36 protein-coding genes and 1 tRNA gene (1 of these 37 only partly in view) are annotated in these 44,879 nt (G+C 74.2%); 18 read left to right on the top strand and 19 right to left on the bottom strand.

Translation table 11 applies throughout. From position 1 onward, the window contains the following. Positions 1–4: 4 nt before the first annotated feature. The 6 genes from pknB to ACL02R_RS20500 form a co-directional block, all read right to left on the bottom strand. Positions 5–2,041, bottom strand: a complete 2,037-nt coding sequence (gene pknB, locus ACL02R_RS20525; protein WP_412798415.1) for a Stk1 family PASTA domain-containing Ser/Thr kinase — start codon at positions 2,039–2,041, stop codon at positions 5–7. A gap of 255 nt (positions 2,042–2,296) precedes the next feature. Further along, positions 2,297–3,766, bottom strand: coding sequence for a peptidoglycan D,D-transpeptidase FtsI family protein (locus ACL02R_RS20520; protein ID WP_412798414.1), 1,470 nt, complete (start codon positions 3,764–3,766; stop codon positions 2,297–2,299). Further along, the gene (locus ACL02R_RS20515; RefSeq protein WP_412798413.1) at positions 3,763–5,166 is read right to left on the bottom strand and encodes an FtsW/RodA/SpoVE family cell cycle protein; all 1,404 of its coding nucleotides are present in this window, start codon (positions 5,164–5,166) and stop codon (positions 3,763–3,765) included. Before ACL02R_RS20515 ends, ACL02R_RS20520 begins: the two co-directional genes overlap by 4 nt. A gap of 34 nt (positions 5,167–5,200) precedes the next feature. Beyond that, positions 5,201–6,598: a PP2C family protein-serine/threonine phosphatase gene (locus ACL02R_RS20510; RefSeq protein ID WP_412798412.1), complete on the bottom strand. Its 1,398-nt coding sequence runs from the start codon at positions 6,596–6,598 to the stop codon at positions 5,201–5,203. Positions 6,599–6,636: 38 nt separating this feature from the next. Then, the gene (locus tag ACL02R_RS20505; protein ID WP_412798411.1) at positions 6,637–7,155 is read right to left on the bottom strand and encodes an FHA domain-containing protein; all 519 of its coding nucleotides are present in this window, start codon (positions 7,153–7,155) and stop codon (positions 6,637–6,639) included. A 10-nt stretch (positions 7,156–7,165) separates the two neighbouring features. Beyond that, positions 7,166–7,960 (bottom strand): FhaA domain-containing protein, encoded by a 795-nt coding sequence (locus tag ACL02R_RS20500; RefSeq protein WP_412798410.1) that lies wholly within the window; start codon positions 7,958–7,960, stop codon positions 7,166–7,168. Between the two features lie 308 nt (positions 7,961–8,268). Here ACL02R_RS20500 and ACL02R_RS20495 point away from each other — a divergent pair. The 9 genes from ACL02R_RS20495 (at position 8,269) to ACL02R_RS20455 (ending at position 17,903) form a co-directional block, all read left to right on the top strand. After that, a tRNA-Leu gene (locus ACL02R_RS20495) sits at positions 8,269–8,355 on the top strand. Between the two features lie 322 nt (positions 8,356–8,677). Continuing rightward, positions 8,678–9,745, top strand: a complete 1,068-nt coding sequence (locus ACL02R_RS20490) for a DUF3344 domain-containing protein (RefSeq protein WP_412798409.1) — start codon at positions 8,678–8,680, stop codon at positions 9,743–9,745. Positions 9,746–9,759: 14 nt separating this feature from the next. Continuing rightward, complete coding sequence (locus ACL02R_RS20485) at positions 9,760–10,956, top strand: glycosyltransferase (RefSeq protein WP_412798408.1); 1,197 nt, start codon at positions 9,760–9,762, stop codon at positions 10,954–10,956. After that, positions 10,953–12,386 (top strand): sugar transferase, encoded by a 1,434-nt coding sequence (locus ACL02R_RS20480; protein ID WP_412798407.1) that lies wholly within the window; start codon positions 10,953–10,955, stop codon positions 12,384–12,386. Before ACL02R_RS20485 ends, ACL02R_RS20480 begins: the two co-directional genes overlap by 4 nt. Beyond that, the gene (locus ACL02R_RS20475) at positions 12,386–13,729 is read left to right on the top strand and encodes an O-antigen ligase family protein (RefSeq protein ID WP_412798421.1); all 1,344 of its coding nucleotides are present in this window, start codon (positions 12,386–12,388) and stop codon (positions 13,727–13,729) included. The genes ACL02R_RS20480 and ACL02R_RS20475 overlap by 1 nt, the downstream gene beginning before the upstream one ends. Next, complete coding sequence (locus ACL02R_RS20470) at positions 13,726–15,318, top strand: lipid II flippase MurJ (RefSeq protein WP_412798406.1); 1,593 nt, start codon at positions 13,726–13,728, stop codon at positions 15,316–15,318. The genes ACL02R_RS20475 and ACL02R_RS20470 overlap by 4 nt, the downstream gene beginning before the upstream one ends. Next, positions 15,308–16,063, top strand: a complete 756-nt coding sequence (locus ACL02R_RS20465; protein ID WP_412798405.1) for a polysaccharide deacetylase family protein — start codon at positions 15,308–15,310, stop codon at positions 16,061–16,063. The genes ACL02R_RS20470 and ACL02R_RS20465 overlap by 11 nt, the downstream gene beginning before the upstream one ends. Further along, entirely contained in the window at positions 16,060–17,151 is a 1,092-nt protein-coding gene (locus ACL02R_RS20460; protein WP_412798404.1) for a glycosyltransferase, read from the top strand. The genes ACL02R_RS20465 and ACL02R_RS20460 overlap by 4 nt, the downstream gene beginning before the upstream one ends. Before the next feature lie 14 nt (positions 17,152–17,165). After that, on the top strand, positions 17,166–17,903 hold the full coding sequence (locus tag ACL02R_RS20455; protein ID WP_412798403.1) for a lipopolysaccharide biosynthesis protein: 738 nt from the start codon (positions 17,166–17,168) through the stop codon (positions 17,901–17,903). 535 nt (positions 17,904–18,438) lie between these two features. On the opposite strand, the gene ACL02R_RS20450 is transcribed toward ACL02R_RS20455, so the two are convergent. From ACL02R_RS20450 to hisC, 6 genes are all read right to left on the bottom strand, one after another. Beyond that, complete coding sequence (locus ACL02R_RS20450; protein WP_412798402.1) at positions 18,439–19,191, bottom strand: SDR family NAD(P)-dependent oxidoreductase; 753 nt, start codon at positions 19,189–19,191, stop codon at positions 18,439–18,441. An 18-nt stretch (positions 19,192–19,209) separates the two neighbouring features. Then, a complete protein-coding gene (locus tag ACL02R_RS20445; protein WP_412798401.1) occupies positions 19,210–20,742 on the bottom strand; it encodes a GAF domain-containing sensor histidine kinase in 1,533 nt (510 codons plus the stop codon). A gap of 14 nt (positions 20,743–20,756) precedes the next feature. Continuing rightward, the gene (cydD, locus tag ACL02R_RS20440) at positions 20,757–24,287 is read right to left on the bottom strand and encodes a thiol reductant ABC exporter subunit CydD (protein WP_412798400.1); all 3,531 of its coding nucleotides are present in this window, start codon (positions 24,285–24,287) and stop codon (positions 20,757–20,759) included. A gap of 41 nt (positions 24,288–24,328) precedes the next feature. Continuing rightward, positions 24,329–25,324, bottom strand: a complete 996-nt coding sequence (gene cydB, locus ACL02R_RS20435; protein ID WP_412798399.1) for a cytochrome d ubiquinol oxidase subunit II — start codon at positions 25,322–25,324, stop codon at positions 24,329–24,331. Positions 25,325–25,333: 9 nt separating this feature from the next. Next, on the bottom strand, positions 25,334–26,839 hold the full coding sequence (locus ACL02R_RS20430) for a cytochrome ubiquinol oxidase subunit I (protein WP_412798398.1): 1,506 nt from the start codon (positions 26,837–26,839) through the stop codon (positions 25,334–25,336). A gap of 127 nt (positions 26,840–26,966) precedes the next feature. Next, positions 26,967–28,091 carry a histidinol-phosphate transaminase gene (hisC, locus tag ACL02R_RS20425; protein ID WP_412798397.1) on the bottom strand — a complete coding sequence of 375 codons (1,125 nt, stop codon included), beginning with the start codon at positions 28,089–28,091 and terminating at the stop codon, positions 26,967–26,969. Between the two features lie 314 nt (positions 28,092–28,405). On the opposite strand from hisC, the gene ACL02R_RS20420 reads away from it, so the two are divergent. The 3 genes from ACL02R_RS20420 (at position 28,406) to ACL02R_RS20410 (ending at position 31,638) form a co-directional block, all read left to right on the top strand. Continuing rightward, a complete protein-coding gene (locus tag ACL02R_RS20420; RefSeq protein ID WP_412798396.1) occupies positions 28,406–29,578 on the top strand; it encodes a LacI family DNA-binding transcriptional regulator in 1,173 nt (390 codons plus the stop codon). 124 nt (positions 29,579–29,702) lie between these two features. Continuing rightward, entirely contained in the window at positions 29,703–30,653 is a 951-nt protein-coding gene (locus ACL02R_RS20415) for a metallophosphoesterase (protein ID WP_412798395.1), read from the top strand. A gap of 160 nt (positions 30,654–30,813) precedes the next feature. Then, entirely contained in the window at positions 30,814–31,638 is an 825-nt protein-coding gene (locus ACL02R_RS20410; protein WP_412798394.1) for a hypothetical protein, read from the top strand. A gap of 21 nt (positions 31,639–31,659) precedes the next feature. Here ACL02R_RS20410 and ACL02R_RS20405 read toward each other — a convergent pair whose 3' ends face one another. Continuing rightward, positions 31,660–32,508, bottom strand: a complete 849-nt coding sequence (locus tag ACL02R_RS20405; RefSeq protein WP_412798393.1) for an HAD hydrolase family protein — start codon at positions 32,506–32,508, stop codon at positions 31,660–31,662. A gap of 134 nt (positions 32,509–32,642) precedes the next feature. Here ACL02R_RS20405 and ACL02R_RS20400 point away from each other — a divergent pair, with 134 nt between their 5' ends. The 5 genes from ACL02R_RS20400 to ACL02R_RS20380 all read left to right on the top strand — a co-directional run bounded on the left by ACL02R_RS20400 (position 32,643) and on the right by ACL02R_RS20380 (position 37,175). Further along, positions 32,643–33,569, top strand: coding sequence for an LLM class flavin-dependent oxidoreductase (locus ACL02R_RS20400; RefSeq protein ID WP_412798420.1), 927 nt, complete (start codon positions 32,643–32,645; stop codon positions 33,567–33,569). Positions 33,570–33,713: 144 nt separating this feature from the next. Beyond that, positions 33,714–34,631: an ABC transporter ATP-binding protein gene (locus ACL02R_RS20395; protein ID WP_412798392.1), complete on the top strand. Its 918-nt coding sequence runs from the start codon at positions 33,714–33,716 to the stop codon at positions 34,629–34,631. Then, entirely contained in the window at positions 34,628–35,521 is an 894-nt protein-coding gene (locus tag ACL02R_RS20390; protein WP_412798391.1) for an ABC transporter permease, read from the top strand. The genes ACL02R_RS20395 and ACL02R_RS20390 overlap by 4 nt, the downstream gene beginning before the upstream one ends. A 2-nt stretch (positions 35,522–35,523) precedes the next feature. Beyond that, a complete protein-coding gene (locus ACL02R_RS20385; protein WP_412798390.1) occupies positions 35,524–36,441 on the top strand; it encodes an ABC transporter ATP-binding protein in 918 nt (305 codons plus the stop codon). Positions 36,442–36,452: 11 nt separating this feature from the next. Then, entirely contained in the window at positions 36,453–37,175 is a 723-nt protein-coding gene (locus tag ACL02R_RS20380) for an ABC transporter permease (protein WP_412798389.1), read from the top strand. A gap of 66 nt (positions 37,176–37,241) precedes the next feature. Here the strand turns inward: ACL02R_RS20380 and ACL02R_RS20375 are convergent, their stop codons facing one another. Continuing rightward, complete coding sequence (locus ACL02R_RS20375; protein ID WP_412798388.1) at positions 37,242–38,441, bottom strand: aminotransferase class V-fold PLP-dependent enzyme; 1,200 nt, start codon at positions 38,439–38,441, stop codon at positions 37,242–37,244. A gap of 83 nt (positions 38,442–38,524) precedes the next feature. Here ACL02R_RS20375 and ACL02R_RS20370 point away from each other — a divergent pair, with 83 nt between their 5' ends. Continuing rightward, positions 38,525–39,079 (top strand): RNA 2'-phosphotransferase, encoded by a 555-nt coding sequence (locus ACL02R_RS20370; protein ID WP_412798387.1) that lies wholly within the window; start codon positions 38,525–38,527, stop codon positions 39,077–39,079. A gap of 66 nt (positions 39,080–39,145) precedes the next feature. On the opposite strand, the gene ACL02R_RS20365 is transcribed toward ACL02R_RS20370, so the two are convergent. From ACL02R_RS20365 to ACL02R_RS20345, 5 genes are all read right to left on the bottom strand, one after another. Then, positions 39,146–40,000, bottom strand: coding sequence for an HAD family hydrolase (locus ACL02R_RS20365; RefSeq protein WP_412798386.1), 855 nt, complete (start codon positions 39,998–40,000; stop codon positions 39,146–39,148). Then, positions 39,997–41,292: a serine--tRNA ligase gene (gene serS / locus ACL02R_RS20360; RefSeq protein WP_412798385.1), complete on the bottom strand. Its 1,296-nt coding sequence runs from the start codon at positions 41,290–41,292 to the stop codon at positions 39,997–39,999. The genes ACL02R_RS20365 and serS overlap by 4 nt, the downstream gene beginning before the upstream one ends. A gap of 502 nt (positions 41,293–41,794) precedes the next feature. Then, positions 41,795–42,733 carry a prephenate dehydratase gene (gene pheA / locus ACL02R_RS20355; protein ID WP_412798384.1) on the bottom strand — a complete coding sequence of 313 codons (939 nt, stop codon included), beginning with the start codon at positions 42,731–42,733 and terminating at the stop codon, positions 41,795–41,797. Between the two features lie 42 nt (positions 42,734–42,775). Continuing rightward, positions 42,776–43,999, bottom strand: a complete 1,224-nt coding sequence (gene efeB / locus ACL02R_RS20350) for an iron uptake transporter deferrochelatase/peroxidase subunit (protein ID WP_412798383.1) — start codon at positions 43,997–43,999, stop codon at positions 42,776–42,778. Positions 44,000–44,063: 64 nt separating this feature from the next. Next, positions 44,064–44,879: the 3' end of a copper resistance protein CopC gene (locus tag ACL02R_RS20345; protein WP_412798382.1), read on the bottom strand. It continues 1,137 nt past the right edge of the window; only the last 816 of its 1,953 coding nucleotides appear in the window; its start codon lies off the right edge, out of view; the stop codon is at positions 44,064–44,066.

Here is a 44,879-nt window from a genome sequence, read left to right as displayed (position 1 = left end):
CGGGTCAGTCGCCCCCGATGCCGCCGTTGAAGAGGCCGCCGCCCCCGTCGTCGCCACCGCCGCCGCCGTTCTGCCCGCCACCCGGGTCACCCGGGGTGCCGGTGCCGCCGCCGGGCTCCTGCGCGGTGAGGGTGATGACGCTGCCCGCCGCGACCGGCTGGTCGGCGGGCGGGTTCTGACCGGTGACGATCGCCGTCGGGCTGTTCTCGTCGGCGCCCTGCACCGACACCTGGAAGCCGGCGTTCGTCAGCGTCTGCCGGGCGAGGATCAACGGCTGGTTGTTCACGTTCGGTACCGGGACCTGCTCCGGCTCCGCCGGGGGCACGGCAACGGTCAGCGTGACCTGGCCGCCCGGCTGGATCGGGTCGCCCACGCCGGGATCGACACCGATGACCTGGCCCTCGGGGTAGTCGCCCGTCTCCTGGTCGCGCCTGGCCGCCCGCAGATCGTCCTGGTCGAGTCGGGTGACCGCCGCGTCGTACTGGAGCCCCATGACGTCGGGCACGTCGATCGAGTCCGGCTCGACCGCGACCGTGAGCGTCACCGTCTCGCCGGGGGCGATCATCGTGCCGCCCTCCGGGTCCTGCTCCAGGACGGTGCCGGGCTCCTCGTCGCTGCTGTCGTCCTCCTCGCGGTCGATGTCGAGGCCCAGCTCGTCGAGCTGCTCCTCGGCCTCCTCGATCGTGCCGCCCGTCACGTCGGGGACCTCGATCTCGGCCGGGCCCGAGGAGAGGATCAGGCCGACGGTCGTCCCCTCGTCGGCCCGCTGGCCTATCGGGGGGTCCGTGTCGCAGACGGTGCCCTCCTCGACGCCCTCCTCCTCGCAGACGTCCTCCGTCGTCTCCCCCGGCTCGAAGCCCGCGTCCGTCAGCGCCGCTCTGGCGTCCGACTCGGACTGGCCGCGGACGTCGGGGACCATGACGCGTTCCGGGCCGTCCCCCGCGAAGAGGACACGGCCGATGAAGACCGCGCCGACGAGCACGAGGATGCCCGCGACGACCAGCAGGACCGTGGACGTGTTGCGGCGGCGCTGGCGGCGGTCGGCGGCGCGCCCGCCGTAGTCGTCGTAGTCGCCGTACCCGCCGTTGTCACCGGCGGCCGGCATCATCGACGTGGCGGGGTCGGTCGGGCGCAGGGCGGTGGTGGGCCGGTCGTCGTAGCCGTACGGCACGGCCCCGTAGCCCGCCGCCGCGCCGACCGGGCGGCCGTCGAGGTACGCCTCGATGTCGGCGCGCATCTCGTCGGCGGACTGGTAGCGGTAGTCCGGGTCCTTCACGAGTGCCTTCAGCACGATCGCGTCCGTGTCCGGCGTGATCTCCGGGTCGAACGCGCTCGGCGGCTGCGGCTCCTCGCGCACGTGCTGGTACGCCACGGCCACCGGCGAGTCACCGATGAACGGCGGCCTGACCGTCAGCAGCTCGTACAGCAGGCAGCCCGTGGAGTACAGGTCGGAGCGCGCGTCCACCGTCTCGCCCTTGGCCTGCTCGGGCGAGAGGTACTGCGCGGTGCCGATGACCGCGGCCGTCTGCGTCATGGTCATCCCGGCGTCGCCCATGGCGCGGGCGATGCCGAAGTCCATCACCTTCACCTGGCCGGTGCGGGTGAGCATGACGTTCGCGGGCTTGATGTCGCGGTGGACGATGCCGTTGCGGTGCGAGTACTCCAGCGCCTGGAGGATGCCGATGCACATCTCCATCGTGCGTTCCGGCAGGAGCTTGCGGCCCGAGTGGAGCAGTTCGCGCAGTGTCGAGCCGTCCACGTACTCCATGACGATGTAGGGGATCGAGATCCCCTCGACGTAGTCCTCGCCCGTGTCGTACACCGCGACGATCGCCGGGTGGTTCAGGGAGGCCGCCGACTGCGCCTCGCGGCGGAAGCGGGCCTGGAACGTGGGGTCACGGGCCAGGTCGACGCGGAGCGTCTTGACGGCCACGGTACGGCCGAGGCGCGTGTCGTGCGCCAGGTAGACCTCGGCCATGCCCCCGCGGCCGAGCACCTGGCCCAGCTCGTACCGCCCGCCGAGGCGACGCGGCTCTTCCATGTTTCCAGCCCTCTCCGTTCGGTCCCGGGCCGCACCCACTGGCCGGCCCGTGGGGCGAGGGGACCAAGCCCTGGTTCACGGTACCCGCCGCGGGGCGGCCCGCCGGACGGCGGCGGGTGGCCGATACGCAACCGGTATCGCCGTCCGCCGCGACCGGCCGTGACGACCGGCCGTGGCGACCGGTTCCCGTCTATGACGCCCGGGAGCCGGCCGCGGTTGCCGGTTCCCGGGGTTCGTCCGGCGTCCGCCGCCGGATCAGCTGCTTTCCAGCACGGCCTGCATCACGTCGTGCGCGATCGGTGCCGCGAGGCCGCTGCCGGAGATCTGGTCGCGGCCGACGCCCGCGTCCTCCACGACGACGGCGACCGCCACGGGCGACTCGTCGTCCACCATCGCGTAGGAGATGAACCAGGCGAACGGGTTCTCCGAGTTGTTCTCGCCGCGCTGCGCCGTGCCCGTCTTGCCGCCGACCCGGACGCCGTCGATCGCCGCGGCGGGCCCGGACGGGCCGTCCTCCACGACGCTTTCCATCGCCGACTGGAGCTGCTGCGCCGTCTCCGCCGACATGGGGCGGCTCATCTCGCGTGGCTCGTGCTGCTCCACGACGTTGAGGTTCGGGGCGACGAGCTGGTCCACCATGTACGGCTCCATGAGCGAGCCGTTGTTCGCCACCGAGGCGGCGACCATGGCCATCTGGAGCGGGGTGGCCTGGTTAGAGGCCTGGCCGAAACCGGCCTGCGCGTTCTGCGGGCGGTTGTCCTCGGGGTAGACGCTCTCCGCGACGCGGATGGGGATCTGGAGATCCTCGCCCCGGTTGTAGCCGAAGGACTCGGCGGCCTCCATCATGCCCTCGTTGCCGACCTCGTCGCTGAGCTTGGCGAAGACCGAGTTGCACGAGTCGACCAGGGCGATGCGGACGGTGGCGTCCTCGCACCGCTCGTTCGTCTGGTTCTGCACCATCGAGCCGTCGGTGTCGGGCAGTTCGTACGGGTCCGGGGTGTCGGTCTCCGTGTCCACGTCGTCCACGATGCCGTTCTCCAGCGCCGCGGCGGCCGTGACGATCTTGAACGTGGAGCCGGGCGGGTAGGTCTCGCGCAGCGCCCGGTTGATCATCGGCCGGTCCTCGGCCTGGTCCAGGGCGTTGTACCTGTCCTGGGCGTCCAGCGAGTTCCCCACCACGTCGGACGGGTCGTAGGACGGGGTCGAGACGAGGGCGAGGATGGCTCCGGTGCGCGGGTCGATGGCCGCCACGGCCCCCCGCGCGTCACCGAGCCCTTCGTAGGCGGCACGCTGGGCGGCGGTGTTGAGGGTCGTCACGACGTTGCCGCCGCGTTCGTCCTCACCGGTGAGCATGTCGATGGTGTTGTTGAAGAACAGGCGGTCGTCGTCGCCCGTCAGGAAGTCGTCCTCGACGCCCTCCAGCATCGTGCTGTTCTCCTCGAAGAGGCGAGCGGCACCGGTGACGGGCGCCCACATGGGCCCGTCGGTGTACGTCCGCTGGTAGCGGAAGTCGTCACTGTCCGTCTCGGCCGAGCCGGTGATCGGCTCGCCGTCCACGATGATGTCGCCGCGCGGCTGGGCGAAACGCTCGATGAGCACACGGCGGTTGTCCTTGTGGCTGGACAACTCGTCGGCCTGGACGAACTGCACCCAGTTCGCGCGCGCGAGCAGCGCGAGGATCAGGAGGCCGGAGAAGATCGCGACCCGGCGCATCGGTTTGTTCATGCTCGGACCACCTGAGTCTCTTCCGCGTCGAGGGAGGGTGCCGGGGCCGGCGCGGGCCTGCGGGCAGTGTCGCTGATGCGCAGTAGGAGGGCGATAAGCGCCCAGTTCGCGATGACGGACGAACCGCCCTGCGCCAGGAACGGCATGGTCATACCGGTCAGCGGGATCACGCCGAGCACGCCGCCCGCCACCACGAAGGTCTGGAGCGCGAAGACGCCCGTGAGGCCGACGGCCAGCAGCTTGCCGAACGGGTCGCGGGCGGCGAGCGCCGTGCGGAAGCCCCGTTCGATCAGCAGCGCGTAGAGCAGGATGACCGCCATCAGACCGGCCAGGCCCAGCTCCTCGCCGACGGTGGCGAGGATGTAGTCGCTCTTGGGCGCGATGCCCGAGATCAGCCGGCTGTAGCCCTGGCCGAGGCCGGAGCCGAGCAGGCCGCCCGAGCCGAAGGAGAACATGGCCTGCGCTGTCTCGGTGACGCGGCCCTCCTCGTAACCCAGCGGGTCCAGCCACAGGTCCACCCGCTCGCCGACGTGCGCGTTGAAGCTCGCCACGAAGACGGCGCCGCCCGCTGACAGCAGCAGACCGAAGACGATCCAGCTCGTCCGCTCCGTCGCCACGTACAGCATGATCACGAAGACGCCGAAGAACAGCAGCGAGGTGCCCAGGTCGGTCTCGAAGATCAGGATCATCAGGCTGATGCCCCAGATCACCAGGATCGGACCGAGGTCGCGGCCGCGCGGCAGGTAGAGCCCGAGCACGCGGCGGCTGGCGAGGGCCAGCGCGTCCCGCTTCACCATCAGGTAGCCCGCGAAGAAGACGGCGATCACGATCTTCGCGAACTCGGCGGGCTGGAGCGAGCCGACCCCTGGCAGCGAGACCCAGATGCGCGCGCCGTTCACGTTCCGGCCGAGCCCCGGGACCAGAGGCAAGATCAGCAGGACCAGCGCGACGACCATGGAGATGTAGGTGTAGCGCTGGAGGATGCGGTGGTCCTTCAGCACCAGGAGCACCACGAGGAACAGGGCGACGCCCACCGCCGACCACATCAGCTGGTTCGGCGCCATCGCCCCGCCGAGCGCGGGCGTCGTGATCGACGGCTCCTGGTCCAGGCGCCAGATCAGGACGAGCCCCAGCCCGTTGAGCAGCACCGCGATCGGCAGCATCAGCGGGTCCGCGTACGGCGCCCAGCGGCGCACCACCAGGTGCGTCACGCCCGCCAGCAGGCCCAGGCCGAGGCCGTAGCCCGCCATGCCCGCCGGGAGGCTGCCGTCCTTGGCCAGGCCGACGTTCGCGTACGCCAGCACGGGGACGAGCACGGCGAACACGAGCATCGCCAGCTCGGTGTTCCGGCGGCTCGGGAGGCCGCCGGTGGAGACTGTGGTGTTGCTGGTGCTGCTCATGGCCTGGTCTCTGGGTCGGCTCGGGGGCGGGGCGCTATGCCGAGGTGCACTGGCGTGCCAGCTCCTGCTGTCGCTTGCTGAGGGACGGCGATGCCGGGGCGTGGTCGGTGGTGTCGTCCTCGGGGGCCGACTCCGCCGCACGCTGGTCGGCGAGCAGCCGGCAGGCCTCGGCCTGCTCGGCCAGCTCGGCGATGGTGTCCTCGGCGTCGCCGAGGCCGTTCGCCGAGATGCTGCCCTCCAGCTGGCTGCGCTGGTAGGGCGGCAGGAACTCCAGCTCGATCTCCGGGTGGTCCTGCTTCACGCTGTTGAGGCTGAGGGGGCCGATGCCCTGGCTCAGGCCCTGGTAGAGCGCGACGTGGTCGCCGTTCGTGCCGACGTAGTACTGCGTCTGCGTCCAGCGGTAGCCGGCGTACGCGCCGCCCGCGACGACCGCGAGGATCAGCACGATGAGCGCGGTCCGCTTGAGGGCGCGGCGGCCCCCGGGGCGCTGGGAGACGTACTCGTCGTCGGTGAACGCGCCGAAGACACCGGTCGCCGGGCCCTGCCCCGGTGCGGGCGGTGCCTGGGGCGGGCGCGCCAGTTCGGCGGCCCGGGACGCGGGGGTCTGCTGCGTCGCCTGCGCGCGCTGGGCCTGCTGCGCCTCGGCGACGGCGCCGACGATCTGCGGGGCGTCGTGCAGCTGGCGGGCCAGGGTGTCGCCGACCTGGGTGTCGGTGTCGAGGACGTCCGCGACGATGCACGTGACGTTGTCCGGGCCGCCGCCGCGCAGCGCCAGCTCGATCAGCTCGCGGACGGTGTCCTCGGGGGTGTGGAACGCGTCGAGGGTGTCCCGCATGGTCTCCGCGCTCACGACGCCGGACAGGCCGTCGGAGCAGAGCAGGTAGCGGTCCCCGGCGCGCACCTCGCGGATCGACAGGTCGGCCTCGATGTGGTCGGCGCTGCCCAGCGCCCGCATCAGCAGCGAGCGCTGCGGGTGCGTCGTCGCCTCCTCCTCGGTGATGCGGCCCTCGTCGACGAGGCGCTGCACCCAGGTGTGGTCCTGTGTGATCTGCGTCAGCTCGCCGCCGCGCAGGAGGTACGCGCGGGAGTCGCCGACGTGCACGAGGCCGAGGCGCTGGCCGGTCCACAGGAGGGCGGTCAGCGTGGTGCCCATGCCGTCGAGGCGGGGGTCGTCGGCGACCATCGAGCGCAGCTGGTTGTTGGCGCGCTGCACGGAGGCGTCGAGCGAGGTGAGGATGTCCGAGCCCGGGATGTCGTCGTCGAGCTGCACGAGGGTGGAGATGACCTCGCTGCTGGCGACCTCGCCGGCCGCCTGGCCCCCCATGCCGTCCGCGATGGCGAGCAGGCGCGGGCCCGCGTACCCCGAGTCCTCGTTGTGCTCGCGGATCATCCCGGTGTGGGAGCCGGCCGCGAATCTCAGTGACAGGCTCATGCGCGCCTCTCCCACCCTCCGGTCGTCATGGGTCGGACCTACTTCCGCAGCTCGATGACCGTCTTGCCGATGCGGATCGGCGCGCCGGGCGGGATGGGGACCGGGGTGGTCAGCCGCCCGCGGTCCAGGTAGGTGCCGTTGGTCGAGCCGAGGTCCTCGACGATCCACTGGCCGTCACGGTCGGGGTAGATCCTCGCGTGACGCCCGGAGGCGTAGTCGTCGTCCAGCACGATGGTCGAGTCGTGTGCCCGGCCGAGCGTAATCGTCTGCCCCTGGAGTGCGACAGTGGTTCCGGCCAGGGAACCTTCGGTGATCACGAGTTTCGTGGGGGCGCCGCGGCGGGACTTGCCCCGGCCGCGGTCCTGGGCCGGGGGCCGGCCGCGGTCCCCCCTGCGCTGCGGCGCCGCCTGCTGCGGCTCCGCGCGGCGGGCGACGGGCCGCTGGGTGACCCGGGTGCCGAACAGGTCGCTGCGGATGACCTGCACGGCGACGATCACGAACAGCCACAGGACGGCCAGGAAGCCCAGCCTCATGACCGTCAGGGTCAGCTCTGACATTGCCCCCCGCTTACCCTTCGGCTTGCCGGTAGATGACTGTGGTGCTGCCCACGACGATGCGCGAGCCGTCGCGGAGCGTAGCGCGTTTGGTGTGCTGGCCGTCCACCACGATCCCGTTCGTGGACCCGAGGTCCCGTACGGAGGGCGGGTCGGTGGCCTGGATCTCGCAGTGGCGGCGTGAGACGCCGGGGTCGTCGATGCGCACGTCCGCCTCGGTGCTGCGGCCGATGACGAGGGTCGGGCGCGCGAACTGGTGGCGTGTCCCGTTGATCTCGATCCAGCGGCGGACGCGTCCCCGGGCGGGCGGCTGCCCGTACGGCGGGGAGGCGGGGGGCGCGGACGGGGGGCGCGGCGGGTAGCCGGCGGGCTCGGGGGGCGGTGTGTACGCCGGTGGGCGGGGGGCGGCGCCGCTGTCGTAGCCGGGGCCGGAGGAGGCGGCCAGCGTGCGGCTGCGGATGCGGTAGAGGCCGGTGTCGAGGGACTCGGCCTTCTCCAGGTGCACCCTGATGTCGCCCATGAACGTGTACCGCTGCTGGGCGGCGTAGTCGCGGACCATGCCCGCGAGTTCCTCGCCGAGGCGGCCGGCGAAGGGCGCGAGGCGCTGGTAGTCGCCGCCGCTCAGCTCGACGATGAAGTCGTTGGGGACCACGGTCCGTTCGCGGTTCCAGATGGTCGCGTTGTTGTCGCACTCGCGTTGCAGGGCGCCGGCGATCTCCACCGGCTGCACCTCGGACTTGAAGACCTTCGCGAAGGTGCCGTTGACGAGGCCTTCAAGACGCTGCTCGAAGCGCTTCAGTACTCCCATGTGTGCACCTCCTCCTCCGATGTCCCGGGCGCGCGCCTGAAGCGGTAGTGCTTACCGATCGTATCCACGCGCGGGACGATCAGCTGGTTCCCCTGCACGCACCGCCCCACCCCCGGATCGTAAGGGGGGAGCAAGCAACAGTGTCGCGCATGCGGGGAGGGAATGCGGAGGGGGCGGAGCGGAGGCGGCTCCTGGGGCCGGGGCGGCGGATACGAGGGTGAGGCGGCCTGCGGATGCGTGTTAGCCTTCTGGATGTCGGCGGCTCGCCGGTCACTTGGACCGGAGGACGAGGCGCCGGTGGTGCACATGCGCGGGTGGCGGAATAGGCAGACGCGCTGGATTCAGGTTCCAGTGCCCGAAAGGGCGTGGGGGTTCAACTCCCCCCTCGCGCACCAGTGATCAGGGTCCTTGCTCCGGAGACGGGGTGAGGACCCTTTTGCGTGGGCGAGTTCGGGCGGGCGGGTCGCGCGCGGGCACGCCGGCCGGTGAGGTGTGAGGCGTCTCACCTCGGGGGCGGGGGTGCGCTCCGGGTCGGGCGGGGGTGCCGGGCCGTCGGGCGGGTGCGGGAGAGCCGCGGGGCTCGATAAACATAAAGCCCGTTCATATGAAAATCTCAGAATGACCTTGTGTGTTCGCCGCCGCGCGTTTTACGTGATTTCGCTTTTGTTCTCTGTCATGGTTTTCCACGCCTGCCGGAGAGAGATCTGGAGTTGTGCCATGAAGCGGATCGCGTTGTACCTCCTCTCGGTTTTCGCGCTGCTGTGCGCGGCGGTGCCCACGGCGGTCGCCGCGCCAGGTGACGGGCCGCCCGCACCGTTCGCCGAACGCTTCCGCGCCGTGCAGCACGGCGGCTTCGCGCGAGCCGCCAACGCGGTGATCACCTGCGGTACGGCCGCCGACGACGGGGCCCCCGACTGCGCGGACGCGCAGGCGGGTGGGACCGCGCGTTCCGGCCAGTACGCCATGGCGTACATCGACACGGACGACGACGCCAACACGTACAACTCCAGCAGCGCGGAACTCCGGCTCCCGCCCGGATCGCGCGTCAGCTACGCGCGGCTCTACTGGAGCGCGAATATCCGCGTCGGCGAACTGAAGCCCTCCGCCGACAACGGCAGAATCCTCCTCGCCGAGCCCGGCGGCCGCTACAAGGAAGTCCTCGCCGACTCCCCGGTCGGCCAGCACGACTCGGGCGAGGACTCCGTCTTCTCCGCCTCGGCCGACGTGACCGCGCTCGTCCGCTCCGCGCAGCCAGGCGCGTGGACCGTCGGCCAGATCAACACCGCGGGCGGCCACTCGCCCGAGGGCGGCTGGGGCGGCTGGACGCTGGTCGTCGCCTACGAGAACCCCGACGAGCCGCTGCGCGAGCTGGTCCTGTGGGACGGCCTGGAGACGGTCGGCCAGGGCCGCGAGCTGAGCCTCGCCGCCGACGGCCTCGACATCCCCGCCGGCGCGGACGGACGCCTCGGCCTGGTCGCCGGAGGCGGGGACCGCGGCGTGGACGGCGACCAGGTCACGGTCCGCGTCCCCGGCGGCCCCGCCACCCCGCTCGCCGACGCGGCCAACCCCGCGGGGGACGTCCTGAACGGCACCGTCAGCGACCTCGGCGACCCGCGGACGGCCAGGACCCCCGCGTATGCCCACACCCTCGGCTACGACGCCGACGTCCTCGACATCTCGCACGCCCTGACCGACGGCGCGGACGGCCTCGGCGTCGGCCTCGGCGGCGGGCGGGACAGATACCACCTCGGCGCCGTCTTCCTCCAGGCCGCCGTCCGCTCCTGACCCCGGAGAGCCGCGTGTCCCCCACCGACGCCGCGCGCGGCGGCCCGCGCGCACTGACCGTCGCCCACCTCGTCCAGCCCGTCGAGGGCGGCGTCGCCCGGGTCGTCACCGACCTCGTACGGGCGCAGACCGAGGCGGGGCTGCGGGCCGTCGTCCTGTGCCCGTCCGACGGGCGGCTCATGCGCGCCGCCGAGGCGGCCGGGGCCGAGACGCGGCTGTGGCTCGCGGGCCGCGCCCCGGGGCCCGACCTCCCGTGGGAGGTCCACTGCGCCGCCCGCGCGCTGCGGAAGCTGCGCCCCGACGTCGTCCACCTGCACAGCGCCAAGGCCGGGCTCGCCGGGCGGCTGGCGCTGCGCGGCCGCGTCCCGACCGTCCACCAGCCGCACGCCTGGTCGTTCCAGGCCGTCGGCGGGCCCACGGCGGCGTGGGCGCGGCGCTGGGAGCGGTACGCGGCGCGCTGGACCGCGAGCCTGCTGTGCGTCAGCGAGGCGGAGCGCGAGGAGGGGCAGCGGGCGGGTGTGCGGGGGCGGTACACCGTGGTGCCGAACGGGGTGGAGACCGACCGTTTCCCGCGCGCGGGCGGTGTCGCGCGGCGGCAGGCGCGGGCGGCGCTCTCGGCGGTCCACGCGCTGCCGCAGCGCGCGCCGCTCGTCGTCTGCGTCGGGCGACTGACCCGGCAGAAGGGGCAGGACCTGCTGCTGCGGGCGTGGCCCGAGGTCGCCGCGCGTGTGCCGGGCGCGCGCCTCGCGCTGGTCGGCGACGGTCCTGAACGGGACGCGCTGCGCCGCGCCGCCGGACCTGGCGTCCTGCTCGCGGGCCACTCGGACGACGTGCTCCCCTGGTACGCGGCGGCCGACGTGGTCGTCCAGCCGTCGCGCTGGGAGGGCATGGCGCTGGCGCCGCTGGAGGCGATGGCGGTGGGGCGGCCCGTGGTGCTGACCGACGTGGGCGGCGCCGGCGAGTGCCTCCCGGCCGGGCACCGGGAGCGCTGCCTGGTGCGGCCCGAGGTGCCCGGCGCCCTGGCGCTCGCGCTGGCCGCGCTGCTGGGCGACGCGCATCTGCGGCGGCGGCTCGGCGACGAGGCGGCCGGGCACGTACGGGCGGCGCACGACGTACGGCACACCGCCGCCGCGTGCGTGCGGCTGTACCGCGAGCTGACCACCGTGGTGCCACCGCGCGCGCCGGAGGCGAAGGAGTACCTGCGGCGATGACCGTCGAAGGGACGACGCGCAGCCCCGCCGTCGTCGTCGAGCCGCCGCGCGAACCGCCCGCCGCGCCCGTCGCGGCGGGTGGCGCGGGAACGGCGCGGCGCGGGGGGCCGTCCCGCACGGGCCGCAGACTGGCCGTCGCGGATGTGGGCGCCGTGCTGGGGACGGCGGGCTGGGCGCTGCCCGCCGGGCTGCTCGGGCCGGGGGTGCGCGCGTCTGTGGTGCTGCTGCTGGGGGCGGCGCTGCTGTTGGCGCTGAACGCGTGGAACGCCGCCGCGCTGTACCGGCCGGTGCTGGGGGCCGGTGCGCTGGAGGAGTGTCCCCGGCTGTTCGGGCACGGTGCGGTCGCCTGGTGTGTCGCCGATGCCGTGACGGGCGCTGCGCTGCCGCTGCCGGCGATGGCCGCGCTGGTGGCCGGGCACGGACTGTCGGCCGCTGCCGGGCGCGGGGTGGTGCACGCCGCGTACCGGCGGTCCGCGCGGCGCAGGCCGCGTTCGACGCTGGTCGTGGGGACCGGGCCGCTGGGGCAGCGCGTCGCGGCGGGGCTGGTGCGGCAGCCGGAGTACGGGCTGCGGCCCGTGGGACTCGTCGGCCCCGTACCGCGCAGACTGCCCACCGTCGCCCCGCTGCCCGTACTGGGAACGCCGGGCGATGTCGTCCGCGCTGTGATCCAGAACACTGTGCGCGACGCAGTGTTCATCCAACCCCCACGCCCGGAACTGCTGCGGCTCTTCTGGGCCAGGGGATGCGTCGTCTGGCAGGTGGTCGCCGAGCCGCTGACCGCGCGCGGCGCGGCCGGGAACCTCCTGGGCTTCCCCTGCCGCCGCGTCGACCCGCCCCGCGAGTACGGGCCGGGGCGCCTCATGAAGCGCGCCCTGGACATCGCGGTCGCCGCCACCGCGCTGGCGCTGACGGCCCCGCTGATGCTCGCGTGCGCCCTCGCCGTGCGCGTCGCGGACGGGCCGGGCGTCCTCTTCCGGCAGGAGCGCGTGGGCCAGGACGGGCAGCGCTTCGTGATGCTGAAGTTCCGCACCCTGCGGCCCGCCGACGAACGGGAGGCCGCCACCCGCTGGTCCATCGCCGACGACCCGCGCGTCTCGCCGGTGGGGCGGCTGCTGCGGCGCAGCTCCCTGGACGAACTCCCCCAGCTGTGGAACGTCCTGCGCGGCGACATGAGCCTCGTCGGCCCCCGCCCCGAACGCCCGCACTTCACCGAGCGCTTCAGCCGCGCGTACCCCGGCTACGCCGAGCGGCTCAGGATGCCCGCCGGCATGACCGGGCTCGCCCAGATCAGCGGGGCGCGGGGCGCGGCGTCGTCCATCGAGGACCGCACGCGCTTCGACAACCTGTACATCGAGACCTGGTCGCTGTGGCAGGACGTGCGGATCATGCTGCGCACCACGGCTGCGTGCTTCAGGGCCGGGGGCAGCTGATGGCGGTCCTCCTGAGCAGCGCGGCTCCGGCGGTCGCCGCCGTCCGCTCCGGCGCGTACCGGCGGCTCGCGCCGCTGCTGGCGACCGTCCTGCTGCTCGCGGTGCCCGGCGGGCGGTGGAACGTCGGCGGCGGGCAGGTCGCGGCCGCCGATGTCGCGTCCGTGGTGCTGGTCGGTGCGTGCGGGGCGCTGCTGCTGCGGGGGGAGGGCCCGCGGCTCGGGCGTGTGGCGGTGCTGGTGCTGGGGGCGCCCGCTGTGGCGTTCGCGGTGGTCACGGTCGCGTCGGGTGACCCGGGCGGGAGCGTGCCCGGCTTCGTGCGGCTGCTCCAGACGTTCGTGCTGGTGCCGCTCGCGGTGGTGGTGCTGCTGCGTGACGCGCGGGATGTGCGGGCCGTGGCGTGGGCGGTCGTGGTGGTGGCGCTGGTGCAGGGGGCGGTGGGGACGTGGCAGTACGCGACGGGCACCGGGGCGTCGTACATGGGGCAGAACGTGCGGGCGGTCGGGACGTTCGGGCCGCAGAACGTGATGAGCATGGCGACGGTCGTGGCGTACGGGCTCGTCGCCGCCCTGTGCCTGGCGCTGGCACCGGCACCGGGCGCGTCGTACCGGTGGCGGGCAGTCGCGTTCGGGTGCGCGGGGGTGCTCGCGGCGCCGCTGACGGTGTCGTTCAGCCGGGGGGCGTGGCTCGCGACGGCCGTGGCGGTGCTCGCGGTGGTGCTGCTGGCCGCGTTTCTGGGCGGGCGGCGCATGCGGCGGGTGTTGCTGGCGGGGCTCGGCGCGGTGGTGCTGCTCGGCGGGGGCGCGGCGCTCGGGTCGGGGATGGTGGGGGAACGGCTCAGCAGTATCGGTGATGTGGCGGGCACGCCCGACCAGTCGGTGATCGACCGGTATGCGATGTGGGACGCGGCGCTGGGGATGTGGCGGGACGAGCCGTGGACAGGGGTCGGGCCGAAGGGTTTCGCCGGTCTGCGGGACACGCATGCGTCGGTGGCGCTGTCGGGAGGCAGTGACACGGCGGGCGCCGGGCAGGAGTTCGCCCGGCAGGAACTGCTCTCACCGCACAACATGTACCTGCTGGTCCTCAGCGAGCAGGGTCTGCTGGGCGCGACCGTCCTGATCGGTGCCTGGGCGGCACTGCTGACGGCCGGGGTGGCGCGGCTGTGGCGCCAGGGCATCGCGGTGGGCGGGCTGCTCGGCACGGGGCTTCTGGTGTGGCAGCTGGTGCACTTCCTGTACGGCGACACCGGCGGGCCGACGACGGTGCTGACCGCCGTCGCGTTCGGCCTCGCCGCCCGCTGGTCGGCGGGACCGGTGGGAGCGACGGAGCGGGGCGTCCGGGCATGACCGGGCTGCTGGACGCGCCCGCGCGGGAGACGGCGGAGGCCGCCCCGGCGCGGGCGGAACGGTTCGTCGCCCGCGCCGCCACCGTCACCGCGCTGCTGACGGCGGCCGGTGCGCTGTGCGGGCTGCTGCGCGACCAGATCGTCGCCCACCTCTTCGGCGCGGACGGTGCGACCGACGCGTTCCTCGTCGCCTGGACCGTCCCCGAGTTCGCCTCGACGCTGCTGATCGAGGAGGCGATGGCGCTGGTGCTGGTACCCGCGTTCAGCCTGGCGCTGGCGCGGGGCGGCGGCGCCGTACGCGGGCTGGTCGCGGGCACGCTCCCCCGGCTGCTCGCGGTGCTCGCCGGGGCCTGCGCGGCGCTGCTGGCCGGGGCGCCGCTGCTCGTAGGGCTGCTGGCGCCGGGGCTGGCCGACCCCGCGCTGGCCGTGGACTGCACGCGGCTGACCGCGCTGAGCGTGCTGACGTTCGGCGTCGCCGGGTACTTCAGCGCCGCCCTGCGCGCCCACCGCCGCTTCCTGCCCCCCGCCGCCATCTACGTCGCCTACAACGCCGGGATCATCGCGGCCGCGCTCACCTTCCACAGCCTGTGGGGCGTACGGGCCGCCGCCGCCGGGGTGGCCGCCGGGGGGACGCTGATGGTCCTGCTGCAACTGCCCTTCTTCCTCCGCCTGCTGCCCCGCCCGTCCGCCCGGCGGGCCGCCACGGGCGCGGGGGGCGGCGTGCCCGTCGCGTTCGCCGTGATCGCGCCGGTGGCGCTCTTCGCCGTGGGGCGGCAGGCGCAGGTGCTGGCCGAGCGCTTCCTCGCGTCCGGGCTGCCCGCCGGTGCCATCTCGCACCTCAACTACGCGCAGAAGGTCGCCCAGATCCCGATGGTGCTGTCCCTGATGGTCTGCACCGTCACCCTGCCGCTGGTCGCCCGCGCGCTGGCCGAGGGCGACACGGAGAACGCCAGGCGGCGCGTCGAGCGCGACCTCGCCCTCGCGGGGGTCGTCGTGCTGCTCGGCGCGGCCTACGTCGTCGCGTACGCCCCGCAGATCACCGGGCTCCTCTTCCAGCGCGGGGCCTTCGACGCCGAGGCGACGGACGCCACCGCCCGCGTGATGCGCGTGTACGGCCTCGGGCTGCTCGGCCACGCGCTGACGGGCGCGCTGGTACGCCCGTTCTTCTCCACCGCGCGCCCCGCCTGGTTCCCGCTGGCCGCGATGGTCCCCGGGCTGCTCGTCACTGTGGCGGGCGGACTGCTGGCCGTCCCCCACTGGGGCGCGCCCGGTATCGCCGCAGCCAACGCCGCGGGCATCACCCTCACCGCGCTGCTCCTGCTGCACGGCCTGGCCCGCCGCGCCATCCCCATCGACACCCGCCGTGTCCTCGGCACCCTGCTACGCCTCACCCTGGCCGCCACGCTGGCCACGGGCGCCGGCCTCACCCTGGCCGCCCTGCCAGGCCCCGCCGCCGCACCGCTGCCCGCTGCCGCCGCGGGACTGCTCGTCGTACCCGCCGTGTTCGCCGTCGCCGCCCACGCCCTGCGCGTGCCCGAGGCGGCACTGCTCGTCTCCGCACTCAAGCAAAGGTTCGCGCATGCCCGCTGACGCCCAGCACACCCCGCTGTGGGTGCTGATGTACCACTCCGTCGACTACGCCGAGTCCGACCCGTACCGCATCACCATCACCCCGGACCGTCTGCGCGAACAACTCGTCTGGCTACGGCGGCGCGGACTGCGCGGCGTCTCCATGAGCCACCTGCTGCGCGCCCGCGCCGCAGGGCGCGCCGACCGCCTCGTCGGCCTCACCTTCGACGACGGCTACCGCGACTTCCTCGACTACGCCGTCCCCCTGCTGCGCGGCCACGGCTGCACGGCCACCGTCTTCGTCCTCCCCGGACGGCTCGGCGGCAGCAACGCCTGGGACGCCGAAGGCCCCCGCAAACGCCTCCTCAACGCCGACGGCATCCGCGCCGCCGCCGAGGCCGGGATGGAGATCGGCTCCCACGGCCTCGCCCACGCCTCCCTGCCCGCCCTCCCCGACGACGAGCTGGAGCACGAGATCCGCCACAGCCGCGCCCTGCTGCGCGACATCACCGGCGCCGACGTGCCCGGCTTCTGCTACCCCTACGGCGCCGTGGACCAGCGCGTCGCCGACGCCGTACGGGACGCCGGGTACGCGTACGCCTGCGCCATCAGTCCCGGCGCGCTCACCGGCCGCTGGGCCCTGCCGCGCGTGCACGTCGGCGAGTCCGACTCGGCGCGGCGCCTGCGCATCAAGCACTGGCTGCACCCGATCCGCCGCCGGGCCGTCCGCCTCGAACCGACCCCGGCGGGCGGTGGCACGCGGTGAGACGCGGTCTGCACATCATCACCGGGCTCGGCGTCGGCGGGGCCGAGCGGCAGTTGCGCGCCCTGCTGCGCCGCATCCCGTTCCCCTGCGACGTCGTCACCCTCACCAACCCGGGCCCCGTCGCCCGCGACCTGCGCGCCGACGGCATCCGCGTCACCCACCTCGGCATGCGCGGCAACCGCGACATGTCCGCGCTGCCCCGCCTCACCCGGCTCATCCGCGACGGCCGCTACGACATCGTCCACACCCACCTCTACCGCGCCTGCGTCTACGGGCGCCTCGCCGCCCGGCTCGCCGGGGTGCGCGCCGTCGTCGCCACCGAGCACTCGCTCGGCGAACGCCGCATCGAGGGCCGCCCGCTCACCCAGGGCACGCGCGCGCTCTACCTGGCCAGCGAACGCCTCGGCTCCGCGACCGTCGCCGTCTCCGCCGCCGTCGCCGGGCGGCTGCGCGCGTGGGGCGTGCCGCCGGGCCGCATCCACGTGGTGCCCAACGGCATCGAGGCCGCGCGCTTCCACTACGACCCGGCCGCGCGCGCCGCCGTACGGGAGCGGCTCGGCGTGCCGCCCGGGACCGTCGTGGTGGCGGGGGTGGGGCGGCTCGTGCCGGGCAAGGGCTTCGCGACGCTGGTGCGGGCGCTGGCCGCGCTGCCGCCGGACGCGTGGCTGGTGCTCGCCGGGGACGGGCCCGAGCGTGAGGCGCTGCTGGCGCTGGCGCGGCGGCTCGGCGTGGCGGACCGGATGGTCGTGACCGGCGAGTGGCCCGACGTGCCGGGGCTGCTGTCGGCGGCCGACGTGTTCGTGTCGCCCTCGACGGAGGAGACGTTCGGCCTGGCGGTGCTCGAAGCGCTCGCGGCGGGGCTGCCGGTCCTGCACGTGAGCTGCCCCGCGGTGGACGAACTGCCGCGGCAGGAGGCGCCGGGTGCGCGGCGGGTCGGGGCGGGGGCCGCCGAACTGGCCCGCGCGCTGCGGACCGAGCTGGGGCTCGGCGTACGCCGGCTGCCGGTCCCGGCCGCCGTGCACCGCTACGACATCGACCACGCCGCCGACCGGCTGCTGACCGTCTACGCGGGGGTGAGCCGGCGGTGAAGGCGGTGAAGGCGGTGAAGGGGAGACTGGCGTCCGCGCTCCCGCTGCTGCCCCTGTGGGCCGGTCTCGTGTGGCTCGGCGCCGTGGAGCGGGCGCGGAAGGCGGCGCGGCGCCTGCCCGGCCGTGGCAGGCCGTGGACCGCCCCGGCGTTCGGCCTGCTGCTCGGGGTCGCGGCGGGGGCGTCGTACGCGGCGGTGACAGAGCGGGAGTACGCGGCGAGCGGCTTCGCCGTGGTCGCGGCGGCCGAGGGCACCGAGCACGCCGAGGCGGTCGGGATCGCCCAGTCCTACGGGCGCATCGCGACGAGCGACGCCGTGCTGCGCACCGCCCACACCGACGCCGGGGTGGACACCGTCGTGCTGCGGGGGCGGGTCAGCGCCGTCACCTCGCCGGACGCGCCGGTCATCGAGATCACGGGCCGCGCCCCCGACGCGCGGGACGCGGCGCGGGCGGCCAACGCGGTGGCGCGTGCGCTGGCCCGCTACGCGGACGCGGCGGCGGAGGCGACGGGGACCGACGTGCGGCAGATCGCGGAGGCCGTCGCCCCGGCGGAGCCGGTGACGCCCCGGCCGGTGGTCTCCGCGGCCGTCGGCGGCTGCGCGGGCGCGGTGGTCGGCTGCCTGGTGCCGCTGGCGCGGCGGCAGGGCCGCCCCGGCGGCGGGGACGGCGGTACGGACGCCGGGGGCCGGCCGCCCCTGCCCGCGCAGCCGGGGAGCGCGCTGCCGGAGGAACCGGTGCGGCTGACGGCGTGACGGCGGGCGGCGTGACGGCGGGCGGGTGCCGCTGCGGGGCCGCTCTTGCCTCCTCTCACCCAGGCGGGACGGGACACCGCCTTGCCGGTCCGCCAGGGAGTCGCGCACGGAAGGGGACAACGGGCGGGTCCGGCCGCCCCGTTCGTCGTCGTCCAGTCGGCGAACTCCCGCCAGGAGCCCTGCCTCGGCCGGGCCAGTGCCAGGAATGCCAGGGCACCCGTCCGGGCGGTGGCTGCGGACGTCACGGGTGACGGAGTTGCAGAGCGCCCGGATGACGCCGCCCGGTAGGAGCGGGATGTCGCCCGCCCGGCGTTCCCCGCCCTGTCGGGGGAGAAGCCGACGACCCGGTACACACCCACGAGGGACGGCCCGGTCCCTGGCAGCCCACCCGAGCCGGCGCGCTGCCGGTGGACCACCGGCTCCAGCAGCGCGGTGAGTGCCGGGTGGGCGCGCGCTGACGAGGAACGCCTGGTGGGGGTGGAGGCGCGGCCCGTGCCGCACGGCACCGGTCCGCCACCTGTGCGCGGTGCCGTGGTCAGCGGCCGGGGAACGCGCCGCCGTCCACGCGGATCACCTGCGCCGTGACGTGCGACGCGGCGTGCGAGGCCAGCCAGTGCAGCGTCTGCGCGACATCGCCCGGATGCCCCGCGCGGCCGTCCAGCGTCTCCCCGATCCGCTGCGCCCGCCGCTCCGGCGGCATGCTCTCGCCGAAGAACCCGGTGTCCTCGACATAGCCGGGCGCCACCACGTTCACCGTCACGCCGCGCGGCCCCAGCTCGGCGGCGAGTGCCAGCGCGTACGGGTGCAGCGCCGCCTTCGCGCCCGCGTAGGCGGCGCTGCCGCTGCCGCGGAAGGCGGCGATCGAGGAGACGAACAGGACCCGCCCGCCCGGGGACGCGAGCCGGTCCTTCAGCGCCTCGGTCAGCAGGACGGCGGTCAGGACGTTGCCGCGGAAGGCCGTCGTCCAGGCGTGGGCCGTCCTGGTCAGCGCGTCGGCGTCCGCCCCTGGCCCCGGCTCCAGGGCACCGCTGCCGCCCGCCGCGTGCACCAGCGCGTCCACGGCGCCGAACCTGTCCGCGACGAACGCCGCCACCCGCGCCGCGCCCTCGGGACCGCCGAGGTCGGCCGGGCAGGCGACCGCGCCGTCCACCGACTCCGCCGCGCGGGAGAGCGTGCCGGCCCTGCGGCCGACGAGGACGCACGAGTCGCCTTCACGGGCGAAGGCGTGTGCCGTGGCCAGGCCGATGCCGGTCCCGCCGCCGCTGATCACCACTGTCCGTCCCGCCATGACGGGGACGCTATCCGGTCACCGGGGGACCCGCCATGTGAGGGTCGTGCCCCTGCCGTCGGGTCCCGCGGCGACCCACGCGTCACCGCCGAGGGTGAGGGCGCGGTCCCGCAGGTTCCGCAGGCCGCTGCGGCGTTTCTGCTCCGGCGCGATGCCCACGCCGTCGTCGGTGACCGTGAGGGTCACTGCGGGCCGGTCGTCCGGCAGTGGGGCGATCGCGTCGACCGTCACGTCCACCCGGGACGCGCGGGCGTGCCGGGCGGCGTTGGACAGGCCCTCGCGCAGCGCCGCGATCAGCTGCGCCTCCACCGGGGCGGGGACCAGGGCGTCGACCGGGCCCGCGAAGGACACCGAGGGGGCGAAGCCCAGGGTCTCGGCCGCCGCACCCGTCTCGCGCAGGACGCGGGTGCGCAGCCCGCTCGGCGTCTCGTCGGGCGACTGCTGGAGGGCGAAGATCGCGGTGCGGATCTCCTGGATCGTGGCGTCCAGCTCCCGGATCGCGGTCTCCAGGCGGTCGGCGGCCTCGGGCACGGCGCGCCCCGCGCCCTCCAGCACCATGCCGACGGCGAACAGCCGCTGGATCACGAGGTCGTGCAGGTCGCGCGCGATGCGGTTGCGGTCCTCCAGCACGGCCAGCTGCTCGCGGTCGCGGCGGGCGCGGGCGAGCAGCAGCGCGAGCGCGGCCTGCTGGGCGAACTGGGTGGTCATCGCGCGTTCCGGCACGCTGAACGGCGGCGCGCCCGGCGTGCGGGTGAGGGCGAGGGCGCCGAGGACGGTCCCGTCGCTCGCCAGGGGCAGCAGCAGGGCGGGGCCGAGCCCGATCGCCGCCCGGTCGGCGTCGATCCTGGGGTCGCCCGCCGGGTCCTCGATGTCGAGCGGCTCGCCCGCCAGGACCTGCCGTACGGCCAGGGTGTGGCCGGGGATGACGGTGCCGATCAGCTCGGGGGGCGCGTCGGCGCTGGCGGCGACGACGCGGAGGTCCCGGTCCTCGGTCGGTTCGAGTACGGCGCCGGTCGCGGCGGAGGCGAGTCTGCGGGCCTGCTCGGCGACGACGGTCAGGGCGTCGGCCTCCTCGTCGGCCAGCAGGGCGGTGGACAGTTCGAGGCTGCTGTCCATCCAGCGGGACTGCGTGCGGACGGCGGCGTGCAGCCGCGCGTTGCCGAGCGCGATGCCCGCCTCGGTCGTCAGGATGCGCAGCAGTTGCCGGTCCTCGGCGGTGAACGGGCGGCCGTCCGCGCGGTCGGCGACCTGGAGCGCGCCGAACTTGGCGCCGTGCACCAGGAGGGGGACGTGCAGGATGCCGGGCGAACGGGGGGACGTGCCGTCGAGCAGGGCGCGGACGAGCCGTTCGGGGGAGGGGCCCGTGCCGTGGGTGACGAGGTGGCCGATGCCGTTGCCGTCCTCGTTGAGCACGGCGAGGGCGGCGTACCGGGCGCCGGTCAGTTCGGCGGCGGTCCGCACCGTGTGGTCGAGCACGGCGGCGGGCTCGGTGTCGCCGCCGATGAACTCCATGGCCCTGAGCAGCCTGGGGATCGGTATCCGCTGCCGCATGACAGCGAGCGTAATCAATCGGACAGCAGGGCGAAAGTCGGGATTTCCCGGGCGGGGGCGGTGGGGGGTGTCCCCGCCTCGGCCGCCCGTTCGCGGAGCAGCAGGCGGCGGAAGGGCCCCTCGGCGGTGGCCAGGTCGGCGTACGGGCCGCGCTGGACGATCCGGCCGCGGTCCATGACCAGCACCTCGTCCACGGCGTCGAGTCCGGTGAGGCGGTGGGTGATCAGCAGGGCGGCGCGGCCCTCCGTGGCGGCCAGCAGGTCGTGGGTCAGGGCGTCGGCGGTGGGCAGGTCGAGGTGCTCGGCCGGCTCGTCCAGGATCAGGACGGGGAAGTCGGCGAGCAGTGCGCGGGCCAGGGCGAGGCGCTGGCGCTGGCCGCCGGAGAGGCGTGCGCCGTGTTCGCCGACGGGGGTGTCGAGGCCGCCGGGCAGTTCGTCCACCCAGTCGAGGAGGCGGGCGGCGGCCAGCGCGTCGCGCAGGGCGGCGTCGTCGGCGCCGGGGGCGGCGAGCCTGAGGTTCTCCCTGAGGGTGCTGTCGAAGAGGTGGGCGTCCTGGGCGCACAGGCCGACGAGGCGGCGCACGGCGTCGCCGTCCAGGTCGGCGGCGTCGGTACCGCCCAGGATGTAGCTGCCGCCGGTCCTGTCGAGGAAGCGCAGCAGGCAGTGGGCGAGCGTGGTCTTGCCCGCGCCGGAAGGGCCGACGACCGCGATGCGGCGGCCTGCGGTGAGGTCGAGGTCCACGCCGTCCAGGGCCGGGACGGACGCCTCCGCGTGCCGGGCGGACAGGCCGCGCACGGTGAGGGGGAACGGGCTGTCGGGCGCCTGCGCCGGCTGCTCGGGCTCGCGTACGGGGGCGGGCGCGTCGAGCACGTCCAGCAGGCGTTCGGCCGAACGGCGGGCCCGCTGCCGGTACGCGACGGCGAGCGGCAGGCCCGCCACCGCCTCGAACGCGGCGAGGGGCGTGAGGACGAGCGTCGCCAGCCAGACGCCCGGCTCGGCGGGGACGGCGGCCCAGGCGACCGCCGTGACGGTCAGCCCGCTGATCAGGGCCAGCAGCCCGCCGCCCAGGGCCTGGGCGGCGGCCGAGCGCGCCGCCAGCCGGGTCAGGCGCCCGTCGGCGGCGGCGACGGCGGCCTGGCGCGCGGGCAGGGCGCCGGCGACCGTCAGCTCGTCCGTGCCGGTGAGCAGGTCCACGGTCGCCGTGGCCAGTTCGCCGCGCGCGGGGGCGAGGCGGCGTTCCGTCCGGCGGGCGACGCGGCCGGTCAGCAGGGGGACGCCCGCGCCCGCCGCGAGCAGCCCGGCGGCGAGGACGGCACCTGCGGCGGGCAGCAGCCGGCCGGTGAACAGGACGGCGGCGGCGCTGACGGTGACCGCGCCCGCCAGCGGGAGCAGCCAGCGCAGGAAGTAGTCCTGGAGCGCGTCCACGTCGGCGACGAGCCGGGAGAGCAGGTCGCCGCGCCGGGTGCGGCCGAGGCCCGCGGGGGCCAGCCGCTCCAGCCGCCGGTAGACGGTGACGCGCAGCCCGGCGAGGACGCGCAGCACCGCGTCATGGCTGAGCAGCCGCTCCGCGTAGCGGAACGCGGCGCGGCCGATGCCGAACGCGCGGGTCGCCGTCACGGCGACCAGCAGATAGAGGACGGGCGGCTGCTCCGACGCGCGGGAGATCAGCCAGCCCGAGGTGGCCATCAGGCCCACGGCGCTCGCCAGCGCCAGCGCGCCCAGCAGGGCGGCCAGGCCGAGCCGTCCCGCGTGGGCGGCGCCCGCCGCGCGGACCCGGCGCAGCGGCGAGGTGGGCCGCGCGGTCGCGTCCTCGGTGGCGCTCACGGCTGTCAGGTGTGCCGGGTCTGCCGTGCCGTCCAGGTCCGCCGGGGCGGCCGGGCGGGGCTCGCCACGGGCCGCCGCGTCGGCCGGAACGCCGGGTATGCGGCCGTTGGGGTGGGTTGGTTTCACGTGAAACACCCGATCGGCGGCGGCGAGCAGCGCGGGCCGGTGGGTGACCAGCACGGTGGTGCGGCCCGCCGCCAGCCGCCGGATCGCCGCGACGACCTCGGCCTCGGTGTCGCCGTCGAGCGCCGCCGTGGGCTCGTCCAGCAGCAGGACCGGCCGGTCGGCGAGGAACGCGCGGGCCAGCGCGACCCGGCGGCGCTGACCGGCGGACAGCCCCGCGCCGCCCTCCCCCAGCCGCCGCGCCGGGTCGAGATCACCGGCCGCCGCCTGCCGCAGCGCCTCGGCCACCGACCGGTCGTCCGCGTCGGGGCGGGCCAGGCGGACGTTGTCCGCGACCGTCCCGGCGAACAGGTGCGGGTGCTGGGGCACCCACGCGATGCGCCGGTGCCAGTCCGCCCGGTCGTATGCCGCGAGGTCCCGGCCGTCGAGCAGGACGCGGCCCGCGGCGGGGCGTACCAGGCCGAGAACCGCGGCCAGCAGCGTGGACTTGCCGCCGCCCGAGGGGCCGGTCAGCGCGACCGTCTCGCCCGGCGCGAGCGTCAGGCTGACGGGGGCGAGCGCGTCGGCGTCCCGGCCCGGGTAGCGGACGGCCAGCCGGTCGAGGGTGAGGGTCGCGCCCTCCGGTACCGGCGCCGTACCGGTGGCCGGGGGCTCGGTCTCCAGCAGCGTGAAGACCTCGTCGGCGGCCGACAGCCCCTCCTGCGCGGCGTGGAACTGCGCGCCGACCTGCCGCAGCGGCAGGTACGCCTCCGGGGCCAGGATCAGCACCACGAGGCCGGTGTAGAGGTCGAGTTCGCCCGCCACCAGGCGCATGCCGATGCTCACCGCGACCAGCGCGACCGAGATCGTGGCGAGCAGTTCGAGGGCGAAGGAGGAGAGGAACGCGATCCGCAGCGTCCGCAGGGTGGAGCGCCGGTAGTCGTCCGTGATCGCCCGGATGTTGGCTGCCTGGGCCTTGGCGCGGCCGAAGACCTTCAGCGTGCCGAGCCCGCCGACCACGTCGAGGAAGTGGCCGCCGAGCCGCGTCAGCTGCCGCCACTGCCGGTCGGTGTGGGCCTGGGTGACCCAGCCGATCAGGGCCATGAACAGCGGGATCAGCGGCAGCGTGGCGGCGATGGTGGCCGCCGACACCCAGTCGTCGGTGACGATCCGCGCGAGCACCGCGACCGGCACGACGGCGGCGAGCCCCAGCTGCGGCAGGTAGCGGGCGAAGTAGCCGTCCAGGGCGTCGACGCCGCGCGTGGCGAGGGTGGCCAGCTCGCCCGTCGACCGCCCGCCGCGCTCCGGCAGCCGCCCGGCGTGGGCCAGCAGCCGCAGCCGCAGCTCGGACTTCACCGCGGCGGCCGACCGGTGCGCTGCCAGCTCGGTGAGGTACGCCACCAGGCCGCGCCCTGCGGCCGTGGCGGCGAGCAGGAGCAGCGGGGTGCGCAGCGCGCCGAGGTCGAGTCCCCGGGTGAACGCGTCGGTGACGATCCCGGCGATCAGCACGGCCTGGCCGATGACCAGACCCGCGTTGGCCAGGCCGAGCGCCACCGAGGCGGCGAGAAAGCCGCGGGTGGCCCGTGCGTACCGCAGGAGGCGGGGGTCGATGGGCTTCATGTCCGGTCAGCCTTCGTGAGGTGAGCAGGGACGAGCGGGAGTCACGGCGCGATGTGCTGCGTGCCGACGCGCTTGCGGAAGACCCAGTAGGTCCAGCCCTGGTAGAGGACGACCACCGGTGTGGCGAGCGCCGCGCACCACGTCATGATCTTCAGCGTGTACGGGGCGGAGGCCGCGTTCTCCACCGTCAGGCTCCAGGCCGGGTCGGTCGAGGAGGGCATGACGTCGGGGAAGAGGGCGAGGAAGAGCGTCACCACCGTCGCCACCACCAGCAGGCCCGAGAAGACGAACGCCCAGCCCTCGCGCCCGGCCGCGTTCGCCGCCAGCGCGGCGGCCAGGGCCGCGACGGCGACGGCCACGGCGGCGAGGCTGCGGACGTTGCCGCTGTCGCCCTGCGTCCACAGCAGGTAGGCGCCCGCGACGACGGCGGTCGCGAGGCCGAGCCCGCCCGCCGCGCGGCGCGCCCGCAGCCGTATGTCACCGGTGGTCTTCAGCGCCGCGAAGACCGCGCCGTGGAAGGTGAAGAGCAGCAGGGTCGCGAGGCCGCCGAGCAGCGCGTACGGGCCGAGCAGGTCGGTGAGGCCGCCGGTCATCTCGTGGTCCGCGTCGATGGGCACGCCGCGCACGATGTTGGCGAAGGCCACGCCCCACAGGAACGCGACGACGAGCGAGCACCAGAAGATGGCGCGTTCCCAGTTGCGCTGCCAGCTCTCCGAGGACCGCTTGACCCGGTACTCGAAGGCCACGCCGCGCACGATCAGCGCGACCAGGATCAGCAGCAGCGGCAGGTAGAAGCCGGAGAACAGGGTGGCGTACCAGTCGGGGAAGGCCGCGAAGGTCGCGCCGCCCGCCGAGAGGAGCCAGACCTCGTTCCCGTCCCAGACGGGGCCGATGGTGTTGATCAGCACGCGCCGCTCGGCTCGGTCGCGGGCCAGGGTGCCGCTGAGCACGCCGATGCCGAAGTCGAAGCCCTCCAGGAAGAAGTAGCCGACCCACAGCGTGGCGATGATGACGAACCAGATGTCGTGGAGTTCCATCGCGCGCTCCTAGTACGAGAACGCCATCGGGCGGTCGGCGGTGTCGTCGCCGCCGATCCGGCTGGGCGGGTTGAGATTGGACTCGGTCAGCTCGGGCGGCCCCGCCTTGGCGTACTTGACCATCAGCCGGACCTCGATGACGGCGAGGACGGCGTACAGGGCGGTGAAGGTCAGCAGCGAGATCAGCACCTCGGCCTGCGACACACCGGGCGACACGGCGTCCGAGGTGCGCAGCAGCCCGAAGACCACCCAGGGCTGGCGGCCGGTCTCGGTGAAGATCCAGCCCCAGGCGTTCGCGATCAGGGGGAACAGCATGGTCAGCAGGGCGAGCCGCCAGTACAAGGTGGTCAGCGCGGGGCCCAGTTCGCGGTCGCGGGTGAGGGCGAGGCGCGGCCGTTCGTCCTCGGTGGTGCGCAGCCGCTCCGACAGCCACAGCTTCCTGCGGGTGAGCCACAGGCCGATGCCGCCGAGCGTGGCCGACGCCATGCCGAAGCCGATCATCCAGCGGAAGCTCCAGTAGGCCACCGGGATGTTGGGGCGGTAGTCGCCGGGGCCGTACAGCTCCTGCATCGCCTCGTTGGTGTCGTTGATGCCGGGGACGGCCTCGGTGAAGTTGTCGTGGGCGAGGAAGGACAGCAGCCCCGGCACCTCGACCGTCACCGTGTTGTGGCCCTCGTCCACGTCGCCGACCGCGAAGAGGGAGAACGGCGCGGGCGCCTCGGTGTCCCACAGCGCCTCGGCGGCGGCCATCTTCATCGGCTGCTGCTCGTACATGATCTTGCCGAGCCGGTCGCCGGTGAAGGCGGTCAGCAGCCCCGCGGCGACCATGGTGATCAGCCCGAGGCGCAGCGACGTGCGCATGACGGCGACGTGCCTGCGGCGCATCAGGTGGTAGGCGGCTATGCCGACCATGAACGCGCCACCGGTGAGGAACGCGGCGGTCATGGTGTGGAAGAACTGGGCGACCGCGGTGTTCTGCGTCAGGACGGCGAAGAAGTCGGTCAGCTGCGCGCGGCCCGTCTCCTCGTCGATCCGGTAGCCCACCGGGTGCTGCATCCAGGAGTTCGCGGCGAGGATGAAGTACGCCGACAGCACGGTGCCGACCGCGACGGTCCAGATGGTGGCCAGGTGCAGCTTGGGCGGGAGCTTGTCCCAGCCGAAGATCCACAGGCCGATGAAGGTGGACTCGAAGAAGAAGGCGATCAGCGCCTCGAACGCCAGCGGGGCGCCGAAGACGTCGCCGACGAAGCGCGAGTAGTCGGACCAGTTCATGCCGAACTGGAACTCCTGGACGATGCCCGTCACCACGCCCATGGCGATGTTGATCAGGAAGAGCTTGCCCCAGAACTTCGTCGCCTTGAGGTACTTCTCCTTGCCCGTCCTGACCCAGGCGGTCTGGAGGCCGGCCGTCAGGGCGGCGAGGGAGATCGTCAGGGGGACGAAGAGGAAGTGGTAGACGGTCGTGATGCCGAACTGCCACCGCGCCAGGGTCTCCGGGGCGAGTGCGAGGTCCACGTCGGTTCCCTTCCGCGGGTCTGCGGGTGAGATCTTGTGAACGTATTCACATTCACAAGCTCCATTATGGACCACACCCCCCGCGTCCGATTCGCGGGGGGTCCGCCCCACTCGTCCCGCCCCTGGATCAGGCCCGCAGCGCGGGGTGCGCGGCGAGGAATTCCCCGGCCACCCGCAGCACGATGTCGTTCGCCTCCGGCTCCGCCACCGTGATCCGCACCCCCTCCCCCAGGAACGGCCGCACCGTCACGCCCGCCGCCTCGCACGCCCCGGCGAACGCCGCCGTCTCCGCGCCGAGCCGCAGCCACACGAAGTTCGCCTGCGAGGGCGCCACCCGCCAGCCCTGCCCGCGCAGCGCGTCCGACACCCGGGTCCGCTCCGCGACCAGCGCGTCCACCCGTTCCAGCAGCGCCTCCTCGGCCCGCAGCGAGGCGATGGCCGCGTTCTGCGCGATCTGGCTCACGCCGAACGGCACGGCCGTCTTCCGCAGCGCCGCCGCCACCGGCTCGTGCGCCACCGCGAAGCCGACCCGCAGGCCCGCCAGCCCGTACGCCTTGGAGAACGTCCGCAGCACGCAGACGTTCGGCCGCTCCCGGTAGACGTCGATGCCGTCCGCCACCTCCGGGTCCCGGCTGAACTCGCGGTACGCCTCGTCCAGCACGACCAGGACGTTCTGGGGCACGCGGTCGAGGAAGCGCTCCAGGGCGGCGCGGCGCACCGGGACGCCCGTGGGGTTGTTCGGCATACAGACGAAGACGAGCCGCGTCCTGGGCGTGATCGCGTCCGCCATGGCCGGCAGGTCGTGCTCCTCGTCGGCGGTCAGCGGGACGCGCACCGAGGTGGCGCCGGAGATCTGCGTGATGATCGGATAGGCCTCGAAGGACCGCCAGGCGTAGAGCACCTCGTCGCCGGGACCCGCCGTCGACTGCACGAGCTGCTGGGCGACGCCGACCGAGCCGGTGCCGGTCGCGATGTGGCTCACCGGGACGCCGAACCGCGCCGCCAGTTCGGCCGTCAGCGCGGCGCAGGCGAGGTCCGGGTAGCGGTTGAGCGTACCGGCCGCCGCGACCGCGCTCTCCAGCACGCCGGGGAGCGGGGGGTACGGGTTCTCGTTGGAGGACAGCTTGAAGGTCACCGGGCCGCCGTCGGCCGGCTTGCCCGGGACGTAGGCCGGGATGCCGTCCAGCGCGGGGCGCAGCCGGGGTCCCTGGCCCGGCCGCGCGAGGGGCTCCTGAGAGGATGAGGTCGTCACCCGGCCCACCCTAAGAGGCGTACGTCCCCCGTCACCTCGGGGCGTATTCCAGTGCGACGGGGGCGCGCGGCCGGGCCGTGCGCCGGTGGCCTGCGCCGTGGCGCGCTGCCCCCGTGAGAGTGAGCCCCGAGGCGTTGAATTCACCTCTTGCCCCTCAGTCAAACCGGCTCGCGGCCTGCGAAACAGCTCCAACACGCCCGGAGCACCACAGAAACGCAGGCAGAGGTGGCATTCCGGCGTGCAGAAACGTGACGCCGCTCCGCCGTCCACATGCCGCACCACCCCTCCCCGTCCGGGCCTACCATCAGGTCGCCATGACAGCAGCGAAGCATCAGGTGACCCGGACCGCCGGCCGCAGGATGAGCGGACAACGGGCGGGCATCCGGGACGTCGCCGCAGCCGCCGGTGTCTCGATCACCACGGTGTCCGACGCGCTCAACGGCAAGGGACGGCTCCCGGACGCGACCCGCCGGCACGTGCGCTCCGTCGCCGACCGCCTCGGCTACCGCCCGTCGGCGGCGGCACGCACCCTGCGGACCGGCAAATCGGGACTGATCGGACTCACCGTCACCACCTACGGCGAAGAACCGTTCACCTTCACGGAGTTCGCCTACTTCGCCGAGATGGCCCGCGCCGCGACCTCCGCCGCGCTCGCCCGCGGCTACGCCCTGGTCATCCTCCCGGCCACCTCCCAGCACCGCGAATTCGACGTCTGGTCCAACGTCGCCCTCGACGGCACCGTCGTGATCGACCCGTCCGACCACGACCCCGTCGTCACCGAACTGGTCCGCCAGGGCATCCCCGTGGTCTCCGACGGCCGTCCGGGCGGGAGCCTCCCCGTCACCGCCTGGGTGGACAACGACCACGAGGCGGCCGTGGCGGACCTCCTCGACCACCTCGCGTCCGGCGGCGCCCGCCGCATCGGCCTGCTCACCGGCACCAGCACCGACACGTACACCCGCCTGTCCACCACCGCCTACCTCAACTGGTGCGAGCGCAACGGCCAGGCACCCGTCTACGAGGCCTACCCCGCGCACGACCCCTGCGCGGGCGCCGTCGCCGCCGACCGCCTCCTCGCACGCCCCGACCGCCCCGACGCCGTCTACGGCCTCTTCGACCCCAACGGCACCGACCTCCTCGCCGCCGCCCGCCGCTACGGCCTGCGCGTTCCCGAGGACCTGCTCATCGTCTGCTGTAGCGAGTCCAGCGTCTACGCGGGCACCGAGCCCTCCATCACCACCCTCTCGCTCAAGCCGGGACGCATCGGAACGACCGTCATCCAGCTGCTGATCGACGCCATCGAGAACACCGGCGGCAGGTCCCCGGCCCCCGCCCCGGCCCCCGAGGCCCTGCACCAGGTCATGCCGACCGAGCTGATCGTCCGCGCCTCGTCCCAGCGCGCGCCCCGCACCGCGACCGCCGGGCACGGCCGCCTCGCGCAGGCCAGGGTGGCGGCCCCCCGGCAGGCACCCGCCGCCGACCAGTAGATTCCCCGGTACAGGTGTGTCACATCCGGGCACCGGCATTCCTATGATGGGCGAACGGCACCGGGACCGGCCGGTCGGCAGGTCCCCCAGGTGGAGGCGGCGCGTAGTGGTGGTGGAGGGGTCGATGACTCAGGGGGCCGGCGAGGGACCGGGCGACGGGCTGCGCGGCGAGGACGGACCGGCCGCGCCCGGACCCGCGTACACGCCGACGGAGCAGGACCTGCCCGTGATCGACGGCGCCGGGCCGCTGTACGTCGTCGGCGACGTCCACGGCCACCTGGACGAGCTGCGTGCCGCCCTCCGCGAGGCGGGCCTCACCGACGCCGACGACAACTGGGCGGCGGGCAACGCGCGCCTGTGGTTCCTCGGGGACTTCACCGACCGCGGCCCGGACGGCGTCGGCGTGCTCGACCTCGTCATGCGGCTCTCCGCCGAGGCGGCCGCGGCAGGCGGCTACTGCAAGGCGATCCTCGGCAACCACGAGCTGCTCCTGCTCGGCGCCTCCCGCTTCGGCGACGCCCCGGTCGAGTCGGCGGCGGGCACCGCGTCGTTCTCCACCGTCTGGCTGCTCAACGGCGGGCAGCGCTCGGACATGGAGCGCCTGGAGGACCACCACGTGCAGTGGATGTCGCGCCTCGACTCGATGGCGGTCGCCGACGGCTTCCTGCTGGTCCACTCCGACACGACGGCGTACCTGGACTACGGCAGCACGGTCGACGACGTCAACGACGCGATCTGGCAGGCACTCCAGCGCAATGACGTGGACGAGACGTGGGACCTGTTCCGCAAGTTCACGAAGCGCTTCGCCTTCCGTGACGAGGCCGGGCCGCAGGCGGCGCGGGAGCTGCTCGACACGTTCGGCGGCCGGTGCGTCGTCCACGGCCACAGCCCCATCCCGTACCTGACGGGCGAGGGCGGCGGCGGGGACGGCGGGGAGCAGGCGGACGGCGAGCAGGGCGGCGGGCCGCGCGTGACCGGCCCGTACGTGTACGCGGACTCCCTCGCCATCGCGATGGACGGCGGTGTCACGATGGCCGGAAAACTGCTGGTGACTCCCCTGCCCCTGCCGCAGTAGGACGCGCCGCGCCCCGCGCGGGACACCCGCCGCCGATCCGCTGTCCGTGCGCATGTACGCGCTTTCCTATGGCGGTCTCGCGTACGTCCCTGTCGCGAACGGCCGGTGCCCTCTACGATCGGGCACCCACCCGCTCGCCGCTCACGGACGGGAGACGCCGATGAACAGCGCGGACGGTCTGCCGCCCGAGGACGAGGCCGAGGTCGAACGCGTCCTCGACGAGGCGCTGCGCACGGTGCGCTTCGCCCCGGGGACCGAACCGGCCGAGGCGGAACGGCTGCGCGCCGCCGTCCACGCGGCGCTGCCCGCCGTCGTGGCGGCCGCCGACGACCAGTACCGGCGGTACGCGGCGCTGCGCCGCGCGCACGGGCGCCCGGGTGTGCAGGGCGGCGCGGGTACGGGGACGTGGGCCGTCGTCGTGACGCTGGTGCCGGTGCTCGCGGCGGTCGCGGGCGTGGTCTTCCTGCTGCTGGGGTACGCCCTGGGCCTGGCCGATCCGGAGCCCGCCGTGGCGGGGCGGATGCGGGGCCTGGGCTGGGTGTTCGTCCTGGTGGCGGCGGCCGGGATGCTGGTCGCTGTGGGCGGTCTGGTGGTGGCGGCGGTGCGCAACGGGTCGGCCACAGCGATCCGCGCGTCGTCCGCCGGGAGTGGTGCGGCGGAGGTGGCGGGGGCGCGTGCGGAATGGCGGCGTGCGCTGGTGGAACGGGGGGTGCGGCCCGTACTGGAGGCGGCGCAGCGCGACAGCCAGGGGACGGCGGCCGTGGCACATCCGCCGCAGGAGAGCGGGGCCAGGATACGGTTCTCCAGCCCGGACTTCTCCAGTCCCCGCTTCTCCAGCCCAGGCTTCCGGGGACCGGGCACGCACGGCACGCAGCAGCCGCACGCAGCGGAGGAGGGCGAGGGGGCGGCGGGGCGCCGTTACCTCCACCCCGGCTTCTCCAGCCCCGACTTCACGAGCCCGGCCGAGGGCGGCGACGACCACTGAACAACGGCGGCGGCGCCGTCGTCAGGACACGGTGGCGCCGTGCTCCGCGAGGAGTCCCTCGATGACCCGCGCGACGCCGTCCTCCTCGTTCGAGGCCGTACGGCGCGCGGTGGCGGCGAGGACGGCCGGGTGCGCGTTGGCCATCGCGTAGGCGGTGCCGGCCCAGCCGAGCATGTCCAGGTCGTTGGGCATGTCGCCGAATGCCACGACCTCCCCGGGGGCGATGCCGCGGCGTGCGCAGCGCCTGGCGAGCGTGCTGGCCTTGCTGACGCCCGGCGCGCTGATCTCCAGGAGCGCCGTGGGGCTCGACCTGGTGACCTCGCCGTGTCCGCCGGTCGCGGTGCGGGCGAGGGCGAGGAAGGCGTCGGGGTCGAGCGCGGGGTGGAAGGCGAGCAGTTTCAGGACGGGGGACGTGGCGTGGGCGTCGCCCGCGTCGGCCAGCTGCCGTTCGACGGGCGCGACCTGGAAGGCGGGTTCGAACTCCAGGGACGGGTACTCCGGCTCGTGGTGGAAGCCCGTCGTGCGTTCCACGGCGAAGACGGCGCCGGGCGCGGCGGCCCGGACGGCGGCGGCGATGTCCAGGGCGTTACCGGGGTGCAGGGGCCGGGTCTCGACGAACGCGCCGGCGCGGTGGAGGTCGACGACGGCGGCGCCGTTGCCGCAGATCGCGATCCCGTGGCCGTGGACGTGCGCGCTGACGACGTCCATCCAGCGGGCGGGGCGGCCGGTCACGAAGATCACCTCCACACCGGCGGCCTCGGCGGCGGCCAGCGTGGCGACGGTCCGGGGCGACACCGTCTTGTCGTCGCGCAGGAGGGTGCCGTCGAGGTCGGTGGCGATCAGGCGGGGCAGCTCCGCGGGAAGGGACACAGTTGTCGAGCATATGCGCGCACATACGTGCGGGACACCGCGCGGATGCGTACGTACCCGGTCGTTGTCGGGAAGGGGCGTCGCGTCGGGGCGCGGAGGGCCTACGCTTGCTGGCCATGGCTGTCACATCCGAGTTGCCGCTCCGGCTGTCCACCGTCATCCTGCCGGTCCACCGCTGGTCGGACGGCGGCCGGAGGACCTGGCAGCGTGCCGAGGAACTGGGTTTCCACACCGCCTACACGTACGACCACCTCTCGTGGCGCACCTTCAGGGACCGCACGTGGTTCGGCGCCCTCCCGACGCTCACGGCCGCCGCCGCGGTGACCGAGCGGATGCGGCTGGGGACGCTCGTCACCTCGCCCAACTTCCGCCATCCCGTGACGCTCGCCAAGGAGCTGATCACCCTCGACGACATCAGCGACGGGCGGATCACCCTGGGCATCGGCGCGGGCGGCACGGGGTACGACGCGACGGCGCTGGGCCACGAGGCCTGGTCGCCGCGTGAGCGCGCCCAGCGGTTCGCCGAGTTCACGCGGCTGCTCGACCGGCTGCTGAGCGAGGGCGGCGCGGGCGGTCCGGCGCGCGGCGTCTCGTACCAGGGCGACTACTACTCGGCGCACGAGGTGCGCACGGTCCCCGGCTGTGTGCAGCGGCCGCGGCTGCCGTTCGCCGTGGCGGCGACCGGGCCGCGCGGGATGCGGCTCGCCGCCAGGCACGGGCAGGCGTGGGTCACGGTCGGCGATCCGGCGGGGTTCGACGGCGGGCGGACGCCGGACGCGCTGGATGCGCTGCGCCGTCAGGTGGAGCGGCTGGACGCGGTGTGCGAGGACGCGGGGCGCGAACCGGCGACGCTGGGTCGGGTCCTGCTGCACTCGGGGCCGGGGGACGAGAAGGGCACGCTGTCGTCGGTCGGCGCGTTCGTGGACTACGCGGGGGCGGTGGCGGCGCTCGGCTTCACCGAGCTGGTGCTGCACTGGCCGGTGGAGGACTCGGTCTTCGCGGGCGACATCGGGGTGTTCGAACGCATCGCCACGGAGGGTCTGGCCCAGCTGGCGGCCTGATCCGGGACGCGCCGGGCTCGCCCGGGGGGCGTACCCGGAGGCGAACGACCAAAGAGAGCCGGGTATCAGACCAAAGTGGGACGCGGGGCGCTCCCGGGCGGCACTAGCGTCTGGAGGGTGAGCGGAGACAGCACGCATGGCAGCGTGATTCGGACCGAGGGCCTGACGAAGCGGTATCCACGGGTGACCGCGCTCGACGGGCTGACCGTCGACATAGGCCCGGGGGTCACCGGCCTGATCGGGTCGAACGGAGCGGGCAAGTCCACCCTGATCAAACTCCTGCTGGGGCTCGCCCCGGCCACCGAGGGCCGCGCCACCGTGCTCGGCCTGGACGCGGCGGCCGAGGGCGCGGCGATCCGGGAGCGCGTCGGCTACATGCCGGAGCACGACTGCCTGCCCGCCGACGTGTCGGCCACCGAGTTCGTGGTCCACATGGCCCGGATGTCGGGCCTGCCGCGGACGGCGGCGCGCGAGCGCACGGCCGACACCCTGCGGCACGTCGGCCTGCACGAGGAGCGCTACCGCCCCATGGGCGGCTACTCGACGGGCATGAAGCAGCGCGTGAAGCTGGCGCAGGCCCTGGTGCACGACCCGAGCCTCGTCCTCCTCGACGAGCCGACCAACGGGCTCGACCCGGCGGGCCGGGACGAGATGCTCGGCCTGATCCGCCGCGTGCACGCCGACTTCGGCATATCGGTCCTGGTGACCTCGCACCTGCTCGGCGAGCTTGAGCGCACCAGCGACCACATCGTCGTCATCGACGGCGGCCGCCTCCTGCGCTCGCAGACCACCGCCAGTTTCACCGAGGTGACCACCGCGCTCGCGGTCGAGGTCACCGACAGCGACAGCCACCCGCACGGTGCCGACGCGGTACGGGCCGCCTTGGCGGAGGCGGGCCTCACCGCCGTCCCCGCCGGCGGCCGGCTGCTGGAGATCGAGGTGGACGGCGACGCCGTGTACGACGTCGTCAGGGACACCGTCGCCGAGCTCGGCCTCGGCCTGGTCCGGATGGAACAGCGCCGCCACCGCATCGCCGAGGTCTTCGAGGAGGCCACGTCATGACGACCCCGGGACAGGCGGCCGACGCCCGCATCCACGACATCGGGTACCGGCGGTACGAGGGGACGCGCCTCGGTGCGCGGTACGCCCGCTGGTCATTGCTCGTCCACTCGCTGCGCGGGGCGTACGGGCTCGGCCGCTCCGCGCGGTCCAAGGTCCTGCCCTGGGGCCTGTTCGCCGTGATGGCGCTGCCCGCGATCGTCATGGTGGCGGTCGCCTCGACCGCCGGCACGGACGAACTGCTGATCGAGCACACGCGGTACGCCCTGGAGATGGAGCCGATCGTCGTCCTCTTCCTGGCGATGGCCGCGCCCCAGCTGGTCTCGCTCGACCTGCGGTTCAAGACGATGCCGCTCTACTTCTCCCGGCCCATCTCCCGCACGGACTACGTCACGGCGAAGTACGCGGCGCTCGCCGCCGCGCTCTTCCTGTTCACCACCGTGCCGCTGACCGTCTCCTATGCGGGCGGGCTCCTCGCCGAGCTGGGCTTCGTCGACCAGACCAGCGGCTACCTCAGGGGGCTCGTCGCGACGGCGGTCCTGTCGGTGCTGTACGCGGGCATCGCCCTGCTTGTCGCCTCGTTCACCCCCAAGCGCGGGTTCGGTGTCGCGGCCGTCATCGGCGTGCTGACCATCCCGGGCTTCGCGGTGTTCCCCTTGCAGAGCCTGATGGAGACGCAGGGCTCGGAGGACGCGATCGGCTGGCTCGGCCTCTTCTCACCCGCCTCCCTGGTGGACGGCCTCCAGGGCGCGTTCCTCGGCGGCTCCACCGTGTTCCCGGCGGACGTCGAGCCGACCGCGTTCCAGGGCGTCATCTACCTGCTGGCCGTCGCGGGGCTCGTGGCGCTGTGCCTGCTGCTCCTGCTGCGCCGCTACCGGAAGGCCGGGATCTGACCATGACCACCATCGAGATCACCCGGGCCTCCCGCTGGTTCGGCAACGTGGTCGCCGTCAACGACGTGACCATGGCCATCGGGCCGGGGGTGACCGGGCTGCTCGGCCCCAACGGCGCGGGCAAGTCCACGCTCATCCACATGATGAGCGGCTTCCTCGCCCCCTCGGCGGGCACGGTCACGCTCGACGGCGCCCCGATCTGGCGCAACGAGCCGGTCTACCGCCACATCGGGCTCGTCCCCGAACGCGAGGGTATGTACGACTACCTGACCGGTGGGGAGTTCGTGCTCGCCAACGCCGAGCTGCACGGGCTGCCCGATCCGGCCGCCGCCGCGCGGGAGGCCCTCGCCACCGTGGACATGACGGCCGCGGCCGACCGCCGCATCTCGACCTACAGCAAGGGCATGCGGCAGCGCGTGAAGATGGCCTCCGCGCTCGTCCACCAGCCGTCGGTGCTGCTGCTCGACGAGCCGTTCAACGGCATGGACCCCCGGCAGCGCATGCAGTTGATGACCCTGCTCCGGCGGATGGGCGAGGAGGGCAGGACGGTCCTGTTCTCCTCGCACATCCTGGAGGAGGTCGAGCAGCTCGCGGGGCACATCGAGGTGATCGTCGCGGGGCGCCACGCGGCGTCGGGCGACTTCCGGCGCATCCGGCGCCTGATGACGGACCGGCCGCACCAGTACCTCATCAGGTCGAGCGACGACCGCGCGCTGGCCGCCGCGCTGATAGGCGACCCCTCCACGACGTCCATCGAGGTGGACGCGGCGGAGCGGGCGCTGCGGGTGCAGGCGCACGACTTCGCCCGCTTCACCACCGAACTGCCCCGGCTCGCCAGGGACCGCGGGATCAGGCTGCTCACGGTCTCCCCGTCGGACGAGTCCCTGGAAAGCGTCTTCTCCTACCTGATCAGCGCGTGAGGAGCCCTGCCGTGTACAACGAGACCGTCGCCCGGCTCACCTACCGGGCGCTGCTGGGCCGCAGGCGCGCCATCCTCCTCGGCATCCTGCCGGCGCTGCTGATCCTGATCGCCGTCCTGGTCCGCGCCATCGGCGGCGCCGACGACCGGGTGGCGGAGGACGTGCTGGGCGGCTTCGCCCTCGCCGCGATGGTGCCGCTGGTCGGCGTCATCGCCGGTACGGGCGCCATCGCCCCCGAGATCGACGACGGATCGATCGTCTACCTGCTGGCCAAGCCGCTGCCGCGCCGGACCGTCATCCTGACGAAGCTGTGGGTCGCGATCTCCGTGACCGTCGTCTTCACCACCATCCCAGTGCTGGTCGCCGGGATGATCATGAACGGGAACAGCCAGCAGATAGCGGGCGCCTACACGCTGGCGGCGGCCGTCGCCTCGGTCGCGTACAGCGCCGTGTTCCTGCTGCTGGGGACCGTCTCGCGGAACGCGGTGGTGTTCGGCCTCATCTACTCCCTTGTCTGGGAGACGCTGTTCGGCAGCATCGTGCCCGGTGCGAGGACGCTGAGCATCCAGCAGTGGTCCCTGTCCCTGGCCGAACAGGTCGCGGCCGACGGCACCGGCATAGCCTCCGACGTGGCCCTGCCGACCGCCGTGATCCTGCTGGCCGCCGTCACGGTCCTCGGCACCTGGTACGCGATCCGCCGCCTCAGCGCCCTGACCGTGGCCGCCGACGACTGAGACCCGTCACACGGTCGGCGCCGTGCCCGTGGCCCCGAGGGCACGCGGGCCCGGCGCCGTGCGGTCTCACCGACCGCGTACGAGTCCGCCGACCAGGGCGACGGTCCGGTCGAGTTCCTCCTCCGTCGTGAAGTAGTGCGGCGACAGGCGGACGAGCGGGTGCACGTCGCGCTGTTCCGTGTCGAACTGGGTGTGGTGCGGATGGGTCACCGACACGTTCACGCCTTCTCTGGCGAGTGCGGCGGCGACCTCGGCGGGCGGCATGTCGCCCACCCGGGCCGTCACGATGGCGCACTTCTCGCGCCCCAGGTCGTGCGTCGTGACGCCGGGCAGCTCGTCCAGGGCGCCCCGCAGCCGCGCGCCGAGAGCGACGGCGCGGGCGCCGGTGACCGCCGGGTCCAGTTCGCGCGCCTGCCGGACGGCCGAGCCGAGCCCGAGGACCGCCGCGTAGTTCATCTCCCAGGTCGCGAAGCGCGTCGCGCCCGGCCGCCAGGTGAAGCCGCGCGCGCCGTCCCAGTCGGCCGACTCGATCTCGGGCAGCACCGGCTCGGTCCGCTCCAGCATCGACGCGGCCACCCACAGGAAGCCGGTGCCGCGCGGCCCGCGCAGGAACTTCCGGCCCGTCGCCGTCAGCATGTCGCAGCCGATCTCCCGCACGTCCACGGGGAACTGGCCCACCGACTGCGTCGCGTCCAGCAGGAACGGCACGCCCGCCGCCCGCGTGATCCGGCCGACCTCCGCCGCCGGGTTGACCAGCCCGCCGCCCGTCGGTACATGGCTGACGCCCACCAGCCGCGTCCGCTCGTCGATCAGCCCGGCGAGCGCCGCGGTGTCCAGCTGCCCGTGCTCGTCGTCCGGCACGACCACCACCTCGACGCCGAGGCGCCGCTCGGCGTGCAGGTACATCAGCACGTTGCTGCCGTACTCGGCGCGCCCTGTGAGGACGCGGTCGCCCGGCCGGAAGGTGTGCGTGAGCGAGAGGAACGCCGCCTGCCAGGCACGCGTGGAGTTGTCGAACAGCGCCACCTCGTCGGCCCGGCCGCCGATCAGCGCCGCGATGTCGTCGTACGTCCGGGCGACACGCTCCCGCTCCCGGTCGGCCGCCTCGTACCCGCCGATGGCGGCTTCGAGTCCGAGGTGCCCGGTGACCGCGCGCAGCGTGCGCCGGGAGAGGAGCCCGGCCCCGGCGTTGTTGAGATGGACGCGTTCGGCGCAGCCGGGGGTGTCGGCCCTGATGCGCCCGATGTCGAGGGTCGTGTGGTCCATGGGTCAAAGGTGCCGCGGGAGGTGCGTGTTGTACACCAGGGAATCCGGTGTCTCCCGGATCTTCCGCACGGCACTCTGGTGCCATGGACGAGAAACGGCGCATACGCGTCTCGAAGTACCTCTCCCGCCATCTCCGGCACGACCCCGGCCGCATCGGCATCACGCTCGGCCTCCAGGGCTGGACGTCCGTCCCCGCCCTCCTCGACGCGGCCCGCCGCCACGGCTTCCCCGTCACCCCCGCCGAACTGGCCGAGGTCGTCGCGACGGACGACAAGCGCCGCTACGCCCTCGACGGCACCGGCCCCGCCCAGCGCATCCGCGCCAGCCAGGGCCACACCGTCGCCGTCGATCTGGGGCTGCCGCCCGCCGACCCGCCCGCGTACCTCTTCCACGGCACCACGGCCCGCTTCCTGCCCGCGATCCGCGCCGAGGGCCTGCGGCCGATGGCCAGGCACCACGTCCACCTCTCCCCCGACCGGGCGACGGCGACCCGGGTCGGCGCGCGGCGCGGCAGGCCGGTCGTCCTGACGGTGGACAGCGGCGCGATGCACCGGGACGGGCACGTCTTCCGGCTCAGCGACAACGGCGTGTGGCTCGCCGACGCCGTGCCGCCCGCGTACCTCGCCGGGATTGCCTGACGGCGCGTCGGCGACGCCAACTCAGGTTGTCCACAGGCGGATCACACAGCCTGTGGACAACTCCCCTCAGACGGACGGCTCCAGCAGCGCCTCGATGACGGTCGCGATGCCGTCCTCGTCGTTGCTCCCCGTCACCTCGTCGGCCACCGCGAGGACTTCGGGGTGCGCGTTGCCCATCGCCACGCCGTGCGCCGCCCAGCCGAGCATCGACAGGTCGTTGGGCATGTCGCCGAACGCGAGGGTGTCCGCCGCCCGTACGCCGAGCCGCCGCGCGGCGAGCGACAGGCCCGTCGCCTTCGACAGACCCAGCGGCAGCATCTCCACGAGGCCGGGGCCCGACACGACGAAGTCCACGACCCCGCCCAGGCGTTCACGCGCCGCGACGGCCAGCGCGTCGTCCCCCAGCGTCCCGTGCTGGAGGTACAGCTTGATGACCGGATCGGCGAACAGCCCCGCCCGGTCCGGCGTCCCCTCCGGCGGCTCGCTCACCTCGTCGGTGAGGTTCTGCGCCTCGACGGGCCGGAACCGGCCGTCCATCAGGATCTGGCCGTCCACCCCGTCCGCCGCCGCGGCGACCCCGAGCGGCCCGAGCGCGTCCTCCAGCAGCTCCACCGCGCGCCGCGCCACGGCCCGGTCGAGCGTGACGGACGTCAGCAGCCGGTCCTCGCCCGCGTGGTAGAGCTGCGCGCCCTGCCCGCACACGGCGATGCCCCGGTACCCGAGCGCCCGCAGGATGTCCCGCGTCCACGCGACGCTGCGGCCGGTCGCCACGAGGTGCTCGGCGCCCGCCGCCTGCGCGGCGGCGAGCGCGTCACGGGTGCGCTGCGAGATCGTCCCGTCGCCGCGCAGCAGCGTGCCGTCCAGGTCGGTGGCGACCAGCCGGTACGGGAAGCGCTGCGGGAGGCTGCTCCCGGGGCTCAACGGACGGTGCCGGCGCCGGCGGTCGGCGTGAGGACGTCACGCCCGCCGAGGTACGGACGCAGCGCCTCGGGCACGCGCACCGAGCCGTCCTGCCGCTGGTGGTTCTCCAGCAGCGCGACGATCGTGCGCGGCACGGCGCACAGCGTCCCGTTCAGCGTGGCGAGCGGCCGGACGCCCTTGTCCTTGGTGCGCATCCTGACCTGGAGGCGGCGTGCCTGGAACTCCAGGCAGTTCGACGCGGACGTCAGCTCGCGGTACTTGCCCTGCGTGGGAATCCATGCCTCGCAGTCGAACTTGCGGGACGCCGACGCGCCCAGGTCGCCGCTCGCGACGTCGATCACGCGGAAGGGGAGTTCGAGTGCGGTCAGCCACTCCTTCTCCCACTCCAGCAGCCGCCGGTGCTCGGCCTCCGCCTCCGCGGGCGCGACGTACGAGAACATCTCGACCTTGTCGAACTGGTGCACGCGGAAGATGCCCCGGGTGTCCTTGCCGTACGACCCGGCCTCGCGGCGGAAGCAGGGGGAGAAGCCCGCGTAGCGCAGCGGGAGCTGCTCGGCGGGGATGATCTCGTCCATGTGGTACGCGGCGAGCGGGACCTCGGAGGTGCCGACGAGGTAGAAGTCGTCCTTCTCCAGGTGGTAGACGTCCTGCGCCGCCTGGCCGAGGAAGCCGGTGCCCTCCATGGCGCGCGGCTTGACCAGCGCGGGCGTCAGCATGGGGACGAAGCCGGCCTCCGTGGCGCGGGCGATCGCCGCGTTGACCAGGGCCAGCTCCAGCAGGGCGCCGACGCCGGTGAGGTAGTAGAAGCGCGATCCCGAGACCTTGGCGCCGCGTTCGGTGTCGATGGCGCCGAGGGCGGTGCCCAGCTCCAGGTGGTCGCGCGGGGCGAAGCCCTCGGCGTCGAAGTCGCGGACGGTGCCGTGCGTCTCCAGGACGGCGAAGTCCTCCTCGCCGCCGACGGGGACGTCGGGGTGCACGAGGTTGCCGAGCGCCAGGAGGTGCCGCTGCGTGTCGGCGGCGGCCTCGTCCCGTTCGGCGTCAGCGGCCTTGACGGCGGTGGCCAGCTCGCCCGCGCGCGTGAGCAGCTCGGCCTTCTCCTCGCCCTCGGCGCGCGGGATGCGCTTGCCGAGCTGCTTCTGCTCCGCCCGCAGTTCGTCGAAGCGGGAGGTGGAGGACCGGCGCCGCTCGTCGGCGGAGAGCAGGGCGTCGACGGCGGCGACGTCCTCTCCACGGGCGCGCTGCGAGGCGCGCACTCGGTCGGGGTCCTCACGGAGCAGACGAAGGTCAATCACGGCACCAGGCTACCGGGGTGGCCGAGGGCGGGGGAAACGGCTTCCCCGGAGGAAAACCGACGCCCCCGCCGCCGGGCTTCCGCTGCACTTCCGAAGAGCTATTTGCCCGTTTTGCCGGGAAAGGCGCTCAGGGGAATCCACAGGTCAGAGCGGTTGTCCACGGAGTTATCCACAGGTCGAGGCGGCCGCCTGTGGACAGCCGGGGAGTTTCTCGCGGGGCGGCAGGGGCGTTGATGAATTCCCGATTCAAACCCCGTTCATGCTCTCTTCCGGGGGAATCCCACGCGAATTGCCTCACTCCGCAGAGTTAGGGGCACGCGTCACGGTGACGAAAGTGGTTTCGGCCCCCTGTGGGCCCCTTCGGGGCCGACCGGCCGCTATGTCGTGAATGTCCGAGTGGCTGTATCGACTTGTACACAGCCGGCGAGCCCCGCCTGTGGATAACTCGGCCGTTCATCCACAGGCCCGTCCCCAGGCCGCCCCCCGACCTGCCCCGACACCCTCACACCCCGCCGTGCCGCCCGTCCAGGCACCGCGTCAGCCAGTCCGCCGACCGCAGGAAATCCTCATCCGTCGTGCCCGTCCTGATCGTCGGCTCGACATGGTCCGCCCTCGGATACGACCCGAGGTACCTGATGTCCGCGCACAGCCGCTTGAGCCCCATCAGCACCTCCCCGACCCGCCGGTCCGAGACATGCCCCTCGCAGTCCACCGAGAAGCTGTACTGCCCGATGCCCTTGCCGGTCGGCCGCGACTCGATGCGCATCAGGTTCACCCCCGACGCCGCGTACTCCTGGAGCACCTCAAGCAGCGCGCCCGGATGGTCGGCGCGCAGCCACAGCACCACCGACGTCTTGTCCGCCCCCGTGGGCGCAGCGGGCCGCGACGGGCGACCGACGAGGACGAAGCGCGTCGTCGCGTTGTGCGCGTCGTGGATGTCGGTGACCAGCGGCTCCAGCCCGTAGATCGGCGCCGCGAACTCACCGGCGAACGCCGCGTCGTACCGCGCCTCCTGCACCAGCCGCGCCCCGTCCGCGTTCGACGCCGCCGACTCCCACTGCGCCTCCGGCAGGAAACGCGCCAGCCAGTCCCGCACCTGCGGCTGCGCCACCGGGTGCCCGGTGACCGTCTTGATCTCCTCGATCACCGTCCCGGGCCGCACCAGCAGCGCGAACGCGATCGGCAGCAGCACCTCGCGGTAGATCATCAGCTGCCCGCCCGACGCCAGCTCGTCCACCGTCGCCGTGACGCCGCCCTCCACCGAGTTCTCGATCGGCACGAGCGCCGCCGCGGCCTCGCCCGACCGCACCGCGTCCAGCGCGGCCGGCACCGAGATCATCGGCACCAGCTCACGGGTCGCGGCCTCGGGCAGCGTGCGCAGCGCCGCCTCCGTGAACGTCCCCTCGGGGCCCAGGTACGCGTAGCGGCTCGCAGCTGTCATGGCGCAACCGTAGCCGCGCCCGCGCGCACCGTGCCCGCCGTCTCAGCCTTCGAGCAGCCGTTGACCCACGTACTCGCCCTGTGCGGCGCCCCCGGGCACGGCGAACAGCGCGCTCGCCTCGTGCCGCACGAACTCCGACAGCGCGTCCCCCCGGTCGAGCTTGCGCTGCACCGGCACGAAGCCCCGCAGCGGGTCCGCCTGCCAGCAGACGAACAGCAGCCCGGCGTCCGGACTCCCGTCCTCCCGGAAGCCGTCGTGGTACGAGAACGGGCGCCGCAGCATCGCCGCGCCGCCGTTCGTGTCCGGCGAGGTGACGCGTACGTGCGCGTTCGGCGCGATGACGGGCCGCCCGTCGCCGCCGGTGGCGTCCAGGTCGACCGGCGTCGTCTCGGTGCCGCCCGTCAGCGGCGCGCCGTCCGACAGCCGCCGCCCTATGACGCGCTCCCGCTCCTCGCGCGGCAGGTCCTCCCACGGGTCGAGCAGCATCCGGATGCGGCGCACGACGGCGTACGAGCCGCCCGCCATCCACGCCGGGTCGCCGTCGGCGGGGACGAAGACCCGGGTGTCGAAGTCGTCGTCCGCCGGGTCGGGGTTGTTGGTGCCGTCCACCTGGCCCATGAGGTTGCGCGTCGTCATCGGCCGCGCGGTGGCGCCGGGGCCGCGGTTGAAGCCGCCCATGGTCCAGCGGACCGCCGCCGTGCCCGCGGCGGCGCGCTGGAGCGTGCGCAGGGCGTGGTACGCGACGAGCGCGTCGTCCGCGCCGATCCGCGCCCACAGGTGGCCGTCCGAACGGGCCGGGTCCAGCGCGTCGGCGGAGAAGGCGGGCAGCGGGGCGAGCGCGGCGGGGCGGGCGGCGGTGAGGCCGGTCGCGTCGAAGAAGCCGTGGCCGAAGCCGAACGTCACGGTCAGCGAGGCGGGGCCGGCGTCGCGCGTGACGTCGGTGCCGGACACGGACGCCTCGCCCGCCATCAGCCCGGCGGCCAGCTCGGACCAGCGGCGCAGCAGCGCGGCGGCCTCGCGCCGCCCCGCGCCCGGCGCGAGGTCGAAGGCGGTGAGGTGGCCGTGCGCCTGTGTCGGCGTGGTGATGCCGGGCTGGCGCGCGCCGTGGAACGGTACGGCCGCCGCGCCGACCGTGGTCAGCGCCGGTCCCGGTTCGCCGGTGGCGGCGGCGTGGCCGAGGGCGCCGCCGGTGGCGCCGAGGGCGAGCCCTGCGGCGCCTGCGGCGCCCGAGGTGGTGAGGAGGCGGCGGCGGGAGATGTCTGGCATGTCTGTTCTCGCGTTGCTGTGGTTCTTCGCTGGGGTGGGGTGGTGCGGGGTGGTGCGGGTCGGGTCAGCCGATGGGGACGGTGGCCGTCTCCGTGACCTGGTCGATGTCCGAGGTGCGGAGGGTGACGGCCAGGTCCCAGTCGCCGGGGCGCGGGAGCTGCACGTCGGGGACGGTCCAGTGCCCGGCGGCGACGTGCAGCGCGTCGTAGCGCAGCGGGCCGATCTCCTCGGCGGGGAGGGTGAGGGCCACGCGGATCTCCTCGGCGTCGGTGGGGGCGCCCGACGGGTCGGCGAGCAGGATGTGCAGGGTGTTGCCGCCGGTCGTGGCGGGGGACAGCTCCAGCTCGGCGGTGCCCGCGCCGCCTTCGCCGCCCGTGTCGTACGGCATGGACACCGAGACGGGGCCTGCCGGTTCGGGCGTGGCCTGCCCTGCGCCGGAGCCGTCGGCGACGCTGGTCCCGGTCTCGTCGGCCGTGTGCGCCGGGGTGGCGGCGGTCAGCGCGGTCGTGACGGCGAGCAGCACGGCGGCGATGCCCGTCTCGACGAGGACGGAACGGCGCAGCCCGGCCCGTTCCGTGTCGGCGTCGCGCGCCTTGCGGCGGGCGGCCCCCTCGATGGCGGCGCGCTGCCGGGCGAGCTGCCTGGCACGTTCTGCGTCAGGGGCGTCCTGGGCAGGGGCACCCACCGGCTCGGGGACCGCCGCGTCGGGCGTACGGTCCGCCAGCCGCGCCGTCCAGCGCCGCGAGAAGCCCGCGACCGCCAGCAGCACGGCGACCAGCGCCACCTTCACGAGCAGCAGCTGCCCGTACGCCGTCCCCGTCAGCGCGCTCCACGACAGCCCGACCTGCCGCCACGACTGGTACAGACCCGTCACCGCCAG

This window comes from Streptomyces sp. MS19 (genome assembly GCF_047200595.1).
GTDB lineage: Bacteria > Actinomycetota > Actinomycetes > Streptomycetales > Streptomycetaceae > Streptomyces.
The sequence above is the reverse complement of the archived record's forward strand: the minus strand, read 5'-3'. Positions and strand labels throughout refer to the sequence as shown.

Bases quoted from the DNA above. Each gene is read 5' to 3' on its own strand.
- ACL02R_RS20375 (WP_412798388.1), bottom strand. From the start codon at position 38,441: ATGGACCACACGACCCTCGACATCGGGCGCATCAGGGCCGACACCCCC.
- ACL02R_RS20450 (WP_412798402.1), bottom strand. From the start codon at position 19,191: ATGGCGGGACGGACAGTGGTGATCAGCGGCGGCGGGACCGGCATCGGC.
- cydD (WP_412798400.1), bottom strand. From the start codon at position 24,287: ATGAAGCCCATCGACCCCCGCCTCCTGCGGTACGCACGGGCCACCCGC.
- ACL02R_RS20490 (WP_412798409.1), top strand. From the start codon at position 8,678: ATGAAGCGGATCGCGTTGTACCTCCTCTCGGTTTTCGCGCTGCTGTGC.
- pheA (WP_412798384.1), bottom strand. From the start codon at position 42,733: ATGACAGCTGCGAGCCGCTACGCGTACCTGGGCCCCGAGGGGACGTTC.
- cydB (WP_412798399.1), bottom strand. From the start codon at position 25,324: ATGGAACTCCACGACATCTGGTTCGTCATCATCGCCACGCTGTGGGTC.
- ACL02R_RS20505 (WP_412798411.1), bottom strand. From the start codon at position 7,155: ATGTCAGAGCTGACCCTGACGGTCATGAGGCTGGGCTTCCTGGCCGTC.
- ACL02R_RS20510 (WP_412798412.1), bottom strand. From the start codon at position 6,598: ATGAGCCTGTCACTGAGATTCGCGGCCGGCTCCCACACCGGGATGATC.
- ACL02R_RS20515 (WP_412798413.1), bottom strand. From the start codon at position 5,166: ATGAGCAGCACCAGCAACACCACAGTCTCCACCGGCGGCCTCCCGAGC.
- ACL02R_RS20520 (WP_412798414.1), bottom strand. From the start codon at position 3,766: ATGAACAAACCGATGCGCCGGGTCGCGATCTTCTCCGGCCTCCTGATC.
- ACL02R_RS20410 (WP_412798394.1), top strand. From the start codon at position 30,814: ATGAACAGCGCGGACGGTCTGCCGCCCGAGGACGAGGCCGAGGTCGAA.
- ACL02R_RS20475 (WP_412798421.1), top strand. From the start codon at position 12,386: ATGGCGGTCCTCCTGAGCAGCGCGGCTCCGGCGGTCGCCGCCGTCCGC.
- ACL02R_RS20480 (WP_412798407.1), top strand. From the start codon at position 10,953: ATGACCGTCGAAGGGACGACGCGCAGCCCCGCCGTCGTCGTCGAGCCG.
- ACL02R_RS20500 (WP_412798410.1), bottom strand. From the start codon at position 7,960: ATGGGAGTACTGAAGCGCTTCGAGCAGCGTCTTGAAGGCCTCGTCAAC.
- ACL02R_RS20465 (WP_412798405.1), top strand. From the start codon at position 15,308: ATGCCCGCTGACGCCCAGCACACCCCGCTGTGGGTGCTGATGTACCAC.
- ACL02R_RS20370 (WP_412798387.1), top strand. From the start codon at position 38,525: ATGGACGAGAAACGGCGCATACGCGTCTCGAAGTACCTCTCCCGCCAT.
- ACL02R_RS20470 (WP_412798406.1), top strand. From the start codon at position 13,726: ATGACCGGGCTGCTGGACGCGCCCGCGCGGGAGACGGCGGAGGCCGCC.
- pknB (WP_412798415.1), bottom strand. From the start codon at position 2,041: ATGGAAGAGCCGCGTCGCCTCGGCGGGCGGTACGAGCTGGGCCAGGTG.
- ACL02R_RS20420 (WP_412798396.1), top strand. From the start codon at position 28,406: ATGACAGCAGCGAAGCATCAGGTGACCCGGACCGCCGGCCGCAGGATG.
- ACL02R_RS20390 (WP_412798391.1), top strand. From the start codon at position 34,628: ATGACGACCCCGGGACAGGCGGCCGACGCCCGCATCCACGACATCGGG.
- efeB (WP_412798383.1), bottom strand. From the start codon at position 43,999: ATGCCAGACATCTCCCGCCGCCGCCTCCTCACCACCTCGGGCGCCGCA.
- ACL02R_RS20415 (WP_412798395.1), top strand. From the start codon at position 29,703: ATGACTCAGGGGGCCGGCGAGGGACCGGGCGACGGGCTGCGCGGCGAG.
- ACL02R_RS20385 (WP_412798390.1), top strand. From the start codon at position 35,524: ATGACCACCATCGAGATCACCCGGGCCTCCCGCTGGTTCGGCAACGTG.
- ACL02R_RS20445 (WP_412798401.1), bottom strand. From the start codon at position 20,742: ATGCGGCAGCGGATACCGATCCCCAGGCTGCTCAGGGCCATGGAGTTC.